Genomic DNA, 57,671 nt, shown 5'->3' on the forward strand with positions numbered 1-57,671 from the left:
TACCGCTTGGCGATACCCCAACAATTTTTTACGTCATAAGCATCTTAAAGATACTCATCAGAATAGAGTGGCTACTACGGGAATCGAACCTGTGACCCCATCATTATGAGTGATGTGCTCTAACCAGCTGAGCTAAGTAGCCAAATTGTACTGCTAGTTACTCAAGACAAACGTGTTACACACGAGAGTCAAAAAAAGTGGCTGGGGTACCTGGATTCGAACCAGGGAATGCCGGTATCAAAAACCGGTGCCTTACCGCTTGGCGATACCCCATCCGTGCAACGCTTACTGGGAATGGTGCGGGAGGCGAGACTTGAACTCGCACACCTTGCGGCGCCAGAACCTAAATCTGGTGCGTCTACCAATTTCGCCACTCCCGCAAAAAAAGATGGTGGCTACGACGGGATTCGAACCTGTGACCCCATCATTATGAGTGATGTGCTCTAACCAGCTGAGCTACGTAGCCATCTTTTTTTCGCGTTACCTTATCGGCGTTGCGGGGCGCATTATGCGTATTGGGCCTTTCAGCGTCAACACCTTTTTCATCGAAAATTGCCGGAATGTGACTGTTTGGTTAGGTTGCGAACAGCCTGGCGTATAATTCGGCAATTATTGGTTATATCTTGATTTTAATTGAGAGATAACAGGATCAAAACCCACAAAAACGGGTCCCGCAGGACCCGCTATTATCACGCTACTTTATCTATCAGTAGGCGGACTGGTGAACGCCTACCGCACGGCCTGATGGATCGTTCATGGTTTTGAACGCTTCATCCCACTCAATCGCTTTGGCAGAGGAGCAGGCGACGGATGGACCGCCAGGCACGCACTCGGCAGCGCTGGCAACCGGGAACAGCTCTTCAAACACTTCACGGTACAGGTACGCCTCTTTAGAGGTCGGCGTGTTGTACGGGAAGCGGTAGCTGGCGGTCTCCAGCTGCTGGTCGCTCACCTGCTGTGCTGCCACCTCTTTCAGGGTGTCGATCCAGCTGTAGCCTACGCCATCAGAGAACTGCTCTTTCTGACGCCATGCTACGCTTGCCGGCAGGTAGGATTCGAAGCACTCACGCAGCACATGTTTTTCCATTTTGCCGTTGCCGCACATCTTATCCTGCGGGTTGATACGCATTGCCACGTCGAGGAAGTTTTTATCCAGGAAGGGCACACGCGCTTCTACACCCCAGGCCGACATCGCTTTGTTGGCGCGGGCACAGTCAAACATATGCAGCGCCTGCAGCTTACGTACGGTCTCTTCATGCAGCTCTTTAGCATCCGGCGCTTTATGGAAATAGAGGTAACCACCGAACACTTCGTCAGAGCCTTCACCGGACAGCACCATCTTGATGCCCATCGCTTTGATCTTACGTGACATCAGATACATCGGCGTTGAGGCGCGGATGGTGGTCACGTCATAGGTCTCAATGTGGTAGATCACGTCGCGGATGGCGTCCAGACCTTCCTGCACGGTGAAGTGGATCTCGTGGTGCACGGTACCCAGATGTTCAGCAACCGCCTGGGCCGCTTTCAGATCCGGTGCGCCTTCCAGGCCCACGGCAAAGGAGTGCAGCTGCGGCCACCAGGCCTCTGACTGCTCCTGATCTTCCACGCGGCGTGCGGCAAACTTTTTAGTGATAGCAGAAATAATGGATGAATCGAGACCGCCGGAGAGCAGCACGCCGTACGGGACGTCTGACATCAGGTGGCTCTTCACCGCATCTTCCAGCGCCTTGCGCAGCTCGGCTTTGTCAGTCACGTTGTCTTTTACCGCATCGTACTCAAACCAGTCGCGCTGGTAGTAGCTACGGATCTCACCGTCCTGGCTCCACAGGTAGCTACCTGCCGGGAACTCCTTGATGGTGCGGCAGACCGGTACCAGAGCTTTCATTTCAGACGCCACGTACATGTTGCCGTGCTCGTCGTAGCCCATGTACAGCGGGATGATGCCGATATGGTCACGGCCAATCAGGTAGGCATCTTTTTCGCTATCGTAAAGAACGAAGGCAAACATGCCCTGCAGCTCGTCGAGGAACTCTGGACCTTTCTCCTGATAGAGCGCCAGGATAACTTCGCAGTCGGAGCCGGTCTGGAAATCGTAGCGATCGCCGTACTCGGCGCGCAGAGCCTGATGGTTGTAGATTTCACCGTTAACGGCCAGAGCATGGGTTTTTTGGGCGTTGTAGAGCGGCTGTGCGCCAGCGTTGACGTCAACAATAGAGAGACGTTCGTGGGCCAGAATCGCTTTATCGCTTGCGTATACGCCGGACCAGTCAGGACCGCGATGGCGCATCAGGCGAGAGAGCTCCAGCGCTTTTTTACGCAGTTCACCTGCATCCGTTTTAATATCCAGTACGCCAAAAATTGAACACATAACCTTCTCCGTTAACCCTGTTAGTTTGCCGACGTTGCGTCATCGCGTTGTCTTATTGCTTGATTAAGAAAATGCCGGAAAGCGCAGGCGGGCGCAAGGGTTTTAGCGGGGCGAGATTAAAAAGTGCAATGGCCATTGCCGAATAGTGAAAAAAGCACAGGGTTAAGGATGGTTTATTGATGATTATGCATTTTTAAGGTGTTTTTTTTGATGAAGGAGCCACGCGTATGGGCATGGCTCGGTCCTATAGGCCCGCGCAAGCGGAGCGCCGCCGGGCGATGGGCAGGGTTACTCTTCCAGCAGATGCTGCAGCAGCGAGCCGTTGAGCATGGCGCGTTTTACCAACGCAAAGGCACCGATGGCCGAGCGGTGATCCAGCGTCGAGCGCACCACCGGCAGATTTTTGCGAAACGCCTTCAGCGCCTGGGTATTAATGCAGCCCTCAATAGCGGGCAGCAGCACCTTTTCTGCCTCGACAATCTCACCGGCAATGACAATTTTCTGCGGATTAAACAGGTTTATGGCGATGGCAATGGTTTTGCCCAGGTGACGACCTACGTGCTCGATGACCTCACAGGCCAGCGCGTCACCTTTGTTGGCGGCTTTACAGATCGCTTTGATTGAGCAGTCGTCCAGGGTGATGCGGCTCTGGTAGCCCTGTTCAAGCAGATGGCGTACTCGCTGTTCAATAGCGGCATTTGCCGCCACGGTCTCCAGACAGCCGAAGTTACCGCAGTGGCAGCGCTCGCCCAGCGGCTCGACCTGAATATGGCCGATCTCGCCGACGTTGCCGTTACGGCCGATAAAGATACGCCCGTTAGAGATGATACCGGCCCCGGTTCCGCGGTGGACGCGCACCAGGATCGAGTCCTCACAGTCCTGGCTTGCACCAAAGTAGTGCTCGGCCAGCGCCAGGCTGCGGATATCGTGCCCGACAAAACAGGTCACCTTAAAACGTTTTTCCAGCGCGCTAACCAGTCCCCAGTTCTCTACCTGGATATGCGGCATATAGCGGATCACGCCGCTCTCCGGATCCACCAGCCCCGGTAGGATCACCGAGATAGCAATCAGCTCGCGGGTTTTACGCTGGCAGGTATCGATAAAGGTGGCGATGGTGTTCAGCAGGGCGTGCTCTAACGTCTCCTGGGTGCGCTCCGGCAGGGGATAGTGCTCTTCTGCCAACACCTTGCTGCTCAGATCGTAGAGCGTCAGAGTAGTATCGTAGCGGCCAAGGCGCACGCCAATCGCATTGAAGTTACGCGTCTCGGTAATAATAGAGATGGCGCGGCGACCTCCGGTCGAGGCCTGCTGATCGACCTCTTTAATCAAACCGCGCTCAATAAGCTGTCGCGTGATTTTGGTCACGCTGGCGGGGGCAAGCTGGCTCTGCTCAGCAATCTGGATCCGCGAGATGGGGCCATGCTGATCGATCAGGCGGTAAACAGCCGCGCTATTGAGTTGTTTTACGAGGTCAACGTTACCAATTTGAGCTTGTCCGCCTGATGTCATACTTTCACTTACTCGATGATGACCTCGTTACCATTAACGATGGTCTTAATTACTTTAAAGTCGTGGGTAAACGCGGTCAGGTTCGCCACCATGCCCGGTGCGATACTGCCTAACTGTTTATCAACGCCGATGGCGCGGGCCGGGTAGAGCGTTGCCATACGCAGCGCTTCGTCCAGCGCAACGCCAACGTGCTCGACAAGATTGGCTACCCCTTCGATCATGGTTAATGCCGAACCGCTCAGGGTACCGTTCTCATCTACACAGAGTCCATTACGGTAGTATATTGTTTTACCAGCAAAAATGAATTCGTCAATGACTGCACCCGCCGCAGCGGTGGCATCAGTGACCAGGCACAGCTTATCGCCTTTCAGGCGTTTCGCCATCCGAACGTTAGTAAAATCAACGTGTAAGCCATCAACAATAATGCCGCAGTAGACGTCTGCGTCATCGAGGATCGCGCCGATTAACCCCGGTTCGCGTCCGGTGATGTAAGGCATGGCATTGAAAAGGTGAGTAGCAAAGGTGATACCCGCGCGGAAACCGGCTTTCGCCTCGACGAGGGTCGAATTAGAGTGGCCGGCAGAGACCACAATCCCGGCTGCCGCCAGCTTGCGGATCACGGCAGGATCGACCATCTCCGGAGCCAGGGTCAGCTTGGTAATCACATCGGCATTGGCGCAGAGAAAATCGACCAGATCGCTGTCCGGGCGGCGCACAAAGTCAGGATCGTGGGTGCCTTTTTTCACCACGTTGAGCCACGGCCCTTCGAGGTGCAGACCCAGCGCCTGGTGCGGATACTTAGCCAGGTAGTCGCGCATCACCTGCACGCCCTGTTTCATCAGGTCATCGCTGGTGGTGATGAGCGTCGGTAAAAAGCTGGTGCAGCCCGACTGTTCGTTGGCACGCTGCATAATCTCCAGCGTCTCTACGCTCACCGCCTCGGCGGTATCGTTAAACTGTACGCCGCCACAGCCGTTCAGCTGCAGGTCGATAAAACCGGGGGCCAGATATGCACCGTTGAGCGAGCGCTGCTCAATCGTTGGCGGCAGGTCTGCCTGCGGGCAGAGTCGGTCGATTAGACCATCAACGACGATCAGCGCGTGATCGTCCAGAGTTTCATGGCCGGTAAAGATACGGCACTGGGTTAAAGCATACATAACGACCCCCGGGTAAAAATGTTACAGACCTTTGATATTTTCCGCTTCTAATTCAGTGAAGTATTTGAGCGTCTTCACCTTTAGCTCCATCGTTGACGGTTCGTCGCACACCACCACCGCTTTCGGATGCAGCTGCAGGCAGCTGATCGTCCACATGTGGTTAACGTTGCCTTCTACCGCCGCCTGCAATGCCTGCGCCTTGACGTTGCCTAATACCAGAATCATCACCTCTTCGGCATCCAGCAGAGTGCCTACGCCAACGGTCAGGGCATATTTCGGCACCTGATTGACGTCACCATCAAAAAAGCGGGAGTTTGCCACGCGCGTGTCATGAGTCAGGGTCTTAATACGGGTGCGGGAGGCCAGCGAGGAGGCCGGTTCGTTAAACGCGATGTGCCCGTCGTTGCCTACGCCACCCATAAACAGGTGAATTTTGCCGTAGGCACGAATTTTTTCTTCATAACGGCGACATTCTGCGTCAATATCCGGCGCATTACCATTGAGCAGGTTGATATTTTCTGCGGGAATATCAACGTGATCGAAAAAGTTGCGGTGCATAAAGCTGTGGTAACTTTCCGGGTGCTCTTTTGGCAGACCAACATATTCGTCCATGTTGAAGGTCACGACGTTCTGGAAGCTGACCTGGCCCGCTTTATGCATTTCAACCAGCGCTTTGTAGGCGGTAAGCGGCGTGCCGCCGGTGGGCAGGCCAAGAACAAACGGACGATCCGCAGTAGGTTTGAACGCGTTGATGCGGTTAACGATATGGCGGGCGGCCCATTTACCGACCTGTTCGGCACTCGTCAGGGGGATCAGTCTCATTGTTTACCTCTACACAGTGTGAAATTAACGTTGGCGAACTGCTGCCTGTACGCTTTAAGCGTAACCCAGATTGCGCCATGAGAGGGGCAGTTCGTCCTGATTTTTTGAATCATAAAATAAGTTTTCGTTCTTAGCCAGTAACCAGGAGTGTAAATAACGATATTTGGTGATTGTAATCACAAAAAATGCGCGTTTAATTTGCGAGGCGAATTAAATTTCCACACACTTGAACAGTCTGCGTAAAACGACCGCATTACAGGGTTGGTTTAACTATAAAAAATGGTTAGTGATGAGGCTCAGCGGAGTTTCACAGGGGGGTATAAAATGAATATTCTTGGTTTCTTCCAGCGACTGGGGCGAGCGTTACAGCTCCCTATCGCTGTGCTGCCCGTCGCGGCCCTGCTGCTGCGATTCGGTCAGCCCGATCTGCTTAACGTCCCGTTTATTGCCCAGGCGGGCGGGGCAATTTTTGACAACCTGGCCCTGATCTTCGCTATCGGTGTGGCCTCGTCGTGGTCAAAAGACAGCGCAGGCGCGGCAGCGCTGGCCGGTGCGGTAGGCTACTTTGTGATGACCAAAGCGATGGTTACCATCAACCCGGCCATCAATATGGGCGTGCTCTCCGGTATCATTACCGGCCTGGTGGGCGGGGCGGTCTATAACCGCTGGTCCAACATCAAGCTGCCTGAATTCCTGAGCTTCTTTGGCGGCAAACGCTTTGTGCCGATTGCCACCGGCTTCTTCTGTCTGATCCTGGCGGCCATCTTTGGCTATGTCTGGCCGCCGGTGCAGAACGCTATCCATGCTGGCGGGGAGTGGATTGTCTCCATGGGCGCGGTCGGCTCCGGTATCTTCGGCTTCGTTAACCGTCTGCTGATCCCGACCGGTCTGCATCAGGTGCTGAACACCATCGCCTGGTTCCAGATTGGCGAGTTTACTAACGCCGCAGGCGTTGTCTTCCACGGTGATATTAACCGCTTCTACGCAGGCGACGGCACCGCAGGCATGTTCATGTCCGGCTTCTTCCCGATCATGATGTTTGGTCTGCCTGGTGCGGCGCTGGCGATGTACTTCGCCGCCCCGAAAGCGCGTCGCCCGATGATTGGCGGCATGCTGCTCTCCGTGGCTATCACCGCCTTCCTGACCGGTGTTACCGAGCCGCTGGAATTCCTGTTCATGTTCCTGGCTCCGCTGCTGTATCTCCTGCACGCCGTACTGACGGGCATCAGCCTGTTTGTTGCGACCGCGCTGGGGATCCATGCGGGCTTCTCCTTCTCTGCGGGCGCAATCGACTATGCGCTGATGTATAACCTGCCTGCTGCCAGCAACAACGTCTGGATGCTGGTGGTGATGGGCCTGCTCTTCTTCGCCATCTACTTTGTGGTCTTTAGCTTCGTTATCCGCGCGTTCAACCTGAAAACGCCGGGCCGCGAAGAGACCGACGACGCGGTGGTCACCTCTGAAGCCAACAGCAATACCGACGAGGGTCTCGAACAGCTGGCGACCAGCTACATCGCCGCCATCGGTGGTACTGACAACCTGAAAGCGATCGACGCCTGTATTACTCGTCTGCGTCTGACCGTGGCGGACTCCGCCCGCGTTAACGACGTGCAGTGTAAGCGTCTGGGCGCGTCCGGCGTGGTGAAGCTTAACAAGCAGAGTATTCAGGTGATTGTCGGCGCAAAAGCGGAATCCGTAGGCGATGCGATGAAGCGTGTGGTTGCCCGTGGCCCGGTGGCCGCAGCCGCCAGCGTCCAGCCCGCAACTAACGCCCCGGCCGCCGCGGTTAAACCGCAGGCCGTGCCGAACGCCGTCACCGTTGCCGCGCTGGTATCGCCGGTGACCGGTGAGGTTGTTCCGCTGGAGCAGGTACCTGATGAAGCCTTTGCCAGCAAAGCGGTTGGCGACGGTGTGGCGGTGAAACCGACGGGTAAAACCGTGGTCTCCCCGGCCGCCGGTACCATCGTTAAGATCTTCAACACCAACCACGCTTTCTGTCTGGAAACCGAAAAAGGCGCGGAGATTGTAGTCCATATGGGCATCGACACCGTTGCGCTGAACGGTCAGGGCTTTACACGCCTGGTGGAAGAGGGCGCGGACGTGGTCGCGGGCCAGCCGGTGCTGGAGATGGATCTCGACTATCTGAACGCCAATGCGCGCTCGATGATTAGCCCGGTGGTGTGCAGCAACATCGACGATTTCAGCGGTCTGGTCTTCCAGGCTGAAGGTCAGGTCGTTGCAGGCCAGACCCCGCTGTTTGAGGTGAAGGGTAAATAGCCGTAACGTACGGTTAAACAGCGGCGGAGCCTGTCTCCGCCGCTTTTTTTTGCCCGGCGTACGGCGATCCCCCCGCCATTAACGCTTTTTGTTGATCTAAGGGTTGTCTCCGCGTCCCGCTTATAAGATCATGTTCCGTTATACGTTGTTTACGTTTTGAGGAACCCGCGATGAGTGAGGCAGAAGCCCGCCCGACTAACTTTATTCGCCAGATTATTGATGAAGATCTGGCCAGTGGTAAGCACAGCACGGTTTGCACCCGTTTTCCGCCGGAGCCGAACGGCTACCTGCATATCGGTCATGCAAAATCTATCTGCCTGAACTTCGGTATCGCCCAGGACTATCAGGGGCAGTGCAACCTGCGCTTTGACGACACCAACCCGGTGAAGGAAGATATCGAATACGTTGATTCGATCAAAAATGATGTGCAGTGGCTGGGTTTCCACTGGTCGGGTGACGTTCGCTACTCCTCTGACTATTTTGACCAGCTGCATAACTACGCCGTCGAGCTGATCAATAAAGGCCTGGCTTACGTTGACGAGCTGTCACCGGAGCAGATCCGCGAATACCGTGGCACCCTGACCGCGCCGGGTAAAAACAGCCCGTTCCGCGATCGTAGCGTTGAAGAGAACCTGGCGCTGTTTGAAAAAATGCGTGCCGGTGGCTTCGAAGAGGGCACCGCCTGCCTGCGCGCCAAAATCGACATGGCCTCGCCGTTTATCGTGATGCGCGATCCGGTTCTGTACCGCATTAAGTTTGCCGAGCACCACCAGACCGGCAACAAGTGGTGCATCTACCCGATGTACGATTTTACCCACTGCATCAGCGATGCGCTGGAAGGCATTACCCATTCACTCTGTACGCTGGAGTTCCAGGATAACCGTCGTCTCTACGACTGGGTGCTGGATAACATCACCATTCCGGTTCATCCGCGCCAGTACGAGTTCTCGCGCCTGAACCTGGAATATGCGGTGATGTCCAAGCGTAAGCTGAACCTGCTGGTGACGGATAAAATCGTTGAGGGCTGGGACGACCCGCGTATGCCGACCATCTCTGGTCTGCGCCGTCGCGGCTACACCGCCGCCTCCATCCGCGAGTTCTGCAAACGCATCGGCGTGACCAAGCAGGACAACACTATTGAGATGGCGTCGCTGGAGTCCTGTATTCGTGAAGATCTCAACGAAAACGCCCCGCGTGCGATGACCGTTATCGATCCGGTGAAGCTGGTTATCGAGAACTACCCGCAGGGTGAGAGCGAAGTGGTGACCATGCCGAATCATCCGAACAAGCCGGAGATGGGCAGTCGCGAGGTGCCGTTTAGCGCTGAGATCTGGATCGATCGTGCTGATTTCCGCGAAGAGGCGAACAAGCAGTACAAGCGTCTGGTGCTGGGTAAAGAGGTGCGTCTGCGCAACGCCTACGTGATCAAAGCCGAGCGCGTAGAGAAAGATGCGGAAGGCAACATCACCACCATCTTCTGCTCCTACGATGCCGAGACCCTGAGCAAGGATCCGGCTGACGGGCGCAAGGTGAAGGGGGTGATCCACTGGGTCAGCGCCGCGCATGCGCTGCCAGTTGAGATCCGTCTCTACGATCGTCTGTTCAGCGTGGCGAACCCGGGCGCGGCAGAGGATTTCCTCGCCACCATCAACCCGGAGTCGCTGGTGATCAAGCAGGGCTACGCCGAGCCGTCCCTGAACGCCGCTGAAGCTGGCAAGGCGTACCAGTTCGAGCGTGAAGGCTACTTCTGCCTCGACAGCCGCTACTCCACGGCGGAGAAGCTGGTGTTTAACCGCACCGTTGGCCTGCGCGATACCTGGGCTAAGATCGGCGAGTAAGTTACTCCCGCTCGGAAAAGAAAAACGCCGCTCATGCGGCGTTTTTTATTGCCCGGTGGCGCTGTGCTTACCGGGCCTACAAACACCTGGGCTTACGTAGCCTCAGCCTGCAATTTTTTCTCGTGACGGCGCAGCAGCACCACTTTGCTTTGCAGACGCTGCTGGAACTGATCGATAACCACCGCAGTGACAATCACCAGGCCCTTAATCACCATCTGCCAGAAGTCGCTGACCCCCATCATCACCATCCCGTCAGCGAGGAAAACGATGACGAATGCACCAATGATCGAGCCGGAGACACGGCCTCGTCCGCCCGCCAGCGCAGTTCCGCCCAGCACGGTTGCGCCGATAGCGTCCATCTCAAACATATTCCCGGTCATTGGGTGAGAGGTTTGCAGCTGGGATGCCACAATCAGCCCCACCAGCGCCGCGCACAGGCCGGAAAAGGCGTAGACAAATACTTTAACTTTGATGATAGGCACGCCTGCCAGCCGCGCAGCAGATTCATTCCCGCCGATGGCGTAAATATAGCGGCCCAGCGGGGTCTTGCGGGTCATATAGAGACCCAGCAGCAGGAAGCTCACCATCAGCCAGATGGGAATATAGATGCCGAGGATCGTGCCGGAGCCTAGAATCGCAAAACCGGTATTGCCTAACTCAGGCATGCCCACCAGGTTGGCATAGGTGCTACCGTCGTTAAACAGCAGCGCCGCGCCGCGGGCAACGTACATCATGCCGAGAGTACAGATAAAGGGCGCGACACCGAGACGGGTGATCACCGCCCCGTTGATCAGGCCCAACAGAATACCAAAACCGGCGACCAGCAGGATCACTTCCGGCACGTTAAAGAAGATAATCTGCTCGCCCCAGATCGGCAGGCCGTTGGTTAACAGCGCCCCGGCAACCATGCCGCACATGCCCGCCACCGCGCCGACGGAGAGGTCGATACCGCCGGTAAGGATCACCAGTGTCATACCAATCGCCAGCAGGCCGGTAATCGCCACGTGCTGGGTCATGATCAGCAGGTTCGACATGGTCAGGAAGTTGGGCACCATCACGCTGAAGAAGCCCATGACGATCAGCAGGGCAATGAAGGTGCGCGCTTTGAGCAAATACATGTAGATCATATACTTTTTGTTCATTTCTCTCTCCAGCAGACATCAGTCTTGCGGTGTAGAAGCGCTGATTAATTTTTCCCGCGTCACGGAAGCGCGCGGTAAATCTGCGGTGATACGGCCATCGGCCATAACCAGAACCCGGTCAGCCAGCGCCATGACCTCATCCAGCTCGGAGGAGGAGAACATAACGGCCAGCCCCTGATGCGCCATTTTGCCAATCAGATGATAAACATCGGTTTTCGCGCCAACGTCAATGCCGCGTGTTGGCTCATCCAGCAGGACCACTTTAGGCCCGGTCATCAACGCTTTACCCAGTACCACCTTTTGCTGGTTGCCGCCGCTTAGCGAGGTAATGGGCAGCTCCGTGTCGCCGGCCTTAATCGCCAGCTGCTCGACCATGTGGTTGACCTGCTGCTCCTCTTTAACCGGACTGAGCAGGCGCAGGGCGCGACGAAAGCCCAGCAGGCTCAGGTCGGTCAACGTCATATTGCTTTTGATCGACATAAGCTGTACCACGCCTTCACCCTGGCGATCCTCCGGCACGAGGGTGATACCGCGCTTCAGCCTCTGCTGGAAAGAGCGCTTGTCCAGACTTTCACCATCAAGATTGATGGTGCCCGACTGGCAGCCCATCATCCCGACTAAACCCTTAAACAGCTCCGTACGTCCCGCGCCGAGCAGGCCATAGATGCCGATAACTTCCCCTTTGCGCAGGTCAAAGGAGACGTCATTCAATTTATAACCGCCGTTCTGGTGCAGCGCGGTCAGGCCGTTCACCTTGAGAATGGTCTCGCCATGCGCGGCGGGGCTGTAGTCAAAATGTTTTTTCTTGTCTCCGACCATCTGCTCGATGATCCAGGGGACGCTGGCCTGCCGGACGGGACGCTCGCTGATAAAGCGGCCATCGCGGAAGATGGTAATGTGATCGCCAATCTCCATCAGCTCCTCCAGCCGGTGGGAGATATAGATAATGGTGACGCCGCGGCGCTTAAGCTGGGCGATGACGTTAAACAGCACCCGCACTTCCGACTGGCTTAATGCGCTGGTGGGCTCGTCCATGATCAGCACCCGCGTATCTTTAGAGAGGGCGCGGGCGATCTCGACCAGCTGTTGATGGCCGATCCCCAGCTCGCCCAATGGCGCGTAGGGATCGACGTTCAGCTCCAGCCGCTCCAGCAAAGATTTAGCCAGCTCGTACTGGTATTTTTCGTTAATCACGCCGCGCTGGAAAAACTCATTGCCAATGAAGATGTTGTCCATCACGTTCATATTGGGGAAGAGGTTCAGCTCCTGGAAAATAATGCTGATACCGTGCTTTTCCGCCTCGTGAGTGGAGCCGAGCGTGACCCGCTGCCCGTCCAGCAGGATCTCGCCGGAGGAGGGCGTCTCAACGCCGGCCAGCATTTTCATCATCGTTGATTTACCCGCGCCGTTCTCGCCAATCAGCACGTTGACCTGATTGCGATATACGCGGTAGTTCACGTTATCGAGTGCGACTACGCCAGGATAAACACGAGAGAGGTCGCGAGTCTCAATAATCACCTCATCCCGCTGGGTCTGTTGCTCATTCATAACCCTCTCCTCACTGCCGTGTGATAGCTGCAGCTGTCACGTCTGGAATGGTTTGCGGGATATCCCAGGCGGCAAATACCCCGGAAATCGTGACTTTGTCCCCGACGGCGGGCTTGAAATTCACCATCATTTCTGAAGCCTGTTGGTTGATAGCCTTACCGTAATCGCCATACAGCACCTGATCGTTAAAGTCCTGATAGCTTGCACCTTTATAACCATCCCGCAGGCTGGTGCCGCGAATAATCGGTCCCATCTGGACTACGATCTCTCCACCCTGTTCATCGCGTACCGTCATCTTCCCGCTGCGGGATTTGGTATTGACCTTGGTCACTTCACCGGTAATACGCACGCTGAAGACGCAGGGGTTTTCGCTCTGGCTGCGGTAGCCGTCTTTACTACAGGCCTCATCAAAGCTCTTCTCGGCCTGTAATGTTTTCAGCAATTCAGCGACAGGTTTAGCCTCACGCACATACTGCGGCACAATCTTTTGCTGCCAGGTTTGCTGAATGTTGGCCATTTGTGGATTGGGAGGATTTTTAAGATCGGCCAGCTCTTTCTGCGATACGATACGGCAACCGCCAAGCGCTAAAACGATCAATGCCAGCGCGAGTTTTCTGTGCATTCTTTACTCCTTTGCGCCCGCCGAAGCGGGCGCAGCAACGGGTCATCAGGATTTGAAATTGAAGTCTTGAACTCCTGAGGCGTTGTCAGGGGTAATTAAAATGCCGCGGAACATGACGCGCTGTTTCTCAGGCTTGGTCCCTTTTTGGATAAAGTTATCAAGATCCGTTACGCCCTGGGCGGCGATCGCCTGGGCCTGCAGCATCACCGTCGCTTTGAGGGTGCCAGCTTTGACGGCTTCGCGCTCGTCGTTGCTGCCGTCGATGCCGACGACAATCACGTCGTCACGGCCCGCAGATTTCAGCGCGGCAATAGCGCCCAGCGCGACCGGACCGTTGCCGCAGATGACGCCTTTTACATCCGGGTGCGCCTGCAGGATGCTGTCCATAATGCGCTTGCCGTCAATCAGGGTGCCTTTAGCATCCTGTCGTGCAACGCTCTGCATATCCGGATACTGATCCAGCACCTGGTGGAAGGATTTAGAGCGGGTGACGCAGTTGTTGTCGGCCAGGTTACAGGTCAGCTCGGCATACTTGCCTGTCTCTTCCATTTTTTCGACAAAGACGTTAGCCACGTCAGAGCCTGCCTGGAAGTTGTTATGGGTGATCTGTTCCAGCGCGATGTTATCAACCGGAATTTCACGGTTGATTAACACCACCGGAATGCCCGCGTCCTTGGCTTTTTGAATGGCGGCCACGCTCGCAGTTGAGTCAGCGTTATCGAGAATAATACCCTGAACTTTTTTGCCGATAGCAGCGTCAATAAGCTCGCTCTGCTTTTTGACATCTTCGCCGTGCGACAGCACGCTGGTGGTGTAGCCCAGCTCTTTCGCTTTCAGATCGGCCCCTTTCGCTTCTGCCGCGTAGTAGGGGTTATCCAGCGAGTTGACCATGATCATGATGGTGCCTTTTTCAGCGGCAAACGCGTTCGCCGTAAATGCGCAGGCTGCTGCCACACTTAAAAACAGGAATTTCGTTTTCATAAGATGTTCTCTCAAAATGTAAGTTATGGCGGTTCGACAGGTGTAGGGTTGTCGTTTATTACGTACTTTTGTTAAAACTATCTGTTAATAAGCGCCAGGGTCTGATTAACGATCCCCACCACATCAAAACCGTGGTATGCCCGCATATCTTTGCGATCGGCAGCAATAGCGTATTCGCCGTCAGGAATGCCTAGCCGTTTAAGAACCGCGCCGTGGCCGTTTTCAGCCAGCACTTCCGCGACGATGCTGCCTACGCCCCCGTTCACGTTATGCTCTTCGACGCTGATAATATGTTTAACGCCCTGCAAAGCGGCAAACAGCGCGTCGCGATCTAAGGGACGAATAGAGGGAACGTTAATCACCTTCGCCGAAATACCCTGTTCCGCCAACTGGGCAGCGGCATCAACGGCTTCATGAACGGTGGAGCCCATAGCGACCAGCGCAATCTCATCGCCTTCGCTCAGAACATCTACCGCACCGGGGGCAAAGGTGTAACTTTCATCGTGCAGTTCAGGTAGCGCTTTACCGTCCATGCGAATGTAGACCGGGCCAACGTGCTCCAGGGCATACTCAATGATTTGGCGGCACTCCAACGGTGATGAGGGGGCAAAGATCTGGATATTGCCAAAGCCGCGCATCACGGAGATATCATCAATCGAGTGGTGGGTGCTGGCCAGCGGGCCATAGCTGGCTCCAGCGTTCAGGCCAAACAGCTTCACGTTGGTGTTGTTGTAGCAGATATCGACTTTCACCTGCTCGTTGGCGCGTGAGACAAGAAACGGCGCGGCGTTACAGGTTACAGCGATTTTTCCGCCCAGCGCCAGCCCGGCGGCAGCCCCGACCAGAGTCTGCTCGGCGATGCCGACGTTGACGATCCGATCCGGAAACTGCTTCATAAAAGGCGAGATCTTGGCGGTTGACGTCGAGTCAGCCACGACGGGAACCAGGTCGACGCCTCTCTCAACCGCATTAATGAAAGCTTCAACCATCACGTTTGCAAGATGTTCTGAATTACTCACTTTTCATGCCCTCTTCGATCAGATCGTTCAGTTCGCTCATTGCCAGCCCGATTTCGTCGCCCTTAGGTACGCGATGGTGCCATTCCGGTTTGCCAGCGATAAAGGAGACGCCTGCGCCCTTGGTGGTATGGGCGATGATGACGTTAGGTTTTCCGGTCTGGGGCAGATTCTCCAGCGCGTTGACCACGGAGGCCATATCATTGCCCTGGCACTCGGTCACCTCCATGCCGAAGGCGCGCCATTTTTCATCCAGCGGATCGGTACACATGATGTCTTTGGTCGCCCCCGCCAGCTGCAGACCGTTTTTGTCATTGATAATGACCAGGTTATCCAGCTTGTAGTGGGCGGCGACCATGGCGGCTTCCCAGTTACTGCCCTCTGCCAGTTCACCATCGCCGGTGATCAGGAAGATACGGCGCTTGCTGTTGTTACGTTTGGCAGCCAGCGCCAGGCCGACGGCCACCGGGAAACCATGCCCCAGCGCGCCGGTATTCAGCTCAATGCCTGGCGTTTTTTGCTTAACCGGGTGTCCCGGCAGGTGAGAGTTGGCGTGCTGATAGGTTGAGAGCCACTCCACCGGGAAATAGCCCGCTTCAGCGAGAACACAGTAGTAGCAGCCCACGGCATGACCTTTGGACTGGATGTAGATATCACGCTCTTCATCGTCCTGGCGGTCAACGGCGCAGTCGAGTACGCGAAAGTAGAGCGCCGTTAACAGTTCGACCTGCGAGAGATCGGCCCCGGTATGACCGCCAGCCGGGCTGTTGGCATTCAGGGAGATGATGTGGCGGCGCACTGCGCGGGCTTTGTTTTCAAGCTCGGGTACAGAAAGTAAGAACGGATTCATCGAACTCCTCCGAATTATTATGCGGCTCTGAATATATATTCAGCCGGGTTCAAAAAAATGGATCCCTGGCCGCTGCTCCAGGTTTCCCTGACCGTGAGTGAATAGTGATCCGTAGTGCTTCAGAATATATATTCACGCATGACTTTATATTCATAATACTACAACCCCTGCTGTTGATCTGTCCAGCGAGATTGATTGAATTGTGATGCCATACGCATTTGTCGCTTTTGCCTGTAGAAGCAGATAGCGATCCCCGCTATCGTTTACAAAATAAATAATCAGTGCTGAATATATATTCATGAAAGGTTCGCTTTTCCGGAGAAACCTATGTCTTCACACCAAAACATTATCATTGCCCTTGATGAAGGTACGACGAATGCGAAGGCCGTCGCCTTAGATGAATCAGGCAAAGTTATCGTTAAGTTCAACCAACCACTTTCTATCCAGACGCCCCGAGAGGGGTGGGTAGAACAGTCAGGGGCAGCGCTGATTGAGGCCTCGGTTAAGGTGATCTCGCAGGCTATTAACGCGGTAGGCGCTGAAAATGTCGCGGCGCTGGCCATTAGCAACCAGCGCGAGACCACTATAGGCTGGTACCGCAGCAACGGCACGCCGCTGCATGCGGCGATCAGCTGGCAATGCTCGCGCACTGCAGATTTTTGTGATGCGCTGCGTCGCGATAATAAAGAGCCGACCATAAAAGCCGTTACCGGTCTGCCGGTCGCGCCGCTCTTCTCGGGTTCCAAAATGCGCTGGCTAATCGAGTCGACGCCTAACGGCCAGGCGCTGGCGACAAACGGGGAGATCTGCCTCGGCACCATCGACAGCTGGCTGCTCTGGAACCTGACCGCAGGCGAAAGCTTCTACTGCGACTACTCAAACGCCGCCCGTACCCAGCTTCTGGATCTACAAAGCGGAAGCTGGAGCCCGGAGATGCTGGATATCTTCCAGATCCCGGCGGCTGCGCTGCCGGAGATCAAACCCTCCAGCGGCCTTTTCGGCTATACCAAAAACGTAGTGGGCATTCCTGATGGCATCCCGATCATGTCGATGGTGGGCGACTCCCACGCCGCGTTGTTTGGACACGCGCTAGGGGAGGCGGGCTGCGTCAAGGCGACCTACGGCACGGGTTCATCGGTCATGGCGCCGGTTACCTCTGCGCAATGCAACATTCACTCCCTGGCAACCACCCTTGCCTGGCATGACGGCGAGCAGCTGATCTATGGCCTTGAGGGGAACATCCCCCATACCGGTGACGGCGTGGCGTGGATGGCTGACAGCACGGGCCTGAGCGAGCTTCCCGAGGCCGAGCTGGCGGCTGAGCTGAACTCACTCCCGGCCTCGGTGGAGTCAACGCTTGGCGTCTATTTTGTTCCTGCGCTCACGGGATTAGGCGCGCCCTGGTGGGATGAGAACGCCCGCGGGGTGATCTGCGGCCTGAGCCGTGGCGTTAAGCGTGCACACCTGATTCGGGCTGCGCTGGAAGCCATCACCTACCAGATCGCCGACGTAGTGACCGCCATGCGCCAGCACAACGATTTTACGCTGACGGCGTTAATGGTGGATGGCGGCCCGACCAAAAATGACTGGCTGATGCAGTATCAGTCAGACCTGCTGGGTTGCCCGGTGATGCGCAGCGACGTACCCGAACTGTCTGCTATTGGGGCGGCACTTTTAGCGCGTAAGGCCGTGGGGCAACTCTCACTCGATGAGCTGAAACAGTACCTTTATCCGCATAGCGAATTTCGCCCCAACATGGAGCGTCATGGCCGTTTACAAAAACGCTGGCGGGAGTGGCAAAAGGCCGTCGAAAGAACCCTACACAAATTTTGAATAGCGGGCGAGGAGAGAGAGTATGGGCTATGTATTCGAAAATAAAACGGTCGTCATTACCGGTGCTGCTAAAGGCATCGGTGAGGGCATCGCCAGAAAATTTGCTGATGCGGGGGCGAATCTGGTGCTCTCTGACTACTCGGCTGAGGTGACAGAGACTGCTGAACGGCTGAAGGAGGAGTATCACGAAAATATTATCTCTTTCGTTGCTGATGTCACTGATGAAGAGCAGGTCACCGAGCTTTACCGGCTCGCGCATCGCACCTTCGGCAGCATCGATGTCTCAATTCAAAACGCTGGCATTATCACCATCGATCGCTTCGATAAAATGACGCGTCAGGAGTTTGATAACGTGCTCAGCGTAAATACCACCGGCGTGTGGCTATGCTGTCGCGAAGCCGCGAAGTATATGGTGAAACAGCAGAGCGGACGTCTGATCAACACCTCCTCCGGCCAGGGTCGCGTTGGCTTTATCTACACCCCACACTACGCCGCCAGCAAAATGGGCGTAATCGGTATTACCCAAAGCCTGGCGCTTGAGCTGGCTCAGCACAACATCACGGTTAACGCCTTCTGCCCTGGAATTATTGAAACCAATATGTGGGACTACAACGACCGCGTGTGGGGCGAGATCCTGAGTACGCCAGAGAAGCAGTATAAAAAAGGCGAGCTTATGGACGAATGGGTGCAGGGGATCCCCCTCAAGCGGGCTGGTAAACCCGCCGACGTGGCCGGGCTGGTGGCGTTTCTGGCGTCCGAGGACGCCGCCTACATTACGGGGCAAACCATCAACGTTGATGGCGGCTTGATCATGTCCTAACACATTTGGAGTTAAACCATGGATAAACACTTTTCCCAACGGCTGTTCGACTTAAGCGATCGCGTCGCGTTTGTCACCGGGGCTGGCAGCGGTATTGGTCAAATGATTGCTTACGGCTTTGCCAGCGCGGGAGCCAAAGTCGCCTGTTTCGATCTGCGTGAGGATGGTGGCCTGTCGGAAACGGTAAGCACTATTCAGGAGATGGGCGGCAGCACCTTCGCTTATACTGGCGACGTACGCGACATTGCGCATCTGCGCGCCGCCATTGCTGAAGTGAAAAAACAGTTTGGTCGTCTTGATGTTGCCCTCAACGCCGCCGGGATTGCCAACGCTAATCCGGCGCTGGAGATGGAGCCGGACCAGTGGCAGCGGGTTATCGATATCAACCTGACCGGCGTCTGGAACAGCTGCAAGGCCGAGGCCGAGCTAATGCTGGAGAGCGGCGGCGGCTCGATCATCAATATCGCCTCGATGTCCGGCGTGATTGTGAACCGTGGTCTGGAGCAGGCTCATTACAACTGCTCCAAGGCGGGGGTGATCCACTTAAGCAAAAGCCTGGCGATGGAGTGGGCGGAGAAAAATATCCGCGTCAACACCATCAGTCCGGGCTACACGGCGACGCCAATGAACACCCGTCCAGAGATGGTGCATCAGACAAAATCGTTTGAGAGCCAGACGCCGATGCAGCGTATGGCGAAGGTTGAGGAGATGGCGGGTCCGGCGATTTTCCTCGCCACGGATGCCTCCTCGTTCTGCACCGGAGTAGATCTGCTGGTTGATGGCGGGTTTGTTTGCTGGTAACAAACGCCTGATTGCATGGTCTTTACGCCCGGTGGCGCTCCGCTTACCGGGCCTACGGTTTGGCGTTGTTTGTAGGCCGGGCAAGCGCAGCGCCGCCCGGCAAATCCCATAAAAAAGGGTCACCTTGAGGTGACCCTTTTTCGTTACCGTTTCAATTACAGCTTACGCGGCGTCGTTTCGTGGGCGTGTTCGTTTTCGCGGCAGTCGCCTTCAGCGCAGTGACCATACAGGTAGAGGCTGTGGTTCGTCAGGCGAATGCCGTGTTTAGTGGCAATTTCACGCTGGCGAGCTTCGATAGAGTCATCGCTAAATTCGATCACTTTTCCACAGTCGAGGCAGATCAGGTGATCGTGGTGATGCTGCTGGGTCAGTTCGAAAACGGATTTACCGCCTTCAAAGTTGTGACGAGTCACGATCCCGGCATCATCAAACTGGTTGAGCACGCGGTACACGGTAGCCAGACCAATTTCCTCGCCCATGTCGATCAGTCGCTTGTATAAGTCTTCCGCACTGACATGATGGTTATCCGGTCCCTGAAGCACTTCCAGAATTTTTAAACGAGGAAGCGTGACTTTCAGGCCGGCCTTCTTTAATGCGGTGTTATTGTCAGTCATGCGGAGTCTGTCCTGTTGCTAATCGATCCACTTCCGAGGCGGAAGTTAATGAGAATGACCTTGAGTAAATGCGTCTCATTATAGAATTGCCACTTCTTAATGAAAACTACAAGTCCTCAAGTAAAGTATGCGTATAAAACGTGGTCTCGCCAACAAACAATCGTTGCGCGGCCCGTTTGACCAGGGGATATTGTACAGGTATGTACGCGAAAGTTAAAAATTTGTAGCAATTATTTCTATTGCTTTTATCTATCAATAGCAGCGCAGCACTAAGGCTGCGCCGTCTAAAATCAGGCGTTCACGATCTCGTCCAGGTGCAGCTCTTCGGAGATCTGTTTCACCCACTTTTCAACGCGTTCAGCGGTCAGTTCCGGCTGACGATCTTCGTCAATAGCGAGGCCCACGAAGTGATCGTCATCGGCCAGGCCTTTGGACGCTTCAAAGTGGTAGCCCGCCGTTGGCCAGTGACCGACGATGGTTGCGCCGTTGGGTTCGATGATATCACGAATGGTGCCCAGCGCATCACAGAAGTACTCTGCGTAGTCCTCCTGGTCACCGCAGCCAAACAGCGCCACCAGCTTACCGTTGAAGTCTACCTCTTCCAGAGTCGGGAAGAAATCATCCCAGTCGCACTGTGCTTCACCATAGTACCAAGTCGGGATGCCCAGCAGCAGGATATCATAGCCTTCCAGATCTTCTTTGCTGCTCTTGGCAATGTCATGCACGTCGGCAATCTCTTTACCAAGCTGCTTTTGGATCATCTTCGCGATATTTTCGGTGTTACCGGTGTCGCTACCGAAAAAAATGCCTGTAATTGCCATGAGTAAAATAACCTCTTGAAACTTAATGATATGGTGGTGGAGCACAGCCCACGGATAAGGGCAATAATAGCAGAACAGAGCCGTACGCGAAATTCGTAATCGTCCGGACTGCACTCTGTGCTACATGAAAGTGTGATTTGACGAGGTTTTCAGACGTCGCCCTGGCGGTGCAGGGCCTTGAGCTGGGTTAGCAGCAGCTCTTCGATCAGCTCGCTGCGGCTCATCTGCCGCGCGTCGGCCAGCGCGTTGAGGGCCTCAACGGCATCGGCGTTCATCTTTAGCTCGACGCGCTTAAGCCCGCGAACTTTATCGCGTTTAAGCTGGTTACGCTTGTTGATGCGTAGCTGTTCGTCACGCGAAAGCGGATTCGTTTTCGGTCGTCCCGGGCGACGCTCGTTCGCGAACAGATCTAATGTCGTACGGTCCGTTTGTTCTTTTGCCATGATTTTGGGTGACGTCGAGGGAAAACAGGCTGCCAGGGTGTCCCTGCGCGATTAGCGCGCCATCATACATCAGCAGAGCAGGGACGCCAACGACCGTAAGCCTTGCAGCGTCCGGTCGCCGGGTTTTTAATCAGCCTGCATCGTTGGCCAGATAGCGGCGGATCGCCCGCAGCACCGCCTCGGGCTTTTCAGCATGCACCCAGTGGCCAGCTCCGGCGATCACGTGCGCACGGGCCTGTGGGAACTGGGCGAGCAGCGCATCGCGATGTGCCTCGGTGACGTAGGGCGACTGGCCGCCGCGGACAAACAGCGCCGGACGATCCCAGGCGGGTACGGTCTGCCAGCCAACGATATCTTCATAACGATCCCACAGCACCGGCACGTTGAAGCGCCACTCGCCGTCAATAAAGGATTTCAGAAGAAACTGAATAACCCCCTCTTCGTGCAGCGTCTGACGCATCAGGGCGGCGGCCTGCTGACGGCTGGTAGCTCCGGCGGCCGTCACCGCCTTGATAGCGGCAAAAATCTCGTCGTGGCGGCGTACCTGATAGTTAACCGGCGCAATATCAATGGCTACCAGCCGATCGATACGCTCCGGGGCGAGCGCGGTGAGTGCCATCACCGCCTTGCCGCCCATGGAGTGACCAATAAACGTTGCCTTTTCGAGACCGTGCGCATCAACAGTATCGAGCAGATCCTGCGCCATGGCCGGGTAGTTCATCTCCGGCGAGCGGGGAGAGAGGCCATGGTTGCGCATATCCACCTGAATGATATCGTGATCGTTTACCAGATCGCGTGCCAGCACGCCGAGGTTGTCCAGGCTACCAAACAGGCCGTGGACCAGGACAATGGGAGAATTGTTGTGCGGATGTTGTGCAGTTTGCGCTCGGGTATTCAATTTCATGGCAAAGTTCTTTTTTTCGCTCTGTCGGGTTAGGGTATTATGTTGACCATTCTGCCGCCTGGCTGCAAGGGGTCGACGCGAACCGACTTTTGCCTGACGCTAACCGTTGTTGAGATTTCGCCTATAATCCCAACAGCTTGTATTCAGATAAGATACTCCACTGGATTAAAATGAAAACGATCGAAGTTGATGATGAGCTTTACAGCTATATTGCTAGCCACACCAAACACATCGGCGAGAGCGCATCCGAGATTTTACGCCGGATGCTGAAGTTTACCGCCAACGGCAGCAGGCCAGCGGCCACCGCCCCGAAAGAGGCCGCCATTGTCAACGTTCCGGCCGAGGTGAAGCCGGTTAATCCTGTGAAAGACAAAGTTCGCGCCATGCGCGAGCTGCTGCTGTCTGATGAATATGCAGAACAGAGAAAAGCGGTCAACCGCTTCATGCTGGTGCTGTCTACACTCTATTCATTGGATGATAACGCGTTTGCTGAGGCGACGGAGTCCCTGCATGGTCGTACCCGCGTCTACTTTGCGGGTGATGAGCAGACGCTGTTGCAAAACGGGGCACAGACTAAACCTAAGCACCTGGCAAATACGCCATACTGGGTGATCACAAATACCAATACGGATCGTAAACGCAGCATGGTGGAGCATATCATGCAGTCGATGCAGTTCCCGGCGGAGCTGATTGACAAGGTTTGCGGCACAATTTAACCCTTGCATAAGAAGGATCAGGCAATGGCAAACCATGAACGCGCAGGGCAACCTGCACAACAGGGCGATCTGATTAACGTCGCTCAGCTCACCGCGCAGTACTACGTGCTGAAGCCGGAAACGGGCAATAGCGAACATGCGGTAAAATTTGGTACCTCCGGCCACCGCGGCAGCTCGGTACGCCACAGCTTCAACGAACCGCACATACTGGCTATCGCCCAGGCGATTGCCGAAGAGCGCGCTAAAAACGGCGTGACCGGACCGTGCTATGTTGGCAAGGACACCCACGCGCTCTCCGAGCCGGCGTTTATCTCCGTGCTGGAAGTGCTGGCTGCCAACGGCGTAGATATCATCGTGCAGGAGAATAACGGCTTTACGCCAACGCCTGCGGTGTCGAATGCTATCCTCGAGCACAACAAACAGGGCGGAGCGCAGGCTGACGGTATCGTCATTACCCCTTCGCACAACCCGCCGGAAGATGGCGGCATCAAATACAACCCGCCTAACGGTGGTCCGGCCGACACCAACGTCACTAAAGTGGTGGAAGATCGCGCTAACGCGCTGCTGGCGGCCGGTCTGGAAGGGGTTAAACGCATTACCCTTGATGAAGCCATGAGCTCGGGTCGCGTGACCGAAAAAGATCTGGTTCAGCCCTTTATTGAAGGTCTGGCCGAGATCGTCGACATGGCAGCCATCCAGAAAGCGGGCCTGAAGCTGGGCGTCGATCCGTTGGGCGGCTCCGGTATTGAGTACTGGAAGCGTATTGCCGAGCACTACAAGCTGGATCTGACCATCGTTAACGATCAGGTCGATCAGACTTTCCGCTTTATGCACCTCGACAAAGATGGCGCGATCCGCATGGACTGCTCCTCTGAGTGTGCGATGGCGGGCCTGCTGGCGCTGCGCGACAAGTTCGATCTGGCCTTTGCCAACGATCCGGACTACGACCGTCACGGCATCGTCACCCCGGCGGGGCTGATGAACCCGAACCACTACCTGGCAGTAGCAATCAACTACCTGTTCCAGAATCGTCCGCAGTGGGGCAAAGAGGTGGCGGTGGGGAAAACCCTGGTCTCCTCGGCGATGATTGACCGCGTGGTCAACGATCTGGGCCGTAAGCTGGTGGAAGTGCCGGTGGGCTTCAAGTGGTTTGTTGATGGTCTGCACGACGGCAGCTTCGGTTTCGGCGGCGAAGAGAGCGCCGGGGCTTCGTTCCTGCGCTTTGACGGCACGCCGTGGTCCACCGATAAAGACGGTATTATCATGTGCCTGCTGGCCGCAGAGATCACCGCCGTCACCGGTAAAAACCCGCAGCAGCACTACGATGAGCTGGCAGAGCGTTTTGGCGCGCCAAGCTATAACCGTCTGCAGGCCGGGGCAACCTCAGCGCAGAAAGCCGCGCTGTCGAAGCTGTCGCCAGAGATGGTGAGCGCCAGCCAGCTGGCAGGGGATCCGATCACGGCTCGTCTGACCGCCGCGCCGGGTAACGGTGCGTCTATTGGCGGGCTGAAGGTGATGACCGACAACGGCTGGTTTGCCGCACGTCCGTCAGGTACGGAAGATGCCTACAAAATTTACTGCGAAAGCTTCCTCGGTGAAGAGCACCGTAAGCTGATCGAGAAAGAAGCGGTAGAGATTGTTAGCGAAGTGCTGAAAAACGCCTGATGCTGTTAAGCGCCCGGCGGCATCGCGCTGCCGGGCACTATTGTTTCCGCGTAATGTAGCTCTTACCGTTTGATCACGTTACACCACACCGCTTTACGCCCCTCATGCTCCTGAATGTAGACTCCCTGTAGCTCCGGTGCGAAGCCCGGCAGCAGATTGATCCCCTCTTCAAGCGCGGTAAAGTAGCGCAGTACGGAGCCGCCCCAGATCTCACCCGGCACGACGCACAGTACGCCTGGCGGATAGGGGAGCGCACCCTCGGCGGCGATCCGTCCCTCGGCCTCGCTCAGCAGCACCAGCTCGCTCTCGCCGCGAATAAAGGCGTAGTTGGCCTCCTGGGGCGACATGCGCACCGGCGGCAGGCAGGCTTTGCGAAACATCTCTTTTTGCAGCTGTTTAACGTTGTTGCGTGCATAGAGATCGTGCATCTCCTGGCAGAGCTGGCGCAGGGTGTAACCCGCATAACGCTGCGGATGCTGATGGTAGATCGACGGCAGCACGTCCTGGAGAAGCGCATCGCTGACCAGCAGCGCCTCAAACTGCGCCAGCCGCGCCACCAGCTGCTGCAATTTGCCCATCTCTTCCGCAGGCGTAAGCAGGAAGAGAATGGAGTTAAGATCGCACTTCTCCGGCACCACGCCATTTTCGCGCAGGTAGTTAGCGAGGATCGTTGCCGGAACGCCAAACTCCTCATATTCGCCGGTAGCCGCATCAATGCCCGGCGTGGTCAGCAGCAGCTTGCAGGGATCGATAAAGTACTGGTGCGGCGCATAGCCCTCAAAGGCGTGCCAGTTCTCGCCGGGTACGAAGTGGAAGAAGCGCAGGTCGCGGGCGATCTCAGCGCTGTTGTACGACTCCCACGGACGACCGTCTACCGTTGTCGGCACGAAAGGACGGATAAACTTGCACTGATTGAGGATCATCTTGCGGGCCTCGACGCCCTGTTCAACGCAGCGCATCCACATCCGTTTGCCGCTCTCACCCTCGTGCATGCGGGCGTTTACGTCCAGCGCGGCGAAGAGCGGATAGAAGGGGCTGGTAGAGGCGTGCATCATAAAGGCGTTGTTCAGGCGCTTGTGCGGAACGTAGCGCGGCTGGCCCTTGATGTGGCTATCCTTTTTATGGATTTGCGAGGTCTGGGAGAAGCCCGCCTGCTGTTTGTGCACCGACTGGGTAACCAGAATGCCAGGATCGTTCTCGTTAAGTTCCAGCAGCAGCGGCGAACAGTCGGCCATCATCGGAATAAACTGCTCGTAACCTACCCAGGCCGAGTCGAACAGAATGTAGTCGCAGAGATGGCCAATGGTGTCCACCACCTGGCGGGCGTTGTAGATAGTGCCGTCGTAGGTCCCGAGCTGGATCACCGCCAGACGAAAAGGCCGCTGACGCTGGGCATGCTCAGGTGCCACCTCGGCCACCAGCTCGCGCAGGTACGGCTCTTCAAAGCAGTGCGCATCAATGCCGCCGATAAAGCCGTAGGGGTTACGCGCCGTCTCCAGATAGACCGGGGTAGCCCCCGCCTGCAATAGCGCCCCGTGATGGTTCGACTTGTGGTTGTTGCGATCGAAAAGCACCAGATCCCCCGGCGCCAGCAGCGCGTTAAGCACCACCTTATTAGCCGACGAGGTGCCGTTGAGAACAAAATAGGTTTTATCGGCATTAAACACCTTTGCCGCATGCTGCTGGGCCAGGCAGGGCGCGCCTTCGTGGATCAGCAGATCGCCCATCGCCACGTCGGCGTTACAGAGGTCGGCCCGGAACAGCGCTTCGCCAAAGAAATCGACAAACTGATTGCCGGCAGGGTGGCGGCGGAAAAATTGCCCGCCCTGGTGCCCGGGACAGTCAAAGGCGCTGTTGCCCTGCTTGACGTAGTCCGTTAAGGCGCTGAAGAAGGGCGGTCGCAGGCCACGCTCATATTTCAGCGCGGCGGCCTCAAGCTGACGACCATAATATTCCCTGTTGGCATTACTGTACTGGAAGACGCCGTATATATCGGGCAGGTAGATTGCTGGAACAAATTCCGCCTCGTGAGTCATCACAAAGATGGGAATAGTAAACCCGGTTTCTTCAATTTTCTCCACCATCCCTTTATGAATATCATTAATAGAGAGTACGGCGGCGGCAACGTCAATAAAGTTGCTGTCGTGCAGATCGATTACATCACGTTGGGTGGCGATAAACGCGTGGCAGGTGCGGCTGGCCGCTATTTTCAAGCGTTGCATAATGTGTCCTTTTTTAGTTAATAGTCGTCCCTCAATTCTTGTAAAGAATTGATTTTACAGGTTGTAATAGTGCTTGAGTCTGACTGGTTTCGGCGGCTATTTTATCGGTGTAATTAAATTTAGCCGTGAAGTTGATCAATAAAAAAGAAATGGGAAAATAATATTAATATTAACTACGCGCTTATTTAAGCTGGTGGGATTATTCCGCAGAATTAAATATAACGCTAAAAGAGAGTTATATTTAAAGCATAAAGCGGTAGCCAATGCCGGTTTCGGTAATAAAGTGGCGCGGGCGGGCCGGATCGTTTTCCAGCTTCTGGCGCAGGTGGCCCATATAGATACGCAGATAGTGGCTGTGTTCAACCGCGTTAGGACCCCACACCTCACGCAGCAGCTGCCGCTGGGTGAGCACCTTACCGTGGTGGCCTATCAGCACTGACAGCAGGCGGAACTCAATGGGGGTCAGGTGGATCTCCTCCTCGCCGCGCTGAATGCGCCTGGCGGCCAAGTCAACGCGCACCTCAGAGAAGGTTATCAGCGGATCGCTCTGGCTGCCGCTACCGTGACGGCGAAGCGCGACCCGCAGGCGCGCCTGCAGCTCACCAATACCAAACGGCTTGCTAAGATAGTCATCCGCCCCGGCATCGAGAGCGGCAATTTTATCCTGCTCTTCGGTGCGGGCCGAAAGCACAATAATGGGCGTCTGGCTCCACTGGCGCAGATCGCGGATAAAATCGAGGCCGTCCCCGTCGGGCAGGCCGAGGTCGAGAATAATCGCATCGGGCTTGCGCGTTGCCGCTTCCAGCAGGCCACGCTGCATCGTCTGTGCCTCGTGTACCCGCAGGCCGTCGGCCTCCAGCGCAGAGCGCACAAAGCGAATAATGGCCTGCTCATCCTCAACGATTAAAATAGTAATCACGCTTCTCCGGTTAACTCATCAAGCCCTGGCGGCGCTGTCTGCGGGAGTGTAACACGAAAGCGCGCTCCCCCCTCAGGCCGGTTTGCTACCCTAATCGTGCCACCGTGAACGTCTACGATGGCTTCACAGATAGCCAGCCCCAGCCCAACGCCTGGAATAGACGACTCTTTGTTTCCCCGGGCGAATTTGGCAAAAATTTCCTGCTCTTGTCCCGCCGGAATACCCGGCCCGCTGTCCCACACCTCCAGCTGAAGCTGGTTCTCATCCCGCCAGGCGTTAATACCGATTGCTGCCGCTGGCCCAGCGTACTTCATCGCGTTCTCCAACAGGTTGACCAGCACCCGCTCAAACAGTGGGCCGTCTACCTGTACCAGCATCAGCGGGTCGGGCAGGTCTAGCTGAACCGCGCGACCGCCGCTGATGGGATCGAGTGCCTGCAGGGCGCTACCAACGATCTCCTCCAGCGTTAGCCACTCCAGCTTAAGATTGAAGCCGCCGGACTGGATACGCGCCATATCGAGCAGGTTGTTCACCAGCCGGGTCATGCTCAGCACCTGCTGGCGGATCTCGCTGGCCTGCGGGGCGCGCGGTGATCCCTCGCTTGCCAGATCGAGGGTCAAAATCTCTGCCTGACCAAACAGCACGGTCAGTGGGGTGCGTAGATCATGCGAGAGCGCCGCCAGCAGCGAGTGGCGAATACTCTCCCGTTCGCTGGTCAGCCTGGCGTGCTGCTCGCTGGTGGTTAATGCCAGCCGCTCCAGCGCGCTGGCCACCAGCAGGGCGAAGGTCTCCAGTAGCCGCTGCTGCTCGGGGATCATCAGCTGTCGCAGGCTGGCTGGCTCGACAATGACCACTCCCCGGGTTTTATCACCGTTTTTCAGGGGCAGAATAAGATAAGGCACGCCGGGCAGGGTATCGGTACCGGCGCCGGCAGGCAGGCCTTTGCTCAGGCTCCACTGGGCAATGGCCTCATCCCACGGGGTCATGCTCTGCGCAGGCGTCAGCGTCCGCAGCTTACCGCTCTCGTCCGGGAGCAGGATCTGGCTGCGGGCATGAAAGGTCGACTGGATAAACTTTTCGCCGGTGAGGGCGATATCCTGCTCGCTGCGTCCCACCGCCAGCGCTTTCGACATCTCATACAGATGGCGGGTTCGCTGCTCGCGGTAGCGGGCGATGCGGGCCTGATAGCGCACTCCTGCGGTCAGGTTGCCGATCACCAGCCCCACCGTCAGCATCACGCCAAAGGTCAGCAAATACTGCACGTCGGAGACCGCCAGCGTGCCGCGCGGGGCGATAAAAAAGAGATCGAAGCTGATGACGTTAATGATGGTCGCCAGCACCGAGGGCCAGCGCCCGTAAAGCAGGGCAACGATCACCACCCCCAGCAGGTAGAGCATCACCAGGTTGGCGGCGTCAAAGGCGATAAGCCACTGGCTGGCAATAAAGGTGATCAGGGCGCAGAGCGCAATCGCCACCAGGCAGCCGGTGATCTGCACTCGCCACCTCTCCATCAACGGCCGGGCGTCGGCTGCACGCGGGATAAATGGCGGGGCGCTCTCTTCAAGGGCGACGACGAGCAGATCGAGATCGGGCGCGTGGCGAGCCAGGCGCTCGGCGAAAGAGGGAGGGTGCCACCAGCGACGCTGACCCTGACGGCCAATGACGATTTTGCCGAGGTTATGCTCCCGGGCGTAGCGCAGCACGGCGCGCTCCTCCGCCGGATCGGCAAGGGTCGCGGTCTCCGCGCCCAGCGACTGTGCCAGCCGCAGGGCGCTCAGAATGGCCCGCCGCTGATGGGCGGGCAGCTTGTGCAGGGTTGGCGTTTCAACGTATACCGCATGCCAGACGCTGCCCAGCTTCGCCGCCAGCCGCGCGGCGGTACGCACCAGCTTCTCATTGCCATGGCCATGGCCGATACAGAGCAGAATGGCATCGCGGGTATGCCAGACCTTCTCCAGGCCCTGGTGGTCGCGCCAGGCACGCATCTGGGAGTCGACGCGGTCGGCGGTACGCCGCAGGGCCAGCTCGCGCAGGGCGATTAGGTTACCCTTGCGAAAGAAGTGTTCGATGGCACGCTCTGCCTGGCCGCCCATATAGACCTTGCCCTCGTGCAGGCGCTGGCGAAGATCGTCCGGGGGCAGATCAACCAACACCACATCGTCAGCGGCGTCAAAAAAGGGATCCGGCACGGTCTCCCGCACCTGGATCCCGGTCACCCCGCTTACCACGTCGTTCAGGCTCTCCAGATGCTGCACGTTGAGAGTAGTGAAGACGTCGATCCCCGCCTCCAGCAGCTCGTCAACATCCTGCCAGCGTTTAGGGTGGCGGGAGCCGGGGGCGTTGGTGTGGGCCAGCTCGTCCATCAGGATCAGTGTCGGACGCCGGGCCAGCGCCCCATCGAGATCGAACTCTGTCAAACGCCGCCCCCGATGGTTAGTGACGCCTGGCGGCAGAACCGACAGGCTCTCCAGCATCGCCGCCGTCTCCTGACGACCGTGGGTCTCTACTACCCCTGCAACAATATCCAGCCCCTGCGCCCGCAGGCGCTGCGCTTCGGCGAGCATGGCGAAGGTTTTGCCTACTCCCGCGCAGGCCCCGAAAAAGATCTTCAGCCTGCCGCGATGCGTGCTGCTGGCCTGCTCCAGCAGGCGATCGGGATCGGGACGCAACGGCTCGTCGGTCATTTGGGTGTGTCCTTATACGCATCAAGGGCGAGGTTGAGCTCCACAATATTCACTCCCGGCTCGCCGGTAAAGCTCAGCAAGGGTTTGTGGGTATGTTTGGCGACCAGCTGTGTGACCTGGGCAATCGGCAGATCGCGTGCCGCCGCCACGCGCGGGATCTGCCAGGCCACGGCCTGCGGCGACAGGCCGTAATCCAGCCCGCTGCCCGAGGCGGTGACCAGTTCGACCGGCACGCGCGGGTTAGCCTGCGGGTTGGCCGCCCGCAGCGCCGCGACGCGGTCGGTAATCGCCTCGTCCAGCGCCGGATTGCTGCCGGCCAGATTGCTCCCCCCCGAAGCCAGCGGATTATAGGGCGAGTCGGCGGTAGCGGAAGGGCGTCCATGGAAATAGCCCGGCGCGCTAAAGTTCTGCCCGATCAGGCGCGAGCCGCGGATCTGATTATCCTCCAGGATCAGCGAGCCGTTGGCCTGCACCGGAAACAGCCTCTGGCCGAGCAGGGTAGTGACCAGCGGATAGAGCCCACCGGTAATCAGCGTTAACAGCACCAGCAGCAGAAACGCGGAACGAAGTGACGTCATGGTGTGATCCTCTTAGACCGGGCCGAAAAGCGTTAACAGCAGGTCGATCGCTTTGATGCCGATAAAGGGCACGATCAGCCCGCCCAGGCCGTAGATCCACAGATTACGGCGCAGCATCGCCTGGGCCGAAAGCGGCGTATAGCTCACCCCTTTTAAGGCCAGCGGGATCAGAACGATAATAATCAGTGCATTGAAGATCACTGCGCTTAGGATCGCCGAGCTGGGTGAGTGGAGATGCATAATGTTCAGGGCGTTGAGCGGCGGGTAGGTGACCGCAAACGCGGCGGGAATAATGGCGAAGTATTTTGCCACGTCGTTGGCGATGCTAAAGGTCGTCAGCGAGCCACGGGTCATCAGCATCTGCTTGCCAATATGCACCACCTCGATCAGCTTGGTGGGGTTGGAGTCGAGATCCACCATATTCCCTGCCTCCTTTGCCGCCTGGGTGCCGGAGTTCATTGCTACCGCCACGTCGGCCTGGGCCAGCGCCGGGGCATCGTTAGTCCCGTCGCCGGTCATCGCCACCAGCCGACCCTCAGCCTGATACTGGCGAATGAGCGCCAGCTTGGCTTCCGGCGTGGCTTCCGCCAGAAAGTCATCGACCCCCGCCTCGGCGGCAATCGCGGCGGCGGTGAGGCGGTTATCGCCGGTGATCATCACCGTCTTGATACCCATCTTGCGCAGCTGGGCGAAGCGGGCTTTGATCCCACCTTTTACCACGTCCTTCAGAGGAATGACCCCCAGCACGCGGTTGCCCTCGGCGACCACCAGCGGCGTCGCGCCCCGGCTCGCTACCTGTTCAACCAGCGCGTCAACCTCGGCAGGAAACTCGCCGCCGTTGGCGGCAATGTGACGGCGTAGAGCATCCACCGAGCCCTTGCGGATCTGCCGATCCTGAATGTTGATGCCGCTCATCCGCGTCTGGGCGGTAAAAGGGACAAAGGTGGCGTTGAGGCTCTGGACGTCGCGCTCGCGCAGATTAAAGCGCTGCTTCGCCAGCACCACGATGCTGCGCCCCTCCGGGGTCTCATCCGCCAGCGACGCCAGCTGTGCCGCATCGGCCAGGGTTTGCTCGTCCACGCCTTTAGCCGGTAAAAATTCGGCGGCCTGGCGGTTGCCGAGGGTGATCGTCCCGGTTTTATCCAGCAGCAGCACGTCGATATCCCCCGCCGCCTCTACCGCCCGGCCGCTGGTGGCAATCACGTTTGCGCCCAGCATCCGGCTCATCCCGGCGACGCCGATGGCGGAGAGCAGGCCCCCGATGGTGGTCGGGATCAGGCACACCAGCAGGGCGACCAGCACGGTGACGCTCACCGCCGTCCCGCCCCAGGCGGAGAAGGGCCACAGGGTAGCGGTGGCCAGCAGGAAGACAATCGTCAGGGCCACCAGCAGAATGGTCAGCGCGATCTCGTTGGGCGTTTTTCGCCGCTGCGCACCTTCGACCATGGCAATCATCCGGTCAAGGAAGGTCTCGCCGGGGTTGACGCTGCAGCGGATCACCAGCCAGTCCGAAAGAATACGCGTACCGCCGGTTACCGAAGCAAAGTCGCCTCCAGATTCACGGATCACCGGCGCGGACTCGCCGGTAATGGCGCTCTCGTCCACCGAGGCGCCTCCCTCAATGGCCTCGCCGTCGCAGGGGATGATATCTCCCGCCTCAACGAGCACCACGTCTCCCCGGCGCAGATCGGCGGCGGGAATGCGATCCGTCGGTGCGCCATACTGCGGGACGCGCAGTTTGCGGGCGAAGGCGGTTTTGTTGACCCCCTTCAGGCTGCTGGCCTGGGCTTTGCTGCGCCCCTCCGCCAGCGCTTCGGCGACGTTGGCAAACAGAACGGTAAACCAGAGCCAGAGGCTAATCGCGCCGGTAAAGGCTGCGCTGCCGCTGAGATAGCCTGCGGCCATCGCAATCGCCAGCAGGGTGGTGAGCAGGCTGCCGATCCAGACGATAAACATCACCGGGTTACGCCACTGCACCCGTGGGCTGAGTTTTACAAAAGAGGCTAGTAGTGCCTCGCGAACCAGCGCGGGTTCGAACAGGGCAAGTTGCTTACGACTCATAAAGGCTCCCGCCAGGCTTAGCGTAAGGAAAGGTGTTCCGCGATTGGGCCTAAGGCCAACGCGGGGATAAAGGTCAGGGCACCCACCAGCAGCACGGTGCCGATCAGCAGGCCGACAAACAGCGCGTCGTGAGTAGGCAGCGTACCGGGGCTAACGGGTTGGCTTTTTTTCATCACCAGCGATCCGGCGATGGCCATCACCGGCACGATCACGCCGAAGCGGCCAACAAACATGCAGAACGCCAGCAGACAGTTCCAGAACGGGGTATTGGCGCTGAGACCGGCAAAGGCGCTGCCGTTGTTGTTGGCCGCTGACGAGATTGCGTAGAGCACCTCGCTAAAGCCATGGGCTCCAGGGTTGAGCATTCCTGCACGTCCGGCATCGGTCATCATCGCCAGCGCCGTGCCGAGCAGCACCAGCGCAGGAGTCACGAGGATCGCCAGCGCGGTCATCTTCATCTCCCGCACGTCGATCTTTTTCCCCAGGTACTCCGGCGTGCGGCCTATCATCAGCCCGGCGATAAATACCGCCAGCAGCACAAAGAGCAGCATGCCGTAGAGGCCCGAGCCGACCCCGCCAAAGACCACCTCGCCAATCTGCATCAGCCACAGCGGCACCATGCCTCCCAGGGCAGTAAAGGAGTCGTGCATCGCATTGACCGCGCCGCAGGAGGCGGCAGTCGTGACCACCGCAAAGAGGCTGCTGGCGAGAATGCCAAAGCGGCTCTCTTTCCCCTCCATATTGGCGGTGCCGTCCGCTCCCAGCGTCAGGAGATGCGGGTTGCCGTTTAGCTCGGCCCACATCACCAGCCCGGCACAGATGACAAAAATAATCGCCATCGCCCAGAGAATAGCGTGGCCCTGGCGGCGGTCGCCGACCGCCTTACCGAAGGCGAAGCAGAGCGCGGTGGGTATCAGGAAAATGGCCAGCATCTGGAGGAAGTTGGTTAGCGCCGTCGGGTTCTCAAACGGATGGGCGGAGTTGGCGTTAAAGAAGCCGCCGCCGTTGGTCCCCAGCATCTTGATCGCCTCCTGAGACGCGACCGGCCCCATCGGCAGCAGACCCTTAACGCCCTCCAGCGAGGTGTAGGCCTGGTATGCATTGAGGTTTTGCAGCGCCCCCTGCTGGATAAAAATCAGCGCCAGCAGCAGAGAGAGGGGTAGCAGCACCCACAGGGTAATACGGGTAATATCTACCCAGGCGTTGCCCAGGGTGTTGACGCTTTTGCGGGAAAACGCGCGAATAAGCGCGAAGATTACCGCCATCCCGCTGGCCGCAGAGAGAAAGTTCTGCACCGTCAGGCCGACCATCTGACTGAAGTAGCTCAACGTGCTCTCGCCGCTATAGGATTGCCAGTTGGTGTTCGCCACAAAGCTCGCGGCGGTGTTCAGGGCCAGATGCCACGACAGCCCAGGCAACTGCTGTGGGTTAAATGGCAGCTGCGCCTGAAATGTCAGGATTAGAAACAGAGCCAGCACGCCGAGCAGATTGATGGCGAGGATCGCCAGCAAATAGTGACGCCACGTCATCTCCTGCGGCTGAATGCCGGTTATGCGCCAGAGGCCACGCTCGAGCGTGGCCGTGCCCGGCAGGGATCGGCCCGCGATCAGCCTCGCCAGCAGCGTCCCCAGTGGATGCGCCAGCATAAACAGCACCAGTAAAAAGCTGGCTATCAGTAAAAACGCCTGCGCCGCCATCAGAAGGCCTCCGCGTTAATCAGGGCATAAACCAGATAGCCCAATAACAGGAAAACCAGTACCACACCGGTTATCACGCCTGCACTCATACTCCACCTCCGTGGTGTTCTTAGGATGTGCAGTGAAGGTAGGTTTTTCGGCGCAAAGATTTTGCAAAAATTGGCGGGGCGGATGTAAAAAAAGTATAAAAATCACAAAGGCACAATTTAACTAATGTTTAGTATTAATTTAACTGTTTTGTAACTTTCCTACGGGAGAAATGTAAATATCAGCGCAACGGTGAAAAAATAGTGGTCGGATGAGTAGTAAAATTACCGACAAAGCGGTACTATTTTAACCAGCAAAGCTAATTGATTTTTCCGGTGAACATTGCCGACACGTCAGCCTCGTGAAGGATGACGGGGTAAAAAGGGGGAGAACGTATGTCTTTATATCAAGATTATCCAGCACATGTGATCGTTGCCCGTCGCGTTTTTGCCGTTGTGGCAGGCATAGCGGCGCTGCCGTTTATGCTGTTCTGGAAAGATCGCGCCCGTTTTTATAGCTATCTGCACCGCGTCTGGGCGAAAACCAGCGACAAGCCGGTGTGGATGGATCAGGCCGAAAAAGTGACCTGCGATTTTTATTAAAGGGCAAAGCCCACACAGCAACTAAGCAAACCGCCCTTCGGGGCGGTTTTTTTATGCACGGAAAGTGAAAAACCCCAGCAGAGCCGGGGTTTTCAAAACTTTTGCCTGATATGCTTTCACTAGAACCCATGCAGCATGGGGGATGATTCGGCACTGGCTAACGTTATGAAGGCAGATTAGCGCAGAGTGATAAGCCGGTCAACTGTGAGGCTATGTAGAGCTCGGTCTGAAAAAACACTATTACCACCAGGAGCAGGAGCGAATATGCCAGGAAGCATACCGGATTACGCACCCATTCTTTCTTTATTATCCCCAGCACGGCTAGCGACAATTGACCGAACCTTTAACATACACTCCCCAATAGAAATATACGGCTTTACTATCTGGCTACAAAACGCAGCAGCTTCGCTTTATCCTCTCCTTCAACAGCTTGAGCTCATATTGCGTAATTCAATCGATAAGGCAGCAAAAGAGAGATTCGGTGAATATTGGTGGACTATTATTCGCTATGATTCCACTAAAGATAATCATACTAAATTTATTAAGGGTATTCGGAACGCTGAGTTGACGTTAAGAAAAAGGTGGCAAAACAGAGAGGCGGCACGCTTAGGATTTGACAGGCCGTCACAAGTTACCTCTTCACCCCTTACGTTTGGACATGATGATATTATTGCTGCCACTACGTTCAGTACCTGGGAAGCGGTACTGCTTGAGGCATGGCATACCGACCTTAATCCAGATAAGCACCTCTATCTCTGGCCACTATCCCTGACAAAAGCGTTCAGAAGGCTTAGCGTCATTGACCATCGTCCTACTGAAGCGCGTCGCAAAGTGCTTAATCTCTTAAAAGAGATTAGGGATTACAGAAACAGGCTGTTTCACCATGACTGTATCTGGATCAAATCCAAAAGCGTTGATGTGCAAACAGCAATTGAATCAATACGAGAAAAAATTAACCTTATTGAGAAACTAATAATATCTATAAGCCCGGCTACATATAAAGCATTAGATGCCTGGGGCCTGTTTACCAGTGCGCGAAGAGTATGTTCCGTCGAAGAGTTAAGAATGTATACACACCTCGATTATCCTGGCGTGTGTGAAGCTGATACCGCTGTTCTCGACAAACTTCTTCAACAGACCGGGTATGGGAAGTTTTCAGTACCGCTTATGCTTAAAAAGCAGGCGTGCATATTTTATCAACTTAGATAAGCGGCATTTATTTGTTTGCTTCTTGGTATAACCATCGCGAATTCCTTCTCACTCCGGCTACACTTACAGAGAGTCTATAAGGAGCCGCTATGAGTGAGAAAATCCCTGTTGGCATCAGTGCCTGTCTGTTAGGGGAGACCGTGCGTTTTGACGGAGGGCATAAGCGACTGGCCTTTGCCGTGGAAGAGCTGTCGTCGTTAGTTCGATTTGAGCCAGTCTGTCCGGAGATGGCCATCGGCCTGCCGGTTCCCCGTCCTGCACTGCGGCTGGTTAAAATGCCAGAAGGTGAAAAGGCGCTGCGCTTTAGCGACGGGCGAGAGGGCGATCTGACTCAGCCGATGCATGACTATGCGCAAAAGCGTGTCAGCCAGTTCGAGCATCTCTGCGGCTACATCGTCTGTGCAAAATCGCCCAGCTGCGGCATGGAGCGGGTGCGCGTCTACGATGCCGATGGCAAAAACAACCGCAAGGCCGGGCGCGGGATCTATACCGAAGTATTAATGCAAACGTACCCCTGGCTGCCTGTGGAAGAGGATGGCCGCCTGCACGATCCGCTGATCCGGGAAAACTTTGTTGAGCGTATCTACGCCCTGCACGAACTTAACGGCGTACGCGAGCGTGGACTGACGCGCGGGGAGCTGATCGCCTATCACAGCCGCTATAAGCTTCTGCTGCTGGCCCACTCCCAACCCAAGTACCGCGAGCTGGGACGCTTTGTGGCAGCCATTCACGAGTGGGAATCTCTCGATGAGTGGTTTGTTGAGTATCGCCAGCGGCTGATGGATCTGCTCTCTCACCAGGCCACCCGCCGCAACCACACCAATGTGCTGATGCATGTCCAGGGCTACTTCCGTAAGCAGCTTAATGCCCGTCAGCGCGAGGAGCTGTCCTCCCTCATTGAGCGCTATCGGCAGGGCACCCAGCCGCTGCTCGCCCCGGTGACGCTGCTCAAGCACTACATGGCCGAATTCCCCGATGCATATCTCGCCGGGCAACGCTACTTTGACCCGTGGCCAGAGACGCTGCGCCTTCGTTACGGACATTAATTCAGGAGCTGTATGACCACCCATCTGGTCTGGTTTCGCGCGGATCTTCGCGTGAAGGATAACCTTGCCCTCGCTGCCGCCTGCCGCGATCGCCACGCGAACGTGCTGGCACTCTTTATCTCGACTCCTAAACAGTGGGAGAAGCACGAGATGGCGGCGCGGCAGGCGGCGTTTATGCAGTCCCATCTTCACAGTCTTCAGCAGGGGCTGGCGGAAAAGGGGATCCCGCTGCTGTTCGTCGAGGTAGATGATTTTGACGCCAGCGTGGGGGCGGTAAAAAAGGTTTGCGAGGAGCACGGCGTTACGCACCTCTTCTACAACTATCAGTACGAACTTAACGAACGTCAGCGCGATGCTGCCGTTGAGCGGGCGCTGTCTGATGTCACCTTTCAGGGGCTGGATGACAGCGTTATGCTTGCCCCCGGCAGCGTGATGACCGGCGATCGGCAGATGTATAAAGTCTTTACTCCCTATAAAAACGCTTTTCTACGCAGGCTCCGGGAGGATCTACCTGAGTGCGTGCCTGCACCCGCCGTGCGTGAAGGCGGGGCGCTAAGCGACGCGCTGGAGCCGCTTACTCTCAACTACCCACAGCACAATTTCGATGCCAGCCTCTTTCCGGCGACTGAGCAGGCGGCGGTTGAGCGGCTGCGCGAGTTTTGCCGGAACGAAGTAGGGGAGTATGAGGCCCAGCGTGATTTTCCCGCGCTTGATGCGACCAGTCGGCTCTCGGCCTGCCTGGCGCTGGGCGTCATCTCTCCGCGCCAGTGCCTGCATCGGCTGCTGGCGGAGCAGCCCGAGGCGCTGAACGGCGGTGCGGGCGCGGTCTGGCTGAATGAGCTTATCTGGCGCGACTTTTACCGTCATCTGATGACCTGGTATCCCGATCTCTGCAAGCATCGACCCTTTATCCCCTGGACCGAACGCGTGCAGTGGCAAAATCATCCGGAACATTTGCAGGCCTGGCAGGCGGGGCGCACCGGCTACCCTATTGTCGATGCGGCCATGAGGCAGATGAATAATACCGGCTGGATGCATAACCGCCTGCGGATGATTACCGCCAGCTTCCTGGTGAAAGACTTACTGATCGACTGGCGCGTCGGAGAGCGCTATTTTATCTCTCAGCTTATTGATGGCGATCTGGCCGCCAACAACGGCGGCTGGCAGTGGGCGGCATCAACCGGTACCGATGCCGCGCCCTATTTTCGCATCTTTAACCCCACTACCCAGGGCGAAAAGTTTGATAAGCGCGGCGAGTTTATCCGCCAGTGGCTACCCGAGCTGGCGGAGGTGCCTGAGGCATCGCTGCACGATCCCTGGGCATGGGCGGATAAGCAGGGCGTGACGCTGGACTATCCCCGCCCGGTGGTCGATCATAAACAGGCCCGCACGGCCACCCTGGCCGCGTATGAAGCCGCAAGAAAATCGTAGAGAGGGATGATGAACAACACCGAACTGGAACGCCTGATTAATGACAAGCTTAACAGCGCGACCTTCAGTGACTACGCCCCCAACGGCCTGCAGGTCGAGGGACGTGATGAAGTACGAAAAATTATTACCGGCGTAACTGCCAGCCAGGCGCTGATCGATGAAGCAATCCGCCAGCAGGCCGATGCGATCATCGTCCATCACGGCTACTTCTGGAAAGGGGAGTCGCCTACCATTCGCGGCATGAAGCGCAATCGCCTCAAGGCCCTGCTCGCCAACGATATCAACCTCTACGGCTGGCATCTGCCGCTGGATGCCCACCCGGAGCTGGGTAATAACGTTCAGCTGGCGGCGCTGTTAGGCATTACCGTGAAAGGCGAAATTGAGCCGCTGGTGCCCTGGGGCGAGCTGGCGATGCCGGTGCCTGGCCTCGAGCTGGCGTCGTGGATCGAAGCCCGGCTTGGCCGTCGACCGCTGTGGAGCGGCGATACCGGCCCAGCTGAAGTCCGCCGCGTGGCATGGTGTACCGGCGGCGGCCAGAGCTTTATCGACAGCGCCGCCCGTTTCGGCGTCGATGCCTTTATCACCGGCGAGGTCTCCGAGCAGACCATCCACAGCGCCCGGGAGCAGGGGCTGCACTTCTACGCGGCGGGGCATCACGCCACCGAACGCGGCGGCATCCGCGCGCTCAGCGAGTGGCTGACCGAAAATACGGATTTAGACGTTACCTTTATCGATATTCCCAATCCGGCATGATGCAAGGGGGACTAAGTGCAGCGAGCGCGTTGTTATCTGTTAGGTGAGACCGCCGTGGTTCTGGAGCTTGAGCCTCCGGTCACCATGGCCAGCCAGAAGCGTATCTGGCGACTGGCCCAGCGGGTGGTCGAAATGCCCAATGTTGTCGATGTGATCCCCGGTATGAACAACGTCACCGTTGTGCTGGCGGATCCGCAGGAGAGAGCGCTGGACGCCATCGAGCGGCTACAGCGCTGGTGGGAGGAGAGCGAGGCTCTGGAGCCTGAGTCGCGCTTTATTGAGATCCCGGTAGTCTACGGCGGCGCGGCGGGGCCGGATCTACCCGTGGTGGCAGAGCACAGCCGTCTTAGCGAAAGGCAGGTGGTTGAGCTGCATGCCTCCACCGAATACGTGGTCTGGTTCCTCGGCTTCCAGCCGGGCTTCCCCTATCTGGGGGGCCTCCCGGAGGCGCTGCATACGCCGCGCCGGGCAGAGCCGCGCCTCTCTGTACCCGCCGGTTCGGTGGGTATCGGCGGAGAGCAGACCGGGATCTACCCCCTGGCAACGCCGGGGGGCTGGCAGCTAATTGGCCATACGCCGCTGGCGCTGTTCGATCCTGATAACAACGATCCCGTACTATTGCGCCCCGGCGACCGGGTGCGCTTTGTTCCGCAGAAGGAGGGCGTATGCTGACGGTGATTCGCGCCGGGATGTACACCTCGGTGCAGGGCGGTAAACGCAAGGGGCTGCGCCAGTCCGGCATCAGCTACTGCGGCGCACTGGATGCCCCAGCGCTGGAGATTGCCAACGCGCTGGTGGGTAACGCCGCCGACGATGCGGCTCTGGAGATGACGCTTGGCCAGAGCGAGTTTGAGTTCAACCATGATGGCTGGTTTGCCCTCACCGGTGCGGGCTGCGACGCGACGCTGGACGGTAAGGCGGTGTGGACCGGATGGCGGCATCAGGCCCGCGCTGGTCAAAGACTGGTGCTTAGACGCCCCCGGCATGGGATGCGCAGCTACCTGGCGGTAGCGGGCGGTTTCGATGTGCCTGAGGTGATGGGATCCTACAGCACCGACCTGAAGGTAGGTATCGGTGGCTTTGCCGGACGGCTGTTGCAGGATGGCGATCGGCTGCCGATCCGCGCCTGCGAGCGCCGCTTTTCTGGCCCGCAGGGGGTGAAGCAGCTCCTGTGGGGTAACCGCATTCGCGCCCTGCCGGGGCCGGAGTACCAGTCGTTCGATACCGCCTCGCAGGAGGCCCTGTGGCGGTTGCCCTGGCAGCTTAGCCCGCAGAGTAACCGCATGGGCTACCGTCTTCAGGGGCCGCAGCTTAAGCGGCGTGAAGAGCGGGAGCTGCTCTCCCACGGTCTGGTTCCCGGCGTGATCCAGGTCCCGCATAACGGCCAGCCGATCGTGCTGATGAATGATGCCCAGACCACCGGCGGCTATCCGCGTATCGCCTGCATTATCGAGGCGGACATGTATCACCTGGGACAGATTCGTCTTGGCGATCCTATCCACCTTGTTCCCTGTACCCTGGAGGATGCGCTCCGTGCCCGCCGCGAGCAGCGGCTATTCCTTGACCAGCTGGCGCGAGGTCTGCGTGCTGACGATTGATCTCAACGCCGACCTCGGGGAGGGGAGCGCCAGCGACAGCGCTCTGCTACAGCTGGTCTCCTCGGCCAACATCGCCTGCGGCTTTCACGCGGGCGATGCGCAAACCATGCTGACCTGCGTCCGCGAGGCGCTGAAGAACGGCGTAGCGGTGGGCGCGCACCCCAGCTTTCCCGACAGGCAGAATTTTGGCCGTACGGCGATGACTTTGCCGCCGGAGACCGTCTATGCGCAAACCCTCTACCAGGCGGGGGCGTTGGCGGCGATCGTGCACGCTGAAGGCGGGACGATGAGGCACGTTAAGCCGCACGGCATGCTTTATAACCAGGCGGCGAAGGATCCGGCTCTCGCCGATGCGATTGCCCGAGCGGTGCACGCCTGCGATCCCGATTTGATTCTGGTTGGGCTGGCGGGCAGCGAGCTTATCCGCGCCGGGGAGCGTTACGGTCTGCAAACTCGGGAAGAGGTCTTTGCCGACCGGGGCTATATAAGCGACGGATCGCTGGTGCCGCGCGCGCAGCCGGGGGCGCTGATTAGCGATGAAGCCCAGGCCCTGACGCAAACCCTGGAGATGGTGCAGGCCGGGCGGGTGAAAAGCATTCAGGGCCAGTGGACAAAGGTCAACGCTCAGACGGTATGCCTGCACGGCGACGGCGAGCACGCCCTGGCCTTTGCCCGCAGCCTGCGGGAGGCCTTTGCCGCCAGGCATATCACCGTCACCGCCAGTTAATTGAATAAGGAGAGCGTATGCCGGAAGGCCCCGAGATCCGCCGGGCAGCGGACAGCCTTGAAAAAGCCATCCAGGGCAAACCGCTAACCGAAGCCTGGTTTGCCTATGAACATCTGAAGCCCTGGGAGTCGCAGCTCGCCGGGCAGTACGTTGAACGTATCGAAACGCGTGGTAAAGCGCTGCTGACGCATTTCTCTGGCGGCATGACCCTCTACAGCCACAACCAGCTCTATGGCGTCTGGCGAGTCGTGAAGGCGGGCGAGGAGCCGCAAACAACGCGCATCCTGCGGGTCAAACTGGCCGTCGCCGATAAAGCTATTCTGCTCTACAGCGCCTCGGATATTGAGATGCTGACCCCGGAGCAGCTGGCTACCCATCCGTTTCTACAGCGCGTAGGGCCGGACGTGCTCGATTCTGATTTGGACATAGCGACGGTCCGGGAGCGGCTGACCTCTCCCCGTTTCCGCCGTCGTCAGTTTTCCGGCCTGCTGCTGGATCAGGCTTTTCTCGCCGGGCTGGGTAACTATCTGCGGATCGAAATTCTTTGGGCCACCGAGCTGGCACCCACTCACCGCGCGGCCGATCTCAGCGAGATGCAGCTGGATGCCCTGGCCAGCGCGCTGTTAGAGGTGCCGCGTCTCTCCTACCGCACTCGCGGCAAGGTCAATGAGAAGCGCCACCATGGGGCACTGTTTCGCTTTAACGTGTTTCATCGGGCAGGAAAGAAATGCAGTCGCTGCGGGGGAGTTATCGAGAAGACAACCCTGTCATCAAGACCGTTTTATTGGTGTCCGGGGTGCCAAAAATAGGCCCGGCAAGCTTAGCGCCGCCGGGCAGATCAGAAGAGCAGCTTAGCGGTTCTGCAGCTCGGATTTGAAATCGCGCTGTTCGTAGCCGGTGTAGAGCTGGCGCGGACGGGCGATTTTGATGCCGTCGTCGTGCATTTCGTTCCAGTGGGCGATCCAGCCAACGGTACGCGCCATCGCGAAGATCACGGTAAACATTGATGACGGAATACCCATCGCTTTCAGGATAATGCCGGAGTAGAAATCGACGTTCGGGTAGAGTTTCTTCTCGATAAAGTACGGATCGTTGAGCGCAATGTGCTCAAGCTCCATCGCCACCTGCAGCAGATCGTCTTTGGTTCCCAGCTCTTTCAGCACTTCATGGCAGGTTTCACGCATCACGGTGGCGCGTGGGTCATAGTTTTTATAAACACGATGACCAAAGCCCATCAGGCGGAAAGAGTCGTTTTTATCTTTGGCACGACGCACAAATTCCGGAATGTGCTCAACGGTGCTGATCTCTTCCAGCATCTTCAGTGCCGCTTCGTTCGCGCCGCCGTGCGCCGGTCCCCACAGGGAGGCGATACCCGCCGCGATACAGGCAAACGGGTTAGCGCCTGACGAGCCAGCGGTACGTACCGTAGAGGTGGAGGCGTTCTGCTCGTGATCGGCGTGCAGGATCAGGATGCGGTCCATGGCGCGTTCCAGCACCGGGTTAACCTCATACTTCTCGCACGGGGTAGAGAACATCATGTTCAGGAAGTTGCCCGCATAGGAGAGGTCGTTACGCGGATAAACAAAAGGCTGGCCGATCGAGTACTTGTAACACATTGCTGCTACGGTTGGCATTTTAGACAGCAGGCGGAACGCAGCAATCTCGCGGTGGCGCGGGTTGTTCACGTCCAGCGAGTCGTGATAGAACGCCGCCAGCGCACCGGTCACGCCGCACAGCACCGCCATCGGGTGGGAGTCGCGACGGAAGCCGTGGAACAGACGGGTGATCTGCTCGTGGATCATGGTGTGACGCGTGACGATAGTTTTGAACTCATCAAACTCGGCCTGAGTTGGCTTCTCACCCTTCAGCAGGATGTAGCACACTTCCAGGTAGTTTGAGTCGGTAGCCAACTGGTCAATCGGGAAGCCGCGATGGAGCAGAATGCCTTCGTCACCGTCGATAAAGGTGATTTTAGATTCGCAGGATGCGGTGGAGGTGAAACCTGGGTCAAAAGTGAATACCCCTTTTGAGCCGAGTGTACGGACATCAATAACGTCCTGACCGAGCGTGCCCTGTAGCACATCCAGTTCAATAGCATCGCCACCATTGTAGGTGAGGGTAGCTTTCTTATCAGCCATTTACGGTCTCCTTAGCGCCTTATGCTTAAGACTGTAGGGAAGAAGCCGGATTTGCATTCATACAGAAAATCAATGTTACCAGTTTGTTATTTGGCGCGTGGCTCTGTTGAGCAGAGAGAGCAGGGTACAGAGCGATAAGCGCTAGCAGGCAAACATTAAAATACCGTGAAAAATCAGCAAATCAGGTTTTTTACAGTCCGAATTTGTCAAACCTGTATATCACTAATAACTGTCCTGATAACGTCGGTCAATCCTTCTCACTGTTACATAACTAATTCTCAGGTGAAAGAGAGACCCCATAACTTTTACGAATTATATGACTTTTCCGCTGACGTTTGTAACAATAATGTTTAAGTTTTGTCAAATCTCATGGTAAAAAATTAAAAATATGTTGGTATCGTGATGGAGCTCACTGTTCAGCATAAAACCCGACAAAGTGTATGTAGGTTAATTGTAATGATTTTGTGAACATCCTATACTGCCGCCAGGTCTCCGGAATACCCTGCCGTCCCGAGCCACCAGCGTTGTAATGCGTCGTTTAGCCTACGAAAGCATGAAATTTTGCATGACGAGCAGTTATACAAATGGACGCTGTCTGACCCGCCTGCAGACCGGAGGAAGGAAACTATAAGAACAGCATGTGGGCGTTATTCATGATAAAAAATGCTAAGAAACAAAGACCTGTCAATCTGGATCTCACTACGATCCGGTTCCCTGTTACGGCTATAGCGTCCATCCTCCACCGCGTGTCCGGCGTCATCACCTTCGTGGCGATCGGCATTCTGCTGTGGCTGCTGGGCCTGTCGCTCTCCTCTGAAGAGGGCTTCCATAACGCCTCCGCCATCATGGATAGCTTTTTCGTTAAGTTCATCATGTGGGGCATTCTCACCGCGCTGGCCTATCACGCTGTCGGCGGTATTCGCCACATGCTGATGGATGTCGGCTATCTGGAAGAAACCTTCGCCGCAGGTCAACGTTCAGCCTATATTGCTATTGCTATCACTGTCGTGCTTTCAATTCTCGCAGGAGTCCTCGTATGGTAAGCAACGCCTCCGCATTAGGACGCAACGGCGTACATGACTTCATTCTGGTCCGCGCTACCGCAATCGTTCTGACGCTGTATATCATCTATATGGTCGGGTTTTTCGCCATCACGGGCGATGTAACCTATGAAGCCTGGACGGGCTTTTTCTCCTCCGCCTTTACCAAAGTCTTTACCCTGCTGGCGCTGGTTTCCACGTTAATCCACACCTGGATTGGCATGTGGCAGGTGTTTACTGACTACGTTAAATCCACGGCGCTGCGCCTTGGGTTACAGCTGCTCACCGTCGTGGCGCTGCTGGTATACGTTATTTATGGATTCGTTGTGGTGTGGGGTGTGTAATGAAACTGCCAGTCAGAGAATTTGATGCGGTTGTAATTGGTGCGGGTGGCGCAGGTATGCGCGCGGCACTGCAAATTTCCCAAAGCGGCCAGAGCTGTGCGCTGCTGTCTAAAGTTTTCCCAACCCGTTCCCATACGGTCTCTGCGCAGGGCGGTATCACCGTGGCGCTGGGCAATACCCATGAAGACAACTGGGAATGGCACATGTATGACACGGTGAAAGGCTCCGACTACATCGGTGACCAGGACGCCATTGAGTATATGTGTAAAACTGGCCCGGAAGCGATCCTCGAGCTGGACCACATGGGCCTGCCGTTCTCCCGTCTGGAGAATGGCACCATCTATCAGCGTCCGTTTGGCGGCCAGTCGAAAGATTTCGGCGGCGAGCAGGCGGCACGTACTGCGGCGGCGGCGGACCGGACCGGCCACGCCCTACTGCATACCCTTTATCAGCAGAACCTGAAAAACAAAACCACCATCTTCTCTGAGTGGTATGCGCTGGATCTGGTGAAAAACGCCGATGGCGCGGTGGTCGGCTGTACCGCCCTGTGCATCGAAACTGGGGAAGTGGTCTACTTCAAAGCGCGTGCCACGGTGCTGGCTACCGGCGGCGCGGGTCGTATCTACCAGTCCACCACCAACGCCCACATCAACACCGGTGACGGTGTCGGGATGGCGATCCGCGCGGGCGTGCCGGTGCAGGATATGGAAATGTGGCAGTTCCACCCAACCGGTATCGCCGGTGCGGGCGTTCTGGTCACCGAAGGCTGCCGTGGTGAAGGTGGCTACCTGTTGAACAAGCACGGCGAACGCTTTATGGAGCGTTACGCGCCGAACGCCAAAGATCTGGCGGGCCGTGACGTGGTCGCGCGCTCCATCATGATCGAGATCCGTGAAGGCCGCGGCTGCGACGGCCCATGGGGTCCGCACGCCAAGCTGAAGCTTGATCACCTGGGTAAAGAGGTTCTCGAATCCCGCCTGCCGGGTATCCTTGAGCTCTCCCGTACCTTTGCCCACGTCGATCCGGTGAAAGAGCCGATCCCGGTGATCCCGACCTGCCACTATATGATGGGCGGTATCCCAACTAAAGTCACCGGCCAGGCGCTGACCGTCAACGCCGAGGGTGAAGATGTGGTGGTGCCAGGGCTGTTTGCCGTGGGCGAGATCGCCTGCGTATCGGTACACGGCGCGAACCGTCTCGGCGGCAACTCGCTGCTGGACCTGGTGGTATTTGGTCGCGCGGTTGGTCTGCATCTGCAGGAGTCTATCGCCGAGCAGGGTGCGCTGCGTGATGCTACCGACGACGAAATTGACGCCTCGCTGGCGCGCCTGAACCGCTGGAACAACAACCGCGATGGTGAAGATCCGGTGACCATCCGCAAAGCGTTGCAGGAGTGTATGCAGCACAACTTCTCCGTATTCCGCGAAGGCGATGCGATGGCGAAGGGGCTGGAGCAGCTGAAGGCCATCCGCGAGCGCCTGAAAAATGCCCGCCTGGATGACACCTCCAGCGAGTTCAACACCCAGCGCGTTGAGTGCCTGGAGCTGGATAACCTGATGGAGACCGCCTACGCCACGGCGGTATCAGCGAACTTCCGTACCGAGAGCCGTGGGGCGCATAGCCGCTTCGACTTCCCGGAGCGCGATGACGAAAACTGGCTCTGCCACTCCCTGTATCTGCCTGAATCGGAATCCATGACGCGCCGCAGCGTGAACATGGAGCCTAAACTGCGTCCGGCGTTCCCGCCGAAGATTCGTACTTACTAAGCGGAGACCGGAAAATGAAAATCGAATTTTCAATCTATCGTTATAACCCGGATGTCGACGACGCTCCGCGTATGCAGGACTACACCCTGGAAGGGGAAGAGGGTCGGGATATGATGCTGCTGGATGCCCTCATCCAGCTGAAAGAGAAGGATCCTACCCTGGCGTTCCGTCGCTCCTGTCGTGAAGGGGTCTGTGGCTCCGACGGCCTGAATATGAACGGCAAAAACGGTCTGGCCTGCATCACGCCAATCTCGGCGCTGGGCAACGGCAAGAAGAAAATTGTCATCCGTCCACTGCCTGGATTGCCGGTTGTTCGCGATCTGGTGGTAGACATGGGGCAATTCTATGCACAATATGAGAAGATTAAGCCTTACTTATTGAATAATGGGCAAAATCCACCCGCTCGCGAGCACTTACAGGCTCCAGAGCAGCGTGAGAAGCTCGACGGGCTGTATGAGTGTATTCTTTGCGCCTGCTGTTCCACCTCCTGTCCGTCATTCTGGTGGAACCCGGACAAGTTCATCGGCCCGGCCGGTCTGCTGGCTGCGTATCGCTTCCTGATCGACAGCCGCGATACCGAAACCGAGAGCCGTCTCGACGGGTTGAGCGATGCTTTCAGCGTATTCCGCTGTCATAGCATCATGAACTGCGTCAGCGTGTGTCCGAAGGGTCTGAACCCAACGCGCGCCATCGGCCATATTAAGTCGATGCTTTTACAGCGTAGTGCATAAAATAGTGCTTAAGCAGTAACGCCGGATGGCGCTGTGCTTATCCGGCCTACGCAACATGTAGGCCCGGTAAGCGTAGCGCCACTGGGCTAACAGAGTGACAAAGTGCAGGAGATCTTTAAAAACTGCCTGACAGACAGTTTTTAAAGGTTCCTTCGCGGGCCAGAGAGCTCGCTTGTGAACCCCGGTACGTGCGCTATTAGGTGTACGTTGTAGTTATCCACGGCGAAGTAAGCATACAAAATGCTTAAGGGATCACGATGCAGAACGGCGCAATGAAAGCCTGGCTGGACTCTTCTTACCTCTCTGGGTCTAACCAGAGCTGGATAGAACAGCTCTATGAAGACTTCTTAACCGATCCTGATTCGGTAGACGCAAACTGGCGTTCCATGTTCCAGGAGTTACCTGGCACGGGAGTTAAACCGGATCAATTTCATTCCAAAACACGTGATTATTTTCGTCGTCTGGCGAAGGATGCCTCACGTTACACCTCCTCACTCTCCGATCCTGATACCAACGTTAAGCAGGTTAAAGTCCTGCAGCTCATCAACGCCTACCGCTTCCGTGGCCACCAGCAGGCGAACCTTGACCCGCTGGGACTGTGGAAACAGGATCGCGTTGCCGATCTCGACCCGGCCTATCACGATCTGACCGAAGCCGATCTGCAGCAGAGCTTTAACATCGGCTCCTTTGCCTTTGGCAAAGACACCATGCCGCTGGGCGAGCTGATCGCCGCGCTGAAGCAGACCTACTGCGGCTCTATCGGCGCTGAGTATATGCATATCACCAGCACCGAAGAGAAGCGCTGGATCCAGCAGCGGATTGAGTCCGTGGCGGGCCGCGCAGCCTTTAGCGCCGAAGAGAAAAAACGCTTCCTCAGCGAGCTGACGGCGGCGGAAGGGATGGAGCGCTATCTGGGAGCGAAATTCCCGGGCGCGAAACGCTTCTCGCTGGAGGGCGGCGACGCGCTGGTCCCGATGCTGAAAGAGATGATCCGCCACGCAGGTAAGAGCGGCACGCGTGAAGTGGTGCTGGGTATGGCGCACCGCGGTCGTCTCAACGTCCTGATTAACGTGCTGGGTAAAAAGACCCAGGATCTGTTCGACGAGTTTGCGGGCAAGCATAAAGAACATCTCGGTACCGGCGATGTGAAATACCACATGGGCTTCTCCTCCGATATCGAAACCGAGGGTGGTTTAGTTCACCTGGCGCTGGCGTTTAACCCGTCGCACCTGGAGATCGTCAGCCCGGTAGTAATGGGCTCCGTGCGTGCGCGTCTCGATCGCCTCGACGAGCCGAGCAGCAACAAGGTTCTGCCGATCACCATTCATGGCGATGCGGCAGTAACTGGCCAGGGCGTGGTGCAGGAAACCCTGAATATGTCCAAAGCCCGCGGCTACGAAGTGGGCGGCACGGTGCGCATCGTCATTAACAACCAGGTGGGCTTCACCACCTCTAACCCGCTCGATGCGCGTTCCACGCCGTACTGTACCGATATCGGTAAAATGGTACAGGCACCGATTTTCCACGTTAACGCTGACGATCCTGAAGCAGTGGCATTCGTGACTCGCCTCGCGCTGGATTTCCGTAACACCTTTAAGCGCGACGTCTTTATTGACCTGGTGTGCTACCGCCGTCACGGCCATAACGAAGCCGACGAGCCAAGCGCAACCCAGCCGCTGATGTACCAGAAGATCAAAAAGCACCCGACGCCGCGTAAAATCTACGCCGACCGTCTGGAGCAGGAGAAGGTCGCAACGCTGGAAGATGCCACCGAGATGGTGAACGTCTACCGCGACATGCTTGACGCTGGTGAGTGCGTGGTAAAAGAGTGGCGTCCAATGAACATGCACTCCTTTACCTGGTCTCCGTACCTGAACCACGAGTGGGACGAGAGCTACCCGAACAAGGTAGAGATGAAGCGCGTCCAGGAGCTGGCGAAGCGTATCAGTACCGTACCCGACGCTATCGAAATGCAGTCCCGCGTAGCGAAAATCTACGGCGACCGTCAGGCGATGGCCGCAGGCGAGAAGCTCTTCGACTGGGGCGGCGCGGAAAACCTGGCCTACGCGACGCTGGTAGATGAGGGCATTGCGGTGCGCCTGTCCGGTGAAGACAGCGGTCGTGGCACCTTCTTCCACCGTCACGCGGTGATCCATAACCAGTCCAACGGCTCCACCTATACGCCGCTGCACCACGTCCATAATTCGCAGGGTACCTTCCGCGTCTGGGACTCCGTGCTCTCTGAAGAGGCGGTGCTGGCGTTTGAATATGGCTATGCTACCGCCGAGCCGCGCACCCTGACCATCTGGGAAGCGCAGTTTGGTGACTTCGCTAACGGAGCGCAGGTGGTGATCGACCAGTTCATCTCCTCCGGCGAGCAGAAGTGGGGCCGTATGTGCGGTCTGGTGATGCTGCTGCCGCACGGCTACGAAGGTCAGGGTCCGGAGCACTCCTCCGCACGTCTGGAGCGCTATCTGCAACTCTGCGCCGAGCAGAACATGCAGGTTTGCGTGCCGTCCACCCCGGCGCAGGTTTACCACATGATCCGTCGTCAGGCGCTGCGCGGTATGCGCCGTCCGCTGGTGGTAATGTCGCCGAAGTCCCTGCTGCGTCATCCGCTGGCAGTGTCGACGCTGGACGAGCTGGCAAACGGCACCTTTATGCCGGCCATCGGTGAGATCGACGATCTTGATCCGCAAGGGGTTAAGCGCGTTGTCCTCTGTTCTGGTAAGGTTTATTACGACCTGCTGGAGCAGCGCCGTAAGAACGACCAGAAAGATGTCGCCATTGTGCGTATCGAACAGCTGTATCCATTCCCGCACCAGTCGGTGCAGGAAGCGTTAAAACCTTATGCCCACGTACATGATTTTGTCTGGTGCCAGGAAGAGCCGCTGAACCAGGGCGCATGGTACTGTAGCCAGCATCATTTCCGTGAAGTCATTCCGTTTGGGTCTGCTCTGCGTTACGCAGGCCGCCCGGCCTCTGCCTCTCCGGCGGTAGGTTATATGTCCGTTCACCAGAAGCAGCAGCAAGATCTGGTTAACGACGCGCTGAACGTCGATTAATTAAAGGATAAATAATGAGTAGCGTAGATATTCTTGTTCCCGACCTGCCTGAGTCCGTAGCCGATGCGACCGTGGCGACCTGGCATAAAAAACCGGGCGATAGCGTCCAACGTGATGAAGTTCTGGTAGAGATCGAAACTGATAAAGTGGTACTGGAAGTACCGGCGTCAGCGGACGGCATTCTTGATGCAGTGCTGGAAGATGAGGGCACCACCGTGACCTCACGCCAGATCCTTGGCCGCCTGCGTGAAGGCAACAGCAACGGTAAAGAGAGCAGCGCGAAATCTGAAAGCAAAGAGTCGACTCCGGCTCAGCGTCAGCAGGCGTCTCTCGAAGAGCAGAACAACGAGGCGTTAAGCCCGGCGATCCGTCGTCTGCTGGCCGAGCACACCCTCGATGCCAACGCGATTAAAGGCACCGGCGTTGGTGGCCGTTTGACTCGCGAAGACGTTGAGAAGCACCTGGCGAAATCTTCAACGGCAACAGAGGCGAAAGCCCCGGCTGCCGACGCGGCACCTGCCGTTACGCCTGTGGCGGGCAACCGTTCAGAAAAACGCGTGCCGATGACCCGTCTGCGCAAGCGCGTGGCCGAGCGTCTGCTGGAGGCCAAAAACTCCACCGCGATGCTGACCACCTTCAACGAAGTCAACATGAAGCCAATCATGGACCTGCGTAAGCAGTACGGCGACGCCTTCGAGAAGCGTCACGGTATCCGTCTGGGCTTTATGTCCTTCTACGTGAAGGCCGTCGTTGAAGCGCTGAAACGCTATCCGGAAGTTAACGCCTCCATTGATGGCGACGACGTGGTCTACCACAACTACTTCGACGTTAGTATGGCGGTCTCTACGCCGCGCGGCCTGGTGACCCCGGTGCTGCGTGACGTCGATGCGCTGGGCATGGCTGAAATCGAAAAACGCATCAAAGAGCTGGCGGTGAAAGGCCGTGACGGCAAGCTGACCGTTGAAGATCTGACCGGCGGTAACTTCACCATTACCAACGGTGGCGTCTTCGGCTCGCTGATGTCCACGCCGATCATCAACCCGCCGCAGAGCGCCATTCTGGGTATGCACGCGATCAAAGATCGCCCGATGGCGGTCGATGGCAAAGTAGAAATTCTGCCGATGATGTACCTGGCACTCTCCTACGATCACCGTCTGATTGATGGCCGTGAATCGGTAGGCTTCCTGGTCGCCATCAAAGAGCTGCTGGAAGATCCGACCCGTCTGCTGCTGGACGTGTAGTTATCGGACTCTTGCCCGGCGGCGCGTTGTTCGCCGGGCCTATAAAAGCATGACCTGACGATTACCTGAAAAATGGACGGAACAGATGAACTTACATGAATACCAGGCAAAACAGCTGTTTGCCCGCTACGGTTTACCCGCGCCGGTAGGCTATGCCTGCAACACGCCCCGCGAAGCAGAAGAAGCTGCCTCTAAAATCGGCAGCGGCCCGTGGGTAGTTAAGTGCCAGGTGCACGCCGGTGGCCGCGGTAAAGCGGGCGGCGTTAAAGTCGTTAACAGCAAAGAAGAGATCCGCGCGTTTGCCGAGCACTGGTTGGGCAAGCGTCTGGTAACCTATCAAACGGATGCCAACGGCCAGCCGGTTAACCAGATCCTGGTGGAAGCCGCGACCGATATCGATAAAGAGCTCTACCTGGGCGCGGTAGTTGACCGCAGCTCCCGTCGCGTGGTCTTCATGGCCTCTACCGAAGGCGGCGTGGAAATTGAAAAAGTGGCGGAAGAGACCCCGCACCTGATCCACAAAGTGGCCCTCGATCCGCTGGCCGGCCCAATGCCGTACCAGGGACGCGAGCTGGCGTTTAAACTGGGCCTGGAAGGTAAGCAGGTTCAGCAGTTCACCAAAATCTTTATGGGCCTGGCGACCATCTTCCTTGAGCGCGACCTGGCGCTGATCGAGATTAACCCGCTGGTGATCACCAAACAGGGCGACCTGATCTGCCTCGACGGCAAACTGGGCGCTGACGGCAACGCGCTGTTCCGCCAGCCGGATCTGCGCCAGATGCGCGACCACTCTCAGGAAGACGCCCGTGAATCCCAGGCGGCACAGTGGGAGCTGAACTACGTTGCTCTCGACGGCAACATCGGCTGCATGGTTAACGGTGCGGGCCTGGCGATGGGTACTATGGACATCGTTAAGCTGCACGGCGGCGAACCGGCGAACTTCCTTGACGTAGGCGGCGGCGCGACCAAAGAGCGCGTAACCGAAGCGTTCAAAATCATTCTCTCCGACGATAAAGTGAAAGCCGTACTGGTTAACATTTTCGGCGGTATCGTGCGCTGCGACCTGATTGCCGACGGCATCATCGGCGCGGTGGAAGAAGTTGGTGTTAACGTTCCGGTCGTGGTTCGTCTGGAAGGTAACAACGCCGAACTGGGCGCACAAAAACTGGCTGACAGCGGCCTGAACATTATCGCAGCGAAAAGTCTGACGGACGCAGCACAGCAGGTTGTTGCCGCAGTGGAGGGGAAATAATGTCCATTCTGATCGACAAAAATACGAAGGTTATCTGCCAGGGTTTCACCGGTAGCCAGGGGACTTTCCACTCAGAACAGGCCATCGCCTATGGTACGCAGATGGTTGGCGGCGTAACCCCAGGCAAAGGTGGCACCACGCACCTCGGCCTGCCGGTGTTCAACACCGTGCGCGAAGCGGTAGAAGCGACTGGCGCAACTGCCACCGTCATCTACGTTCCGGCTCCGTTCTGTAAAGACTCGATTCTGGAAGCGATCGATGCAGGCATTAAGCTGATCATCACCATTACCGAAGGTATCCCGACGCTGGATATGCTGACGGTGAAGGTTAAGCTCGACGAAGCTGGCGTGCGCATGATCGGACCAAACTGCCCGGGTGTGATCACCCCAGGCGAGTGCAAAATCGGCATCATGCCGGGCCATATTCACCAGCCGGGTAAAGTGGGCATCGTTTCCCGCTCCGGTACGCTGACCTATGAAGCGGTTAAGCAGACCACCGACTACGGCTTCGGCCAGTCTACCTGCGTCGGTATCGGCGGTGACCCGATCCCAGGCTCTAACTTTATCGATATTCTGAAGCTGTTCGAAGCCGACCCGCAGACCGAAGCGATCGTGATGATCGGTGAGATCGGCGGTAGCGCAGAAGAGGAAGCGGCTGCTTACATCAAAGATCATGTGACCAAGCCGGTTGTCGGCTACATTGCTGGCGTGACCGCGCCGAAAGGCAAGCGTATGGGCCACGCAGGGGCGATCATCGCCGGTGGTAAAGGCACGGCGGACGAGAAGTTTGCTGCGCTGGAAGCCGCAGGTGTGAAAACCGTGCGTAGTCTGGCAGACATTGGCGAAGCGCTGAAATCTATTATTAAGTAAATAAAAAAATCTCGACATGGTTGGCCACCGCATGGTGGCCTTTTTTATTGTCGACACAAATGTTTTTTGAAATATTATATCTTTCTCAAATGTGTGTCTGGAAATAATAGATAGCGATCACGATATAGCGAATATTTTTGCTAAGCATGCGGGCGTAGTGATGAGAAGTGATAGGATATCGCCCAAAAATAGCAGGGAGGCGGTATGCGTGGGAAGTTACCGAAAACAGAACTACTCATCACGTTTGAGGCCGTAGCACGCCATGAGAGCTACACTCGTGCGGCAGAGGAGCTGGCGCTGACGCAGAGCGCTGTGTTTCGCCAGATGGCAGCGCTGGAGGCGTTTCTTAATATCGAGCTGTTTAGCCATGCCAAAAAACGTATTTTCCTCAATGAAGCGGGGAAATATTATCTCGACATGGTGCGGGATACATTAAATAAATTTGAGCGTGACACGCATGCTATTATGACCTGGCAGCCAACATCACGGGTAGTAGAGCTGGCGGTTAATCCTACGTTGAGCACCCACTGGCTTATTCCAAAGCTTGGTGAATTTAATAAAAGCTATCCCGATGTCGTAGTAAATATTAACTCGCTCGCCAGCGTAGGGGATTTTCTTAATCGCGACTATGATGCGGCCATCATGCGGGAGGATTTCTGCCTCCCACTGGCTCGGGTCGACTATCTCTTTGAAGAGGAGCTACTGCCGGTTTGCAGCAGAACGTTACCGGGCTACGCCGGAAGGAGGATAACGGTCGAACGGCTGCTGGATAGCTTTACTCTACTGCATCAGAGCACGCGTATTGAGAGCTGGGCCGAGTGGTTCTCCCTCTCCGGTATCAGCAGTCCCAGAGTAAAGCAGGGGCCGCGTTTTGACCTTATCTCGATGCTGATTGCGGCCGTTCACTCGAGGCTGGGCGTCGCGTTGCTGCCGCGCTTTTCTGTCCAGCACGATCTCGATAACGGCAGCATGGTCATTCCGTGTGATATGCCCATGCGTACCGGCAATCGCTTTATTCTGACCTGGCGGGACAACGGCGTGGAGTCAGGCGGAATGCCGCTCTTCCGCGACTGGCTACTGAAAAAGTCAGCGGTCGAGCGGCATGCGCTACTTCAGGCTTTGTGACGGGCAGCGGTGACAGCAGTGATGCTGCTCAAACTGCTGGTAAAAATTATGGCCTTTATCATCTACCAGGATAAAAGCAGGCATATCTTTTACCTCCATCATCCACACCGCCTCCATGCCCAGTTCGGCATACTCTACGCAGCGCAGACTCCTGACGTACTCCTGTGCCAGCAGCGCCGCTGCGCCACCGATGCTGCCCAGACTAAAACCGCCGTGTCTGGCGCAGGCGTCGGTCACCTGCTGGCTGCGGTTGCCTTTCGATAGCATCACCAGACTTCCGCCAGCGGCCTGAAAGGCATCCACATAACCGTCCATCCGGCCACCGGTTGTTGGCCCCAGCGATCCTGAGATGCCCCCCTCCGGCGTCCTGGCGGGGCCAGCGTAGTAAACAATATAGTTCTTCATGTACTCGGGCAGGGCCACACCTGCGTCAAGCCGGGCCTTCAGTTTGGCATGGGCGATATCCCGGGCGACAATCAGAGGACCGCTCAGGGAGACGCGTGTCCCCACCGGATAGCGTGACAGCTCGGTCATGACTTCATTTAGCGGTCGGTTCAGATCGATTCTGATTTCGTTCGTGTGGCGAGGCACACGCAGCTTGTCGGGAATAAACCGTCCCGGATCGCGCTCCAGCTTCTCCAGCCAGATCCCGTGGCGATTGATTTTAGCTTTGATGTTACGGTCAGCGGAGCAGGAGAGGGCCAGCGCAATCGGGCACGAACCGCCGTGACGTGGCAGACGAATTACCCGGATGTCGTGGGCAAAATATTTACCGCCAAACTGCGCACCGATGCCCAGCTCCCGGCTGGCGTTAAGCAGCGTTGTCTCCAGGTGCAAATCGCGAAACGCCCGGCCAAGCTCGTTGCCGCTGGTGGGCAGCGTATCGTAATACCTGGTCGAAGCCAGCTTGGCCACCTTCAGGGCCTGCTCGGCGGAGGTGCCACCAATAACAAAAGCGATATGGTATGGCGGGCAGGCAGCGGTGCCAAGCGCCTGCATTTTGGCCACTAAAAAGGGGATGAGTTTTTCCGGAGCAAGAATAGATCTGGTCTCCTGAAACAGCGCTGCCTTGTTAGCCGAGCCGCCGCCCTTGTTGATAAACAGAAACTGATATTCGTCCCCTGAGGTTGCCGCGATATCAATTTGCGCGGGCAGGTTAGTACCGGTGTTTACCTCAGTGTACATATCCAGCGGTGCGTTTTGTGAATAGCGCAGGCTGTGCTCCTGAAAGGTTTCATAGATCCCCTGGCTTAACGCCTCGGCATCGTTGCAGCCGGTCCAGATCGACTCTCCTTTTTCGGCTACGATGGTCGCAGTGCCGGTATCCTGGCAGTTGGGGAGGATCCCCCTGGCCGACACCTCGGCATTACGCAGTAGCTGCAGGGCAACATAGCGATCGTTGTCGCTGGCCTCAGGATCGTGCAGGATCGACGCGACCTGCTTAATATGCGCGGTACGCAAGAAAAAAGAGGCTTCATAAAAGGCCTGCTTCGCCAGCAGCGTTAATCCTTTTGGATCGACGGTAATTAGCGTTTTATTATCTGCTTCGTTGACCGATACATGTTGGTCGCTAACCAGATAATACTCGGTTGAGTCTTTATCACGAGGAAAAGGTTCTTGCCAGATAAAAGGTTTACTCATAATGGTTTCTCATTAATCTGTTTATTATAACCGCGCCAGCTGCGACACTTTGCCACGGCATCCCTCCCCAAAATGTTCACCCTCCCAGCGGCTAACAAGTGCAGCACCCATTGCGTTACTCATTACGTTGGTAGCAGAGCGGCCCATATCGAGGAAGG

49 protein-coding genes and 5 tRNA genes (2 of these 54 only partly in view) are annotated in these 57,671 nt (G+C 57.0%); 25 read left to right on the plus strand and 29 right to left on the minus strand.

Annotation, left to right across the window (positions count from 1 at the left end; genetic code table 11):
* The 9 genes from RTM13_RS08010 to nagB form a co-directional block, all read right to left on the minus strand.
* Window positions 1-20 (minus strand) — tRNA-Gln (locus RTM13_RS08010) (it extends 155 nt beyond the left edge of the window).
* A 48-nt stretch (window positions 21-68) separates the two neighbouring features.
* A tRNA-Met gene (locus tag RTM13_RS08015) sits at window positions 69-142 on the minus strand.
* A 56-nt stretch (window positions 143-198) separates the two neighbouring features.
* Window positions 199-273: transfer RNA gene (locus RTM13_RS08020), tRNA-Gln, on the minus strand.
* A gap of 22 nt (window positions 274-295) precedes the next feature.
* A tRNA-Leu gene (locus RTM13_RS08025) sits at window positions 296-380 on the minus strand.
* Window positions 381-389: 9 nt separating this feature from the next.
* Window positions 390-466, minus strand: a tRNA-Met gene (locus tag RTM13_RS08030).
* Between the two features lie 240 nt (window positions 467-706).
* A complete protein-coding gene (gene asnB / locus RTM13_RS08035) occupies window positions 707-2,368 on the minus strand; it encodes an asparagine synthase B (protein ID WP_312211555.1) in 1,662 nt (553 codons plus the stop codon).
* Between the two features lie 288 nt (window positions 2,369-2,656).
* Complete coding sequence (locus RTM13_RS08040; protein WP_312211556.1) at window positions 2,657-3,877, minus strand: N-acetylglucosamine repressor; 1,221 nt, start codon at window positions 3,875-3,877, stop codon at window positions 2,657-2,659.
* An 8-nt stretch (window positions 3,878-3,885) separates the two neighbouring features.
* Complete coding sequence (gene nagA / locus RTM13_RS08045; protein WP_312211557.1) at window positions 3,886-5,034, minus strand: N-acetylglucosamine-6-phosphate deacetylase; 1,149 nt, start codon at window positions 5,032-5,034, stop codon at window positions 3,886-3,888.
* A gap of 21 nt (window positions 5,035-5,055) precedes the next feature.
* Entirely contained in the window at window positions 5,056-5,856 is an 801-nt protein-coding gene (gene nagB / locus RTM13_RS08050; protein WP_312211558.1) for a glucosamine-6-phosphate deaminase, read from the minus strand.
* Window positions 5,857-6,180: 324 nt separating this feature from the next.
* Here nagB and nagE point away from each other — a divergent pair, with 324 nt between their 5' ends.
* Window positions 6,181-8,133, plus strand: a complete 1,953-nt coding sequence (gene nagE / locus RTM13_RS08055) for a PTS N-acetyl glucosamine transporter subunit IIABC (protein ID WP_312211559.1) — start codon at window positions 6,181-6,183, stop codon at window positions 8,131-8,133.
* A 170-nt stretch (window positions 8,134-8,303) separates the two neighbouring features.
* Window positions 8,304-9,971, plus strand: a complete 1,668-nt coding sequence (gene glnS, locus RTM13_RS08060) for a glutamine--tRNA ligase (RefSeq protein WP_312211560.1) — start codon at window positions 8,304-8,306, stop codon at window positions 9,969-9,971.
* Between the two features lie 92 nt (window positions 9,972-10,063).
* On the opposite strand, the gene RTM13_RS08065 is transcribed toward glnS, so the two are convergent.
* The 6 genes from RTM13_RS08065 to RTM13_RS08090 form a co-directional block, all read right to left on the minus strand.
* Entirely contained in the window at window positions 10,064-11,113 is a 1,050-nt protein-coding gene (locus RTM13_RS08065; RefSeq protein ID WP_312211561.1) for an ABC transporter permease subunit, read from the minus strand.
* A gap of 18 nt (window positions 11,114-11,131) precedes the next feature.
* A complete protein-coding gene (locus RTM13_RS08070; protein ID WP_312211562.1) occupies window positions 11,132-12,661 on the minus strand; it encodes a sugar ABC transporter ATP-binding protein in 1,530 nt (509 codons plus the stop codon).
* A gap of 10 nt (window positions 12,662-12,671) precedes the next feature.
* Window positions 12,672-13,283, minus strand: coding sequence for a DUF2291 domain-containing protein (locus RTM13_RS08075; protein ID WP_312211563.1), 612 nt, complete (start codon window positions 13,281-13,283; stop codon window positions 12,672-12,674).
* Window positions 13,284-13,328: 45 nt separating this feature from the next.
* Window positions 13,329-14,264, minus strand: coding sequence for a D-ribose ABC transporter substrate-binding protein (locus RTM13_RS08080; RefSeq protein ID WP_312211564.1), 936 nt, complete (start codon window positions 14,262-14,264; stop codon window positions 13,329-13,331).
* 77 nt (window positions 14,265-14,341) lie between these two features.
* Window positions 14,342-15,283, minus strand: a complete 942-nt coding sequence (locus RTM13_RS08085) for a transketolase C-terminal domain-containing protein (RefSeq protein ID WP_312211565.1) — start codon at window positions 15,281-15,283, stop codon at window positions 14,342-14,344.
* The gene (locus RTM13_RS08090; protein ID WP_312211566.1) at window positions 15,276-16,130 is read right to left on the minus strand and encodes a transketolase; all 855 of its coding nucleotides are present in this window, start codon (window positions 16,128-16,130) and stop codon (window positions 15,276-15,278) included. Before RTM13_RS08090 ends, RTM13_RS08085 begins: the two co-directional genes overlap by 8 nt.
* A gap of 327 nt (window positions 16,131-16,457) precedes the next feature.
* On the opposite strand from RTM13_RS08090, the gene RTM13_RS08095 reads away from it, so the two are divergent.
* From RTM13_RS08095 to RTM13_RS08105, 3 genes are read left to right on the plus strand one after another with little or no spacing between them, the layout of a single operon-like run.
* Entirely contained in the window at window positions 16,458-17,963 is a 1,506-nt protein-coding gene (locus RTM13_RS08095) for an FGGY-family carbohydrate kinase (RefSeq protein ID WP_312211567.1), read from the plus strand.
* 22 nt (window positions 17,964-17,985) lie between these two features.
* On the plus strand, window positions 17,986-18,783 hold the full coding sequence (locus tag RTM13_RS08100; RefSeq protein ID WP_312211568.1) for an SDR family oxidoreductase: 798 nt from the start codon (window positions 17,986-17,988) through the stop codon (window positions 18,781-18,783).
* Between the two features lie 18 nt (window positions 18,784-18,801).
* Window positions 18,802-19,584, plus strand: coding sequence for an SDR family oxidoreductase (locus RTM13_RS08105; RefSeq protein ID WP_312211569.1), 783 nt, complete (start codon window positions 18,802-18,804; stop codon window positions 19,582-19,584).
* A 155-nt stretch (window positions 19,585-19,739) separates the two neighbouring features.
* Here the strand turns inward: RTM13_RS08105 and fur are convergent, their stop codons facing one another.
* From fur to ybfF, 4 genes are all read right to left on the minus strand, one after another.
* Window positions 19,740-20,198 carry a ferric iron uptake transcriptional regulator gene (gene fur / locus RTM13_RS08110; RefSeq protein ID WP_042392094.1) on the minus strand — a complete coding sequence of 153 codons (459 nt, stop codon included), beginning with the start codon at window positions 20,196-20,198 and terminating at the stop codon, window positions 19,740-19,742.
* A gap of 290 nt (window positions 20,199-20,488) precedes the next feature.
* Window positions 20,489-21,019 (minus strand): flavodoxin FldA, encoded by a 531-nt coding sequence (gene fldA, locus RTM13_RS08115; RefSeq protein ID WP_181016609.1) that lies wholly within the window; start codon window positions 21,017-21,019, stop codon window positions 20,489-20,491.
* Between the two features lie 149 nt (window positions 21,020-21,168).
* Window positions 21,169-21,462, minus strand: a complete 294-nt coding sequence (ybfE, locus tag RTM13_RS08120) for a LexA regulated protein (RefSeq protein WP_042392097.1) — start codon at window positions 21,460-21,462, stop codon at window positions 21,169-21,171.
* Between the two features lie 130 nt (window positions 21,463-21,592).
* Window positions 21,593-22,366 (minus strand): esterase, encoded by a 774-nt coding sequence (ybfF, locus tag RTM13_RS08125; protein ID WP_312211570.1) that lies wholly within the window; start codon window positions 22,364-22,366, stop codon window positions 21,593-21,595.
* Between the two features lie 170 nt (window positions 22,367-22,536).
* On the opposite strand from ybfF, the gene seqA reads away from it, so the two are divergent.
* Window positions 22,537-23,082 carry a replication initiation negative regulator SeqA gene (seqA, locus tag RTM13_RS08130; protein WP_312211571.1) on the plus strand — a complete coding sequence of 182 codons (546 nt, stop codon included), beginning with the start codon at window positions 22,537-22,539 and terminating at the stop codon, window positions 23,080-23,082.
* A 24-nt stretch (window positions 23,083-23,106) separates the two neighbouring features.
* Window positions 23,107-24,747: a phosphoglucomutase (alpha-D-glucose-1,6-bisphosphate-dependent) gene (gene pgm / locus RTM13_RS08135; RefSeq protein WP_312211572.1), complete on the plus strand. Its 1,641-nt coding sequence runs from the start codon at window positions 23,107-23,109 to the stop codon at window positions 24,745-24,747.
* Window positions 24,748-24,809: 62 nt separating this feature from the next.
* Here pgm and speF read toward each other — a convergent pair whose 3' ends face one another.
* The 7 genes from speF to kdpF all read right to left on the minus strand — a co-directional run bounded on the left by speF (window position 24,810) and on the right by kdpF (window position 34,997).
* Entirely contained in the window at window positions 24,810-26,969 is a 2,160-nt protein-coding gene (gene speF, locus RTM13_RS08140) for an ornithine decarboxylase SpeF (RefSeq protein WP_312211573.1), read from the minus strand.
* A gap of 241 nt (window positions 26,970-27,210) precedes the next feature.
* Window positions 27,211-27,888 carry a two-component system response regulator KdpE gene (kdpE, locus tag RTM13_RS08145; RefSeq protein WP_312211574.1) on the minus strand — a complete coding sequence of 226 codons (678 nt, stop codon included), beginning with the start codon at window positions 27,886-27,888 and terminating at the stop codon, window positions 27,211-27,213.
* Window positions 27,885-30,572, minus strand: coding sequence for a two-component system sensor histidine kinase KdpD (gene kdpD / locus RTM13_RS08150; RefSeq protein ID WP_312211575.1), 2,688 nt, complete (start codon window positions 30,570-30,572; stop codon window positions 27,885-27,887). The genes kdpE and kdpD overlap by 4 nt, the downstream gene beginning before the upstream one ends.
* Entirely contained in the window at window positions 30,569-31,150 is a 582-nt protein-coding gene (gene kdpC, locus RTM13_RS08155; protein WP_312211576.1) for a potassium-transporting ATPase subunit KdpC, read from the minus strand. The genes kdpD and kdpC overlap by 4 nt, the downstream gene beginning before the upstream one ends.
* 12 nt (window positions 31,151-31,162) lie before the next feature.
* Window positions 31,163-33,211: a potassium-transporting ATPase subunit KdpB gene (gene kdpB, locus RTM13_RS08160; RefSeq protein ID WP_312211577.1), complete on the minus strand. Its 2,049-nt coding sequence runs from the start codon at window positions 33,209-33,211 to the stop codon at window positions 31,163-31,165.
* 17 nt (window positions 33,212-33,228) lie between these two features.
* Window positions 33,229-34,908: a potassium-transporting ATPase subunit KdpA gene (gene kdpA / locus RTM13_RS08165; protein ID WP_312211578.1), complete on the minus strand. Its 1,680-nt coding sequence runs from the start codon at window positions 34,906-34,908 to the stop codon at window positions 33,229-33,231.
* A complete protein-coding gene (gene kdpF, locus RTM13_RS08170; protein WP_042392117.1) occupies window positions 34,908-34,997 on the minus strand; it encodes a K(+)-transporting ATPase subunit F in 90 nt (29 codons plus the stop codon). Before kdpF ends, kdpA begins: the two co-directional genes overlap by 1 nt.
* Before the next feature lie 333 nt (window positions 34,998-35,330).
* Here kdpF and RTM13_RS08175 point away from each other — a divergent pair, with 333 nt between their 5' ends.
* The 9 genes from RTM13_RS08175 (at window position 35,331) to nei (ending at window position 43,110) form a co-directional block, all read left to right on the plus strand.
* Complete coding sequence (locus RTM13_RS08175; protein WP_312211579.1) at window positions 35,331-35,537, plus strand: YbfA family protein; 207 nt, start codon at window positions 35,331-35,333, stop codon at window positions 35,535-35,537.
* Window positions 35,538-35,801: 264 nt separating this feature from the next.
* A complete protein-coding gene (locus RTM13_RS08180) occupies window positions 35,802-36,746 on the plus strand; it encodes a CAAX protease (protein WP_312211580.1) in 945 nt (314 codons plus the stop codon).
* An 89-nt stretch (window positions 36,747-36,835) separates the two neighbouring features.
* The gene (locus RTM13_RS08185; protein WP_312211581.1) at window positions 36,836-37,792 is read left to right on the plus strand and encodes a 2-thiouracil desulfurase family protein; all 957 of its coding nucleotides are present in this window, start codon (window positions 36,836-36,838) and stop codon (window positions 37,790-37,792) included.
* A 12-nt stretch (window positions 37,793-37,804) separates the two neighbouring features.
* A complete protein-coding gene (gene phrB / locus RTM13_RS08190; RefSeq protein WP_312211582.1) occupies window positions 37,805-39,223 on the plus strand; it encodes a deoxyribodipyrimidine photo-lyase in 1,419 nt (472 codons plus the stop codon).
* Between the two features lie 9 nt (window positions 39,224-39,232).
* Window positions 39,233-39,976, plus strand: a complete 744-nt coding sequence (locus RTM13_RS08195) for a type 2 GTP cyclohydrolase I (protein ID WP_312211583.1) — start codon at window positions 39,233-39,235, stop codon at window positions 39,974-39,976.
* 15 nt (window positions 39,977-39,991) lie between these two features.
* A complete protein-coding gene (gene pxpB, locus RTM13_RS08200) occupies window positions 39,992-40,648 on the plus strand; it encodes a 5-oxoprolinase subunit PxpB (RefSeq protein WP_312211584.1) in 657 nt (218 codons plus the stop codon).
* Window positions 40,642-41,574, plus strand: a complete 933-nt coding sequence (gene pxpC, locus RTM13_RS08205; protein ID WP_312211585.1) for a 5-oxoprolinase subunit PxpC — start codon at window positions 40,642-40,644, stop codon at window positions 41,572-41,574. Before pxpB ends, pxpC begins: the two co-directional genes overlap by 7 nt.
* Entirely contained in the window at window positions 41,564-42,301 is a 738-nt protein-coding gene (pxpA, locus tag RTM13_RS08210) for a 5-oxoprolinase subunit PxpA (protein ID WP_312211617.1), read from the plus strand. Before pxpC ends, pxpA begins: the two co-directional genes overlap by 11 nt.
* Window positions 42,302-42,318: 17 nt before the next feature.
* Entirely contained in the window at window positions 42,319-43,110 is a 792-nt protein-coding gene (nei, locus tag RTM13_RS08215; protein WP_312211586.1) for an endonuclease VIII, read from the plus strand.
* A 42-nt stretch (window positions 43,111-43,152) separates the two neighbouring features.
* Here the strand turns inward: nei and RTM13_RS08220 are convergent, their stop codons facing one another.
* Window positions 43,153-44,439 carry a citrate synthase gene (locus RTM13_RS08220; RefSeq protein ID WP_312211587.1) on the minus strand — a complete coding sequence of 429 codons (1,287 nt, stop codon included), beginning with the start codon at window positions 44,437-44,439 and terminating at the stop codon, window positions 43,153-43,155.
* Between the two features lie 638 nt (window positions 44,440-45,077).
* Between RTM13_RS08220 and sdhC the strand changes: the two genes are divergently transcribed.
* From sdhC to RTM13_RS08265, 9 genes are all read left to right on the plus strand, one after another.
* On the plus strand, window positions 45,078-45,482 hold the full coding sequence (gene sdhC / locus RTM13_RS08225) for a succinate dehydrogenase cytochrome b556 subunit (protein WP_312211588.1): 405 nt from the start codon (window positions 45,078-45,080) through the stop codon (window positions 45,480-45,482).
* The gene (gene sdhD, locus RTM13_RS08230) at window positions 45,476-45,823 is read left to right on the plus strand and encodes a succinate dehydrogenase membrane anchor subunit (protein ID WP_042392134.1); all 348 of its coding nucleotides are present in this window, start codon (window positions 45,476-45,478) and stop codon (window positions 45,821-45,823) included. The genes sdhC and sdhD overlap by 7 nt, the downstream gene beginning before the upstream one ends.
* Entirely contained in the window at window positions 45,823-47,589 is a 1,767-nt protein-coding gene (gene sdhA / locus RTM13_RS08235) for a succinate dehydrogenase flavoprotein subunit (protein ID WP_312211589.1), read from the plus strand. The genes sdhD and sdhA overlap by 1 nt, the downstream gene beginning before the upstream one ends.
* A gap of 14 nt (window positions 47,590-47,603) precedes the next feature.
* Complete coding sequence (gene sdhB, locus RTM13_RS08240) at window positions 47,604-48,320, plus strand: succinate dehydrogenase iron-sulfur subunit SdhB (protein WP_312211590.1); 717 nt, start codon at window positions 47,604-47,606, stop codon at window positions 48,318-48,320.
* A 257-nt stretch (window positions 48,321-48,577) separates the two neighbouring features.
* On the plus strand, window positions 48,578-51,385 hold the full coding sequence (sucA, locus tag RTM13_RS08245; RefSeq protein ID WP_312211591.1) for a 2-oxoglutarate dehydrogenase E1 component: 2,808 nt from the start codon (window positions 48,578-48,580) through the stop codon (window positions 51,383-51,385).
* A 14-nt stretch (window positions 51,386-51,399) separates the two neighbouring features.
* Window positions 51,400-52,626 carry a 2-oxoglutarate dehydrogenase complex dihydrolipoyllysine-residue succinyltransferase gene (gene odhB, locus RTM13_RS08250; RefSeq protein WP_312211592.1) on the plus strand — a complete coding sequence of 409 codons (1,227 nt, stop codon included), beginning with the start codon at window positions 51,400-51,402 and terminating at the stop codon, window positions 52,624-52,626.
* Window positions 52,627-52,711: 85 nt separating this feature from the next.
* Window positions 52,712-53,878, plus strand: coding sequence for an ADP-forming succinate--CoA ligase subunit beta (gene sucC / locus RTM13_RS08255; protein WP_103819820.1), 1,167 nt, complete (start codon window positions 52,712-52,714; stop codon window positions 53,876-53,878).
* Window positions 53,878-54,747, plus strand: coding sequence for a succinate--CoA ligase subunit alpha (gene sucD / locus RTM13_RS08260; RefSeq protein ID WP_144813515.1), 870 nt, complete (start codon window positions 53,878-53,880; stop codon window positions 54,745-54,747). The genes sucC and sucD overlap by 1 nt, the downstream gene beginning before the upstream one ends.
* A 204-nt stretch (window positions 54,748-54,951) precedes the next feature.
* Window positions 54,952-55,872 (plus strand): LysR substrate-binding domain-containing protein, encoded by a 921-nt coding sequence (locus RTM13_RS08265; RefSeq protein ID WP_312211593.1) that lies wholly within the window; start codon window positions 54,952-54,954, stop codon window positions 55,870-55,872.
* Here the strand turns inward: RTM13_RS08265 and RTM13_RS08270 are convergent.
* A complete protein-coding gene (locus RTM13_RS08270) occupies window positions 55,855-57,513 on the minus strand; it encodes a class I fumarate hydratase (RefSeq protein ID WP_312211594.1) in 1,659 nt (552 codons plus the stop codon). The genes RTM13_RS08265 and RTM13_RS08270 overlap by 18 nt on opposite strands.
* Window positions 57,514-57,537: 24 nt before the next feature.
* A protein-coding gene (locus RTM13_RS08275) for a dicarboxylate/amino acid:cation symporter (protein WP_312211595.1) crosses the window boundary here: on the minus strand, window positions 57,538-57,671 show its 3' portion. 1,132 nt of this gene lie beyond the right edge of the window; the window shows 134 of its 1,266 coding nt (coding positions 1,133-1,266); its start codon lies off the right edge, out of view; it ends in the stop codon at window positions 57,538-57,540.

It is taken from the genome of Pseudescherichia sp. (assembly GCF_031979925.1).
Taxonomy (GTDB): domain Bacteria; phylum Pseudomonadota; class Gammaproteobacteria; order Enterobacterales; family Enterobacteriaceae; genus Pseudescherichia.

Coding starts and splice junctions, on each gene's coding strand:
- asnB (WP_312211555.1), bottom strand. CDS start 2,368: ATGTGTTCAATTTTTGGCGTACTGGATATTAAAACGGATGCAGGTGAA.
- RTM13_RS08040 (WP_312211556.1), bottom strand. CDS start 3,877: ATGACATCAGGCGGACAAGCTCAAATTGGTAACGTTGACCTCGTAAAA.
- nagA (WP_312211557.1), bottom strand. CDS start 5,034: ATGTATGCTTTAACCCAGTGCCGTATCTTTACCGGCCATGAAACTCTG.
- nagB (WP_312211558.1), bottom strand. CDS start 5,856: ATGAGACTGATCCCCCTGACGAGTGCCGAACAGGTCGGTAAATGGGCC.
- nagE (WP_312211559.1), top strand. CDS start 6,181: ATGAATATTCTTGGTTTCTTCCAGCGACTGGGGCGAGCGTTACAGCTC.
- glnS (WP_312211560.1), top strand. CDS start 8,304: ATGAGTGAGGCAGAAGCCCGCCCGACTAACTTTATTCGCCAGATTATT.
- RTM13_RS08065 (WP_312211561.1), bottom strand. CDS start 11,113: ATGAACAAAAAGTATATGATCTACATGTATTTGCTCAAAGCGCGCACC.
- RTM13_RS08070 (WP_312211562.1), bottom strand. CDS start 12,661: ATGAATGAGCAACAGACCCAGCGGGATGAGGTGATTATTGAGACTCGC.
- RTM13_RS08075 (WP_312211563.1), bottom strand. CDS start 13,283: ATGCACAGAAAACTCGCGCTGGCATTGATCGTTTTAGCGCTTGGCGGT.
- RTM13_RS08080 (WP_312211564.1), bottom strand. CDS start 14,264: ATGAAAACGAAATTCCTGTTTTTAAGTGTGGCAGCAGCCTGCGCATTT.
- RTM13_RS08090 (WP_312211566.1), bottom strand. CDS start 16,130: ATGAATCCGTTCTTACTTTCTGTACCCGAGCTTGAAAACAAAGCCCGC.
- RTM13_RS08095 (WP_312211567.1), top strand. CDS start 16,458: ATGTCTTCACACCAAAACATTATCATTGCCCTTGATGAAGGTACGACG.
- RTM13_RS08100 (WP_312211568.1), top strand. CDS start 17,986: ATGGGCTATGTATTCGAAAATAAAACGGTCGTCATTACCGGTGCTGCT.
- RTM13_RS08105 (WP_312211569.1), top strand. CDS start 18,802: ATGGATAAACACTTTTCCCAACGGCTGTTCGACTTAAGCGATCGCGTC.
- fur (WP_042392094.1), bottom strand. CDS start 20,198: ATGACTGACAATAACACCGCATTAAAGAAGGCCGGCCTGAAAGTCACG.
- fldA (WP_181016609.1), bottom strand. CDS start 21,019: ATGGCAATTACAGGCATTTTTTTCGGTAGCGACACCGGTAACACCGAA.
- ybfE (WP_042392097.1), bottom strand. CDS start 21,462: ATGGCAAAAGAACAAACGGACCGTACGACATTAGATCTGTTCGCGAAC.
- ybfF (WP_312211570.1), bottom strand. CDS start 22,366: ATGAAATTGAATACCCGAGCGCAAACTGCACAACATCCGCACAACAAT.
- seqA (WP_312211571.1), top strand. CDS start 22,537: ATGAAAACGATCGAAGTTGATGATGAGCTTTACAGCTATATTGCTAGC.
- pgm (WP_312211572.1), top strand. CDS start 23,107: ATGGCAAACCATGAACGCGCAGGGCAACCTGCACAACAGGGCGATCTG.
- speF (WP_312211573.1), bottom strand. CDS start 26,969: ATGCAACGCTTGAAAATAGCGGCCAGCCGCACCTGCCACGCGTTTATC.
- kdpD (WP_312211575.1), bottom strand. CDS start 30,572: ATGACCGACGAGCCGTTGCGTCCCGATCCCGATCGCCTGCTGGAGCAG.
- kdpC (WP_312211576.1), bottom strand. CDS start 31,150: ATGACGTCACTTCGTTCCGCGTTTCTGCTGCTGGTGCTGTTAACGCTG.
- kdpB (WP_312211577.1), bottom strand. CDS start 33,211: ATGAGTCGTAAGCAACTTGCCCTGTTCGAACCCGCGCTGGTTCGCGAG.
- kdpA (WP_312211578.1), bottom strand. CDS start 34,908: ATGGCGGCGCAGGCGTTTTTACTGATAGCCAGCTTTTTACTGGTGCTG.
- kdpF (WP_042392117.1), bottom strand. CDS start 34,997: ATGAGTGCAGGCGTGATAACCGGTGTGGTACTGGTTTTCCTGTTATTG.
- RTM13_RS08175 (WP_312211579.1), top strand. CDS start 35,331: ATGTCTTTATATCAAGATTATCCAGCACATGTGATCGTTGCCCGTCGC.
- RTM13_RS08180 (WP_312211580.1), top strand. CDS start 35,802: ATGCCAGGAAGCATACCGGATTACGCACCCATTCTTTCTTTATTATCC.
- RTM13_RS08185 (WP_312211581.1), top strand. CDS start 36,836: ATGAGTGAGAAAATCCCTGTTGGCATCAGTGCCTGTCTGTTAGGGGAG.
- phrB (WP_312211582.1), top strand. CDS start 37,805: ATGACCACCCATCTGGTCTGGTTTCGCGCGGATCTTCGCGTGAAGGAT.
- RTM13_RS08195 (WP_312211583.1), top strand. CDS start 39,233: ATGAACAACACCGAACTGGAACGCCTGATTAATGACAAGCTTAACAGC.
- pxpC (WP_312211585.1), top strand. CDS start 40,642: ATGCTGACGGTGATTCGCGCCGGGATGTACACCTCGGTGCAGGGCGGT.
- nei (WP_312211586.1), top strand. CDS start 42,319: ATGCCGGAAGGCCCCGAGATCCGCCGGGCAGCGGACAGCCTTGAAAAA.
- RTM13_RS08220 (WP_312211587.1), bottom strand. CDS start 44,439: ATGGCTGATAAGAAAGCTACCCTCACCTACAATGGTGGCGATGCTATT.
- sdhC (WP_312211588.1), top strand. CDS start 45,078: ATGTGGGCGTTATTCATGATAAAAAATGCTAAGAAACAAAGACCTGTC.
- sdhD (WP_042392134.1), top strand. CDS start 45,476: ATGGTAAGCAACGCCTCCGCATTAGGACGCAACGGCGTACATGACTTC.
- sdhA (WP_312211589.1), top strand. CDS start 45,823: ATGAAACTGCCAGTCAGAGAATTTGATGCGGTTGTAATTGGTGCGGGT.
- sdhB (WP_312211590.1), top strand. CDS start 47,604: ATGAAAATCGAATTTTCAATCTATCGTTATAACCCGGATGTCGACGAC.
- sucA (WP_312211591.1), top strand. CDS start 48,578: ATGCAGAACGGCGCAATGAAAGCCTGGCTGGACTCTTCTTACCTCTCT.
- odhB (WP_312211592.1), top strand. CDS start 51,400: ATGAGTAGCGTAGATATTCTTGTTCCCGACCTGCCTGAGTCCGTAGCC.
- sucC (WP_103819820.1), top strand. CDS start 52,712: ATGAACTTACATGAATACCAGGCAAAACAGCTGTTTGCCCGCTACGGT.
- sucD (WP_144813515.1), top strand. CDS start 53,878: ATGTCCATTCTGATCGACAAAAATACGAAGGTTATCTGCCAGGGTTTC.
- RTM13_RS08265 (WP_312211593.1), top strand. CDS start 54,952: ATGCGTGGGAAGTTACCGAAAACAGAACTACTCATCACGTTTGAGGCC.
- RTM13_RS08270 (WP_312211594.1), bottom strand. CDS start 57,513: ATGAGTAAACCTTTTATCTGGCAAGAACCTTTTCCTCGTGATAAAGAC.